This window comes from Corynebacterium sp. HMSC034A01 (assembly GCF_001838175.1).
Taxonomy (GTDB): Bacteria; Actinomycetota; Actinomycetes; order Mycobacteriales; family Mycobacteriaceae; genus Corynebacterium.
The window spans coordinates 73,479-131,020 of sequence record NZ_KV835919.1 but is presented as its reverse complement, the minus strand read 5'-3'; the positions used below and the strand labels follow the sequence as shown (position 1 = coordinate 131,020).

Sequence of the window (57,542 nt, the reverse complement as noted above, 5' to 3'; positions counted from 1 at the left end):
GGGGAGATCGCGCACTGCAACCTCGACGAGGTGCTCGAGGACCTTGACCCAGAGGTCAACGGGGAAATCGACATCGCCCTCGAACGCGCCGAAGAGGTGGAGGAGAACCGTCCCGCGCGCAAAACGGTTTCCGGCTATGGGCTGCCTATTGGACGCATGCTGCTGCGGGCGCTGATGGGCATCGTCCACATGGCGCGCACGACGCCACGAAACACGCTGACCACGCCGGGTGCGCACGTGAACATCCTGGCAACACCGGACGGGCGCGGGTATATCCCCAACAACGTGGGCGCGCCGTCGAAAGCCATCGCGAGCTTGCTCGCTAACGCGGACGTACGCCTCTCGACGGTCAACTCCGACGGCCTCATCATCAACACCGGACGCAAACAGCGCCTGGCCACGAACGGACAGGTCAACGCGCTGTTGGCAATGTGGGGCGGGCAGTGCGCGGCACCGGGGTGCACGCACACGCGCTTCATCGAGATCCACCACATCGAGGACTGGGCCACCGGGGGCCTGACCGACCTGGAGAACCTCCTACCGCTGTGCTCCGCCTGCCACTCCCTGGTTACGGAGGGGTATCTGCAGACGTTGAAGGAGCATTCAGACATCCACTTCGTCTACCGCGACGGGACCCGTTTCGTGTCCACGAATTACTCCCTGCCGCAGCGCAACGACATCATGCGGACCATGGAGGAGTGCAACTGGTCCTTCAACGACCAGTGAGACTTAGAAGAACTGCTCAACGGCCGGCACACCCGGGACACCCGGGATCTTGCCCGCTGCGGCTGCGGCGGCGCCAACGAGTGCCAAGACGCCTGCGGCGATGCCGGTGCCAACGAGGATGTCGTAGGTGGTGCCGAGCTTGTAGCCGCGTGCAACGTCGTTCTTCAGGGAGGACTTTGCGCTCTTCGGCACCAGGTTCTTCTCAGACGAGCTCTTGTACGGGCCCGAGTAGCCGGAACCTTCGTTGCGGAGCTCACGGGCCTCGGCCTGCACCTTGGCGGCAGCGAGGTGGGCATCGGTGACGTCGGAGGCGCGATCCGGGCTCACGATGTCGGAAAGGTCCTTCTGGTTGCCCTCCTCAGCCTGTGCCGGGACGGCCGCCAAGGACAGGGCGGTGGTTGCGGCCAGGGCAGCTGCGGTAATGCGCTTCATTGGAAACTCCTTCGTGCGAATCTGACGTTAAACAACCCGGAATCGGGTAGGCGCCAGTAAAACACATGTTTCCGCAGGTATTCAAACGTTTTGAAAAGTGTAACGCTGGGAAGGTCGGTGACGATATACACCTCTTCGGAAACGCGGAAACTCCCCTCCCGAGCAGGGGGAGAGGAGTTCGGATTCTGGATCTAAGCGCTGAAGCTTAGAACGGGAGCTGCACACCCGGGATCACGCCTGCGTATGCAGCGCCGCCCAGAGCAGCAAGGAGGACAGCAGCAATACCCGTGCCGAGAAGAATCTCGAAGGTGGTACCGAGCTTGTAGCCATTGTTCGCGTCGTTCTTCAGGGAGCTGTTCAGCACGCCCTTAGAAGCGTCATTGAACTTGTTGGTGTTGTTCTTCTCGTCGCGCTCCACCATGTCACGCACGGAGGAAGTGAGGCCCTGGTTGTTCGTCAGATCCGCCTTGTTGAGACCCTCGACGAGGCCAGCAGCGACAGCGTAGCCAGCAAGCTCAGTATCGGTCACAGCAGAGGACCCACCCGGCTTGTTCAGCCCTCGCAGGTAGGCGACGTCATCGGCTGCCTGTGCCGGAGCGACAGCGAGGGACATTGCGGTGGCTGCGGCCAGGGCAGCTGCGGTAAAGCGCTTCATGGGGATCTCCTAGGTAGAAGCTTACAGAATGGTGCCAGTTACCTGACTACCGTCATTGAAGCACATCTTTCGCAGGGACCCGGATTTCTATTCACCTGTAGCTAAACCCGAAACACACAAGTTAAAAAACCACGTTCACCAGCAACATGTAGAGCGCGGTGCCGGCGAAAATCGACACGTCGGCGCGACGCTTCCACCAGTGCAGCAGCAGGGTGGCCACCAGGGCGGTGAGCGCGGATGCGAGGTGGGCGGGGGAGCCGGCGTGGCCGACGAGGGTGTAGGCGACCAGCACTGTCATCACGCCGACGGGCATGAGCACGGCGAGGAACTCGATGAACGGGCTGCCCTTGAGCACGCGCAGCATGGAGAAAGGGAGTGCGCGCAGCAGCACGGTGACGATGCCGACGGGGATGAGCACCGCGGCCACCATGGGCAGCGAGACGCCGTCGGGAAGGCCGTAGTTGGCCATGGTCGACACGGTCATGGCAGCCGCCAGGTCAGCTTGTCGTCGATACGCGGCGCCCAGAAGCGTAGCAGGAGGACGAGGAAGTAGGACACGAGCGCCACGATGATCACTTGACCCGGCAGCACCACGGCGGCAGCCAGAGCGAGGCCGCCAGCGATCAGGGGCGCGGAGAGGTCGCGGCTGGCCTGGAACGCCTCGAACGCCAGCACGGCGAACAGTGCGGTCAGCGCGAAGTCGAAGCCCTCCACGCCCTCGGGGATGACGGCACCCGCCAGGGCACCGACGATGCCGGAGGCGATCCATGCGATCTGGCAGACCACGGAGATCGTCAGCAGGCGCGCGTCTGAGGGGCGGCCGCGAAGGGTGGAGGTGATGGCGTAGACCTCGTCGGTGAGCGCGTAGGTGGCGTAGGCGGACGGCGCTCCCCGGCGGATCTCGGAGCGCGGGTACGTCAGCCCGTAAAACAGGTGGCGGAAGTTCACCATGAAACCGGTGATCGCGCTGGTCACGGGGCCGACGCCGGTGATCACCATGTCGATGGCCAGAAACTCCATGGATCCGGCGTAGATCACCGTGGAGAAAATTGGGGTCCACCACCAGGCGAAACCGGATTGGGTCATCAGTAAGCCGAACGCCAGGCCGAGAGGGATCAGGCCGAGCGCGACGAGCCACATGTCGCGAAGCCCCAGCCGAATTTCGGCGGATGTTTCACGTGAAACAGCCACTAGTTGTCCTCGAGGTTCGCAGGGAAAGTGGCGAAGAGCGGCAAAGGCATTGCTTGTCGACGCATCACGTCACCCCACAGATCCGCACCCGCGGGAGCGACGACGTCGCTGGGCAGGGCGGGGGTGACAAACCAGTCGCCGCGCAGGATCTCGTCGTCAAGTTGGCCCGGCGCCCACTCGGCGTAGCCGGCAAAGATGCGGACGCCGTCGAGCTCAGAGGCGAGCTCGACGGGGGAGGCGTTCAGGTCCACTAGCACGAGGCGGTTTGCCAGACGGTTGAGGTAGGGGTTCTCGGGCGCGCCGGCCGCAGTCACGCCCAAACCCACCGCAGACTGGGGGCTGACAGGCCCGCCGATGTGCACGGCCTGCGGCTTGGCGGCCAATTCGGCCCAGCCCGCGTCCATCACGTTGGCGACCGCGACCTCGCTGCGGCGGTTCAGCACCACGCCGAGGGTGTGGTCCGCGTCGTGCTCCAGCACCAGCACCACGGTGCGGGCGAACTCGAGGGAGAACATGCCGGGCGCGGAGACGAGCAGCATGCCCGGCTCTGGTTCAACCCGCTCCAGTGCGTTGAACAGGCGGTCTGCGTAGAAATACTCAGGCATTTTCCCTCTCCCACCAGGCTTTCAGCTCTGCGACGGCTTCGTCGTGGTCCAGTTCGCCACGCTCGAGGCGCAGCTCCTTGAGATACTTCCAAGCCTTGCCCACCTCCGGGCCGGGTTCAAGCCCCAGGATCTGCATGATCTCGTTGCCGTCCAGGTCCGGGCGCACGCGCGCGAGGTCCTCCTTCGCGGCGATATCGGCGATGCGCTCCTCCAGGTGGTCGTAGGTGCGCTGCAGGCGCGCGGCCTTCTTGGCGTTGCGGGTGGTGGAGTCGGCGCGCACGAGTTTGTGCAGCTTGGGCAGTAGTTCGCCGGCGTCGGTGACGTAGCGGCGCACGGCGGAGTCGGTCCACTGGCCCTCGCCGAAGCCGTGGAAGCGCATGTGCAAGAACACGAGCTGGCCCACATCCGAGATGACGTGCTTCGGGTACTTCAGGGCCTTTAGGCGCTTGCGGGTCATCTTCGCGCCGACCACCTCGTGGTGGTGGAAAGTCACGCCGCCGCCTTCCTTGGGCGCGCGGGTGGCGGGTTTGCCGATGTCGTGCATCAGCGCCGCCCAACGCAGCTTCAGGTCCGGGCCCTCGTCCTCCAGTTCGGTGGCCTGGCGCAGCACGGTCAGCGAGTGGCGGTAGACGTCCTTGTGCTGCATGTGCTCGTCGGTCTCCAGCTGCAGCGCGGGGATCTCGGGCAAAATATACCCAGCCAGACCGGTGGACACGAGCAGGTCGATGCCCTCCCAGGGACGCGCGCCGAGCATGAGTTTGTCCAGCTCAGCCTGCACGCGCTCGGCGGTGATGCGCTCGATCTCGCCGGCCATGTCGCACATCGCGTCGAACACCCGGTCTGCCACGGTGAAGCCCAGCTGGGAGACGAACCGGGCGGCGCGCAGCATGCGCAGGGGATCGTCGCGGAACGACACCTCGGGCTCCTGCGGCGTGTCCAGCACCTGCTGCACCAGGTCGCCTAACCCGTCGACGGGGTCGTGGAAGGTGGGGGAGAGGCGGAGCTCGTCGTCAAGCGAAAGCTCAATGGCCATGGCGTTGCACGCGAAGTCGCGTCGGATGAGGTCACCCTCGAGCGTGTCGCCGAAGGTGACCTCGGGGTTGCGCGTCACGCCGTCGTAGAGGTCGGAGCGGAAGGTGGTGATCTCCACGGTTTCGCCGTGGCGGATGGCGGAGACGGTGCCGAACTCGATGCCGGTGTCCCACACTTTCTCGCCCCATTCGTCCAGGATCTCCTGGATCACCTCGGGGCGCGCGGAGGTGGTGAAGTCGAGGTCGTGCACCCCGCGGCCGAGCATCGCGTCGCGCACCGAGCCGCCAACCATATATAAGGTCTCGCCGCGGCCCGCGAACAGTTGCGCGAGGGGCTCAAGCAGAGCAGCATGCTTGACGACGACATCCTGCGCCCTCGCCATCAGCGCAGGGGCGGCAAGCGGGTCGGTCGGGTCTGGCATATCGAAGAGCTTCTGCGTCACCCGGGACACGATACCCGCCACCCCCGCGCGGGAAGTACCACAACCGGCCGAAAGACCGATAGCATGACACGAATGAGTGACAACCAGCGCCCGGTTCCGGGGCCCTCCAACGGCAAGGGGGGCTCCGGCGGCGGTAAGCGCCGGCCGCGGCGCCGGCGCGGGGGCAAACCCGCCGAGCAGCAACAGCAGCAGGGAGACAAGCCGAAGCGGAAGCGGAACAACCGCCGCGGGAAGAACTCCCGCGGCGGGCGCAAGCAGCACAATCGTCGCAGGTCGCAGTACCAGAACAGGCATGATTCGTCCATAGAGACGCGCGACGAGACCTCGGCTGGCGGCCTGGTGGTCTCCGGCATGGCTGAGGCCGTGGGCAAGGACGGCAAGGTGGACATGAGCCGCATCTACGTCGCGCTCATCGGGCGCCTGGACCGCCGCGGGCGGCTGTTGTGGTCCATGCCGAAGGGACACGTGGAAAACGGCGAGCACCAGTGGGTCACCGCGCAGCGCGAGGTGTGGGAGGAAACCGGGATCACCGGCGAGGCCTTCGACACCTTGGGCACGATCGACTACTGGTTCGTCTCCGACGGCGTGCGCATCCACAAGACGGTGCACCACAACCTGCTGCGGTACGTCGACGGCGTGTTCAACGACGAAGACCCGGAGGTCACCGAGGTGGCGTGGGTACCCATGAGCGACCTGATGGAGCACCTCGCCTACGCCGATGAGCGCAAGCTCGCCCGCATCGCGTACGACCGGATGCCGGATCTGGCCAGGAAGGAAAAGAAGGCCGGAAGGGCAACTCCGCGATGAACCGGTACGCCGCGCTGGCTGCCGTCGTGCTCGCCGCCCCCGCCGTGCCCCTGGCGCCGGATAACCCGGAGGTGACGGAGCAGTGGGCGAACCTGACCGTGCGCCCGTTCGAGGGCGAGCAGGCGAGCGTGGAGGTCCTCGAGGCACCGCACGCCATCTCCGCGCACGATCCGTTTCACGTGAAACTTCGCGTGACCAACCACTCCGACGACACGCTCGAGGGTTTGAGCGTGGTCCCGCGCCGCGCCTCGGCGGTGGCCTCGGTGATGGAGCAGCGCTACGCCACCATCGCTGGCCCGCAGGAGTATGGGGTGGTGGGGGACGCGCGTGACGTCGATAGGCAATTGGCCCCCGGCGACTCGCTGGAGCTCGAGATGGACTTGGGCCTCGACCTGCCGGATGTGGGCACGTACCCAATCATGCTGCAGCTTCTCGACGCCTCCGGTGCCCCCCTCGACACCGACCGCTTCCATATGGGTGTCAGAGGCGTGCGCGACAACATCCGTGCCGCAGAGCTGACCGCGCTGTACCCGGTGACCGCGCCCGTGGACATCCTGCCCGGCGAGACCGGCGAGGCGCCCGAAACGCAGCCGCTGGTGCTGGCGAACGACTCGCTGGCCGGGCAACTCGCGCCCGAAGGTCGGCTGAGCCAGCTGGTGGACCAGTACATCGACGCGGCGCAAACGCCGGAAGTTGGCTACGCCACCTGCGTGGCGCTGGACCCGGCGCTGGTGGACACCGTGGAACGCATGCAACACGGCTACACCGTCGACGACGAACGCCCCGCCGTGGTGGAGGAACCGAAGCGTCTGCGCGACTCCTGGGGAGGGGAGGCCGCCCCCGACGGCGAGCCCGGCACTGGCGCGGAGGACGCGAAGGTGTGGCTGGACAAGGTACGCCACATCGCCGCCACCGGCTGCGTGGTCTCGCTGCCGTGGGCGAACGCGGACTTGAACGCCGTGGCGCGCACCGGCGACAAGTGGCTCATGCGCGAGGCCGTGGAACGCGGGCCGTTCGTGCTGCAGCGCGTACTGGGCACCGCCGGCACGCTCAACACCGTGGTCACGGGCACTGGATACGTCGAGGACGGCACCGCGCCGGCGCTGGGCTGGGCGGACCACTCACGCTCCACCGTCATGGACGAAGGCATGCAGGCCGCGTGGGAGCGCGCGGAGGCGGCCGGCGTGCAGGAAGAGCACGACGGGGCTGAAAGCGCCCTGGAGCGCGCAGACATGGCGGACCTTTCCGGTGCAGCCGCACCCGCGCCGCAGCAGCCCGTGCGCGTGCTGGCCGCCGCGCCAGGCAGGAACTACGGCTGGATCGCGCCCGGTGTGATGACGGTGGGCTACCAGTCCTCCCTGGCCACCGTGCTAGCCGCCACCGGCGTAGACCCAGAGACCACCGGCTTCTCCGAGGAAAACCTGCGCTACAACTACGCCGTGGACTCCAAGGCCGCGCGCGACACCAACGCCGCCGCCGCGGTGCGCCTGGCCACCCAGTCAGCCTGGGTGACGGAAGAGTCCGAGGAGCAGCCGGAGCCGATCCTGGTCGCCCCGCCCACGAACTGGGACGCGGACACCGCCGCCGCAGTGCTGGGCACCGTGGCGGAGCTGGTCACCGGAGCCGCGGCGCACCCCATGGCGTTTGGCACCTACCTGGAAGCGCCGGCCGATGTCGCGCCGGCGAGTGAGCCGGGGGAGCACACGGACCCCACCGCGTTCACCGATGCGGAGGTGCTGCAGGTGACCCAGCAGGCCGGGTTCATCAACGACCTGACCGGGCTGATGGTGCCGGACCCCGGCATCGCGCTGACGCGCTACGGGTTCACCCTGCCGCTGCGCCGGGACCTGCTGCAGGCGCTGTCCATCGGCGAGCGGCGCGCCAAATCGCGCTACAGCGACGCGGTGGAGGCCACCAGCGAGCGCCTCGGCGCCTCCCGCGCCGCGCTGGGGAACCTGCGCTCCGCGGTGGACCTGATCCCGCCGGGCAACGTCTACACCCGCACCTCCAACTCCAGCCCACTCTTGATCGTGGCCCGCAACGGGCTGCCGCTGCCGGTGGAGACTTCCATCAACTTCTCCGGGCCGGCGGACGCCCGCCTGCACGTGCCCGGGGTGCTGCGCATCCCGGCCCGCGGTTCGGTCACGGTGCAGATGACCGCGGACCTGCCGGAAACGTCCCGCAGCACAGACCTGAACCTGTACCTGGCCAGCTCGAACGGGCAGCCGATCTCGCAGCCGGTGGACATCGCCGTGCGCACCACGCGGTTCACGGTGGGGCGCTGGTTGGCCGTCGCAGCGCTGGTGCTGGCTGGGCTGCTGGTGGTGATCGCGCTGCGCGGCGCGCGGGGCAGCCCGCCGAAAGACAGCGACCCAGAACCAGAAGCCAGCAGACGTAAGAATCGGAGAACCAAGTGACGGAACAGGGACTGCGTCGGCGCATTGTCACGCCAGCGCCGCCAGCGCCGGTGCCGGCGCCGCGCGAAACCAAACCGGCGCGCGAGGAGCTCGAGGACGGCGCGCCGGATAAGTCGCTGCTGACCACCAGCCCCAAGGGCGAGACCATCGCCCCGCCGCAGACCGCCGACACGGTAGCGGCAGGCACAGCGGCGGTCGCTGTCGCCGAGCCGCAGGCAGCCGAGGAGGAGCCCGCCGAGGGAGGGGAGAAGGTCGTGCGCGCCACCGGCTCCATGGCCGTGGCAACCCTGATCTCACGCATCACCGGTTTCATCCGCACCGTACTCATTGGCGCGGCGCTCGGCGAGGTCGTGGCGGCGTCCTTCAACACCGCCAACACGCTTCCCAACCTGATCACGGAGATCGTGCTCGGCTCCGTGCTCACCGCCCTGGTGGTGCCGGTCTTGGTGCGCGCGGAGAAGGAGGACGCGGACCACGGCGCGGCGTTCATCCGCCGCCTGTTCACGCTGACCCTGACGCTGATGACGGTGGTCACCGTCGTCGCCGTGGCGGCAGCGCCGCTGTTGACCAGGATGATGATGGACGAGGACTCCCAAGGCAACCTCGTCCAAACCACCTCGTTCGCGTTCTTGGTGCTGCCGCAGATCTTCTTCTACGGCATGTTCTCCCTGTTCATGGCCATCCTGAACACGAAGGAGCACTTCCGGCCCGGCGCCTGGGCTCCGGTGGCCAACAACGTCGTCTCCATCGCCGTGCTCGTGGCGTACATGGCGCTGCCGGGGCAGCTGAACCCGGCCGCACCGACGTCGATAAGCAATCCGCACGTGCTCCTGCTGGGCCTTGGCACCACGGCGGGTGTGGTGGTGCAGTGCCTGATCATGCTGCCCGCGCTGCGCAAGCTCGGCATCGACCTGCGGCCGCTGTGGGGCATCGACGAGCGCCTCAAGCAGTTCGGCGGCATGGCGCTGGCGATCATCACCTACGTGGCGATCAGCCAGTTCGGCTACGTCATCACCAGCCGCATCGCGTTCGACGCGGACGCGGCGGCGCAGTTTATCTACCAGCAGCACTGGATGCTGCTGCAGATGCCGTACGGCATCATCGGCGTCACACTGCTCACCGCGATCATGCCGCGCATGTCCCGCAACGCCGCCGACGGCGACGACGCTGCCGTGGTGGCGGACCTGACCATGGGCACGAAGCTGACGTTCATCGCGCTGATCCCCATCATCATCTTCATGACGGCGCTGGGCCCCGACATCGCCCACGCCCTGTTCGCCTACGGCTCGTTCAGCCCCCAGGCCGCGCACCTGCTGGGCCTGACCATCTCCGCGTCCTCGTTCACCCTGATCCCGTACGCGCTGGTGATGCTGCACCTGCGCGTGTTCTACGCCCGCGAGGAAGCGTGGACGCCCACGTTCATCATCGCCGGCATCACCGGCACGAAGATCCTGCTGTCCGCGCTCGCGCCGTACATCGCGCAGGACCCCAGCCACGTGGTGGTGCTGCTCGGCGCCGCCAACGGCTTCGGCTTCGTCGCCGGCGCGCTCATCGGCGCGCTGCTTCTGCGCCGCAAGCTGGGCACCCTGCGCTCCAGCGACGTGCTGCGCACCTCCATCTGGGCAGTGGCTGCGGCACTTGTAGGTGTTGCGGTGATCTTCGGTGTGCGCTGGCTGCTTCGCGACGTCGCCGGCCTGCACCTGCCAGAAGCCATCGGACGCCTCATCGGTGCCCCCAGCCTGGGCAACCTGATCGAGGTGGCCATGCTCGGCGTGCTGTTTTTGGTGGTCACCGGCCTGGTGCTGTCCCGCTCCAAGCTGCCCGAGGTGCAGAACCTGGGCCGCGCCCTGCAACGCATCCCGGGCTTAAGCCGCTTCATCCGCCCGGACGAGGACCGTGCGCTCGAGGTGGGCGAGGTGGACCCCCGGGACGTGTCCAACCAGTTCCTCGCCGCCGACACCTTCAACGCCTCCCCGGTGCCGCCACCGATGTCTGCCGGTGTGGTCCGCGGGCCGCGCCTGGTGCCGGGCGCGGGCGTGTCCGACGGTCGCTTCCGCCTGATCCGCGACCACGGCGCCAGCACCGGCGCACGCTTCTGGCAGGCGCGTGAGGTGGCCACCGGCCGCAACGTGGCGCTGACGTTCGTGGACACCACGGGCTCCGCGCCGATGGCCCCGGCCACCCCGCGCGAGGCGGCGCTGAAGGCCGCCGGCGTGGCGCGGCGCACCCGCCAGCTGGCCAAGCTGGAGCTGCCGGCAGTGGCGGAAAACATTGAGATCCTGTCCTACCGCTCCGGCGCCCTGGTGGTGGCGGACTGGGTCGAGGGCTCTTCGGTCAAGGCCGTCGCGGAGTCCGGTCAGACGTTGCACACCGAGGCCGTGGCCAACGCGCTGGCACCCCTGGCCGGCGCGATGGCGGCGGCGCACGAGGCGGAGGTCCCGCTGGGGCTGGACAACCGCCAGCAACTGCGCATCGACCACGAGGGGCACGTCCGTCTGGCGTTCCCGGTGGTGCTCCCGGACGCCACCCCGGCCACGGACGCGGAGTCCTTCGCCTCCGCGCTGACGCTTTTGACCAGCAACGTCAGCTCCGACGACCTGGACGACGTCACCGCCCGCACCCGCGCGCTCGTGGACGCGGACGCGGTGGACCAGGCCGCCTTCCGCGACATCGAGCGCGCCCTGTTTGAGGCGGCGAACCTGCCGGTGCCCAACGAGGACGCGCCGACGGACGAGATCCCGGTGGTGGAGATCTACGAGCCGGTCGAGCCGGTTGTCGAGCACGTGGAGGACCCCGACGAGCTGCGCGGCGGCTTCGGCGGACGCACCATGGGCCCGGTGACCATCGGCCTGCTCACCTTCGCCGCCGTGATCGCGGCGGCGCTGGTGGGCGTGCTCACCACCTACCTGGTGGACTTCGTCTCCGGTGAGAACGTGGTGGACCGCCCGTCGGCCGCGCCCACGACCACCACTCGCGACGCGGACATGCCGGTGGTGATCGGCCCGCTGACCATGGAGGTCCTGGACGACAGCTCCGTGCAGTTCACCCCCGAGGACGGCTCGGCGTTCACGCTTGAGCAAGTGCTTATCGACGCCGCCGGTTCCGCCAACTACACCCTCTACGGCGTGCCAGCAGAGCAGGAGACCGCGCACCCGCCCGTCATCGCAGAGGGCAAGCTGCGGGGCGGCCAGATCAGCGCCGACGTGGAGACCAACGAACCGCTGTTGCGTGTGGTGCTGAAGGTCGACGGTGAGACGGATGTGAAGAACGTCTCGCTGGTGGGCCACGTGGTTGTCCACTGAAATGCGCACCCGGCCCTGGGCAGGGCCCCTGGGCCGGGGCATAGTGGGGACAACCGAATTTTTGGGGGGACAATGGACTACATCAACGACAGGCAGCTGGTGGCGAACTACCTGGGAGGGGACCGGCAGGCCTTCACACTCATTGTGCGGCGCCACCGCAAGCGCATGTACTTCGCGGCCCGCAACTTCGCGCGCAACGAGCAAGACGCCCAGGACATCGTCCAAGACGCCCTGTTCAAAGCGGCGCGCAGCATGCACACCTACCGCGGGGAAGCGAAGCTGTCCACGTGGCTGCACCGCATGACCATCAACGCGGCGATAGACCACCAGCGCAAGGACGGCCGCGCCGGCGCGCAGTACAGCTTGGACGACAACGACACCGTGGACATCGACGCGAACAAGTACCTCGCCTACAACCCGATGGAGAACATGGAGCGCACCATGGCCATGCGCCAGGCACTGGCGGTGCTGCCGCAGGCGCAGCGCAAAGCCCTCTGGCTCATCGACGTCGCGGGCATGAGCGTCGGCGACGCCGCGGCCGAACTCGGGGTGCAACCGGGCACCGTGAAGTCGCGCCGCTACCGGGCGCGCGAGGCCGTCGCCGCGGCGATAGGGGAGGCGGCGCCGGCGCGCTAAGATCTGCAACCATGACTTCCCCCGGCTTCAACTTTGTCACCCCGCAAACTGATGCGGCACCCGCGGCCGCAGCCGCCACCACCAGCACCGACGAGGTGCACGACCTGATCATCGTCGGCTCCGGGCCCTCCGGCTACACCGCCGCCCTCTACGCCGCCCGCGCCGAGCTGAAACCGCTCGTGTTCGAGGGCTACGAGTACGGCGGCGAGCTGATGAACACCACCGAGGTGGAAAACTTCCCCGGCTTCGAAGACGGCATCATGGGCCCGGACCTCATGGCGAACATGCGCGCCCAGGCCGAGAAGTTCGGCGCGGACCTACGCCAGGAGCTGGTGGATTCCGTGGACTTTTCCGGCGACATCAAGAAGGTCGTCGTGGACGACGAGGTCTTCCAGGCCCGCGCCGTCATCCTCGCCACCGGCGCCGCACCGCGCCACCTGGGCATCCCGGGCGAGGCGGAGCTGACCGGCCGCGGGGTGTCCACCTGCGCGACCTGCGATGGCTTCTTCTTCAAGGACCAGCACATCGCCGTCGTCGGCGGCGGCGACTCCGCCATGGAGGAGGCCACCTTCCTGACTAAGTTCGGCTCCAAGGTCACCCTCATCCACCGCTCGGAGAACTTCCGCGCCTCCAAGATCATGCTCGAGCGCGCCCGGGAGAACGAGAAGATCGAGTTCCTCACCGACACCGTCGTGGACTCCGTGGTGGAGGCAGACGGCAAGGTCGGCGGGCTGAACATCCGCAACGTCGTCACCGGCGAGGAGAGCGTGCTGGACGCCACCGCGCTGTTCGTCGCCATCGGCCACGACCCGCGCTCCGGCTTCCTGGAGGGCCAGGTGGCCGTGGACGAGGGGGGTTACGTTGAGGTGGCGGAGCCGTCGACAAGCACGAGCGTTGAAGGCGTGTTCGCGTGCGGCGACCTGGTGGACAAAACCTACCGCCAAGCCATCACCGCCGCGGGCGCCGGCTGCCGCGCCGCGCTGGACGCACAGCACTACCTGGCGGCGCTGTAGACTGTCGGCATGAACGCACCAGTTGATGTGACCCAAGCAACCTTTAAAAACGAGGTCATCGAGTCGGACACCCCGGTGCTCGTGGACTTCTGGGCGGAGTGGTGCGGCCCCTGCCGCAAGCTCTCCCCGCTGCTCGACGAGATCGCCGACGAGATGGACGGCCAAGTCAAGGTAGCCAAGGTCAACGTGGACAACGAGCGCGCGCTCGGCGCCATGTTCCAGGTCATGTCCATCCCCACCGTCCTGCTGTTCAAGGGCGGCAAGAAGGTCGACGAGTTCGTCGGCCTGCGCCCGAAGTCCGAGATCGTCTCCAAGATTCAGGCGCAGCTCTAGCGGCGCGTAGACTGAACTCCCTGTCCATCCGAATAGAAAGGCCCGCATGCAAGACATTTTGCGCGTTGGCGACTCCAGCACACGGGTCGCCGAGGTCCGGATGTCCTTAGCCCGCCTGGGCCTGATAGACGGCTACGAGGGCGAGATCGACTCCACCCGCCGATTCACCGAGGGCGAGATGCTTTACGACGACATCCTGTGCGAAGCCGTCAAAGCCTTCCAACAATCCCGCGGCATCGTGCCCACCGGGACCATCGATTCGGCGACGCTGCGTGAACTGCGCGAGGCGTCCTACACCCTCGGCGCACGCGTGCTGAGCTACCAGCCCGGCCAAGAGATGGTCGGCGACGACGTCCGGCAGCTGCAGTCCCAGCTGCACGAGCTGGGGTTCTACCCGCACCGTGTGGACGGCCGGTTCGGGCCGCGCACCTACGAGTCGCTGATGAACTACCAGCTCAACTCCGGTCTGGAGGACGACGGCGTGTGCGGCCCCGACACGCTGCACGCCCTGTCGCTGCTAGGCCGGCGCATCACCGGCGGCTCCGCGCAGGCCATTCGCGAGCGCGAAACCGTGCGCCAGGCCGGCCCCAACCTGACTGGCAAGCGCGTGGTCATCGACCCGGACTTGGGTGGCACCGACCGCGGCCTGGTCGTGGACGGCCCGTATGGCCCCATCACCGAGGAAGAGATCCTGTGGGATTTGGCCCAGCGTATTGAGGGCCGCATGGTCGCCGCCGGCATGGAAACCATCCTGTCTCGCCCGCGCGGCGACAACCCCTCCAACCAGCAGCGCGCCGACCTGGCCAACGGGTTCAAGGCGGACCTGCTCATCTCCCTGCGCCTGGATTCCTACCCGAACGAGAAGGCCAACGGCGTGGCCACCTTCTACTTCGGCTCTGAGAAGGGCAGCTCGTCGCTGACCGGGGAGACGCTGTCCGGCTACATCCAGCGAGAGGTCGCCGCCCGCACCCAGCTGCAGAACTGCCGCAACCACGCCCGCACCTGGGAGATGCTGCGCATGACCCGGATGCCGTCGGTGGAGCTGGTGGCCGGCTACCTGACCAACCCGGGCGACCTGGCCGTCCTCACCGACCCCAACGAGCGCGACGCCATCGCCGAAGCCGTCGTGGTGGCGGTGAAGCGCCTCTATCTACTCGACCACGACAACCGGCCCACCGGCACCTACTCCTTCAAAGAGCTGCTGCGGGAGGAAAAGCACGCCTAGTCGGTGCCCTGGATGAGCCCCATGATGCGCTCAAAGTCGTCCTTGTCGCCGAACTCGACCACGATCTTGCCCTTGCGCTTGCCCATGGTCACCGACACCTTGGTGTCCCAAATATCGGCGAGCGAATCAGCGGCGCGGGTGAGGTACTCCGGCTGCGGAGCGGGCTGGCGCTTCGGCTTGTCCGGCACCTTGCCGTTTGAATTGATCAAGGACACGGCCTCTTCCGTCGCGCGGACGGAAAGGCCCTCGGCGATGATGCGGTCGGCGAGTTTGGCTTGGGCGTCGGCGGTGTCGTTGCCCAGCTTGACGCCCAACAGCGCACGGGCGTGACCTGCGGAAAGCACGCCGGCGGCGACGCGCCGCTGCACGCCCACGGGCAGGTTGAGCAGGCGGATCGCGTTGGTGATCACGGGACGCGAACGGCCCAGGCGGTCGGCGAGCTGCTCCTGGGTCACGCCGAACTCGTCGAGGAGCTGCTGGTAGGCGGCCGCCTCTTCGAGCGGGTTGAGCTGGACGCGGTGGATGTTCTCCAACAGCGCGTCGCGCAGCATGTCCTCGTCGGAGGTTTCGCGCACGATCGCCGGGATCTGCTTCAGGCCGGCCTTGGAGGAGGCACGCCAGCGGCGCTCGCCCATGATCAGCTCGAAGCCCTCAGGCGTGTCGCGCACGACGATGGGCTGGAGCAGGCCGAACTCGCGGATGGAGTGGACCAGCTCGGCCAGCTCGTCCTCGTCGAAGACCTGGCGCGGCTGCTTCGGGTTGGGGATGATCTGGCCGACCGGGATCTCCTGGTAGCGCGCGCCCACCGGCACGGGCTGGATCACCTTGTCGCGCTTGGCGGACACTGTCGGGGCACCCTGGACTTTTTTGGGGGCACCCTTTGGTGCGTCGTCAGGCTTGGGTGCTTGCTTCCCGAAAATCACGTCCGAGGCGCTGCCGCCGATGCCCGGGGTTTTGCCGTTTTTGTCGATGTCCGACGGCGCCGACGGGATGAGCGCCGCCAGTCCGCGGCCGAGGCCGCCCTTGCGTTCTGCCATTGATTACTCCTCCTCGAGCTGGTTGTAGACCTCGGGGCTCACGCCGATCGGGCCGGTGGTGGGGTGCGGCTGGTAGTCGCCGCGGGTGGCCAGCTCCTTCGCCGCGTCGAAGTAGGCCAGCGCGCCGCGGGATCCGGGGTCGTAGTCGATGACGGTTTGGCCGTAGCCGGGTGCCTCGGAGACCTTCACGGAGCGGGGGATGACGTTGTTCAGCACCACTTGGCCGAACTGGCCGCGCACCTCGTCAGCCACGTCGGCGGCGAGGCGGGTGCGGGCGTCGTACATGGTCAGCACGATCGCGGAGATGTGCAGGTTGTTGTTCAGGTGCTCACGGATCATACCGATGTTGCCCAACAGCTGGCCCACGCCCTCGAGCGCGTAATACTCGCACTGGATGGGGATGAGCACCTCGTCCACCGCGGTCATCGCGTTGATGGTGAGTAGGCCGAGCGACGGCGGGCAGTCGATGAACACGTAGTCGAAGCCGTGCTCGTCCAAGAATCCGCGGCGGATCTGGTCGTGCAGGCGGTACTCGCGCCGCACCATTGACACCAGCTCGATCTCCGCGCCGGCCAGGTCGATGGTGGCGGGGATGCAGAACAGGTTCGGATTCTCCGGGTGAGGCTGCACGGCGTCGGAGGCCTCGGCCTCGCCGATGAGCAGCTCGTAGCTCGACGTGGTGCCGGAGGTGTGCTCCGCACCGAGCGCGGTCGAGGCGTTGCCCTGCGGATCCAGGTCAATCACCAGCACCTTCAGGCCCTGCTTGCTCAGGCCGGCCGCCAGGTTCACGCTGGTGGTGGTCTTGCCCACGCCGCCCTTCTGGTTGGCCACGGTGATCACGCGCGGCTGGTCCGGCTTCGGCAGCGCTTCGCTTCTCGACGTCACCCGCGCCGCGCGCATCGCCGCCTCCATCACAGGAGTCTCGTCGTAGTCTTCCATCTACGCCCCCTTCTTTCTGCGCTGGATACGGATCAACGTGGTGGGCTGGTCCAGCACGGATTCGCCCACGGTGAAGATCTCCGCCTCGCCGCCGCCGGCCTTCGTAATGGCCTTGGCGTCGCGCTCGAGTTCCTCAGCCACGGATTCGCCCTTCATCGCAATCATGTGCCCGCCGCCCTGCAGCAGCGGAATGGACCACCCGGCGAGCTTACCCAGCGGGGCGACGGCGCGGGAGGTGACGGCGTCGAACTCCGCCTTGGGCTGCTCCTCGGCACGGCCGCGCACCACGGTGACGTTGTCCAGGCCCAGCTCGGAAACAACCTCGCCCAGGTAGGTGGAGCGCTTCAGCAGCGGCTCAATCAGCGTGATGGACAGGTCCGGCCGCGCGATCGCCAGCGGGATACCGGGAAGGCCCGCACCGGAACCGATGTCCGCGACCTTCAGCCCGGGCTCGAACGCCTCCGCGATCACGGCGCAGTTGAGGATGTGGCGCTCCCACAGGCGGTCCACCTCTTTGGGCCCGATGAAGCCGCGCTCGGCGGCCGTGGTGGCCAGCGAGCGGTGGTAGGCCTCTGCCAATCCGAGGCGTTCTCCAAAAACTTGGGCTGCGGCTGCAGGGGAGGTATCCGACATGCACAACACTGTAGTCGGCCCGCCGACATGAAAAAGTCCCGGCCGAAAACGGGCCGGGACATGCGTCGATAAGCGACTGCTACTTACCTTGCTTCCGCTGCTTCTTGGTGCGGCGGTCCTTGGTGCGCGCGCCCGGGGCGGGGGCGGTGGTGCGCTTGAGCTCCACCTTGCGCGCCTCCTCGGCGGCCTCTTCTTTGTCCATCTTGTTGTTCAGCCACATGGTCTGGAAGAACGTCCACAGGTTGTTTGTGAGCATGTAGAACAGCAGGCCGATGTGCCAGATCACGCCGGTGGCAAGAATCATGACGGGGAAGAACCACATCATCATCTTGTTCATCAGACCCATTTGGTTCTGCATCATCTCGGCCATCTCGCCCTGCGGCTTCGGGCCCTTGCCGGCGGCCTTGCGGGCCTCTTGGCGCTTGACCATGATGCGGGCGTTGAGGTGGGTAAACGCCGCACACAGCACAACCAGCGGCAGGCACACGGCGATGATCTGCGCGCGGGTCAGGTCCACGTTGCCGAACGCGGCGAAGGCCTCCTGCGGCATGGACATGTACGCGGACAGCGGCACGCCGAAGAAGTCTGCGTCCAGGAAGGACTGCACGTCTTCCGCCGGGAAGGCGTAATTCGCGGTGGAGCGGTTCTCCTCCACGGACATGCCCAGCTCACTGGTGCGGTTGAAGGAGCGCAGCACGTGCAGCAGGCCGATGAAGATGGGCAGCTGCACGATCGGCACGATGCAGGACGACAGCGGGTTGGTGCCGTTTTCGCGGTAGAGCTTCTGCGTCTCTTCGGCGATCTTCTGCTGGTCGCCCTTGTACTTCTCGCGGATTTCCTGCATCCGCGGCTGCATCTCCTGCATCTTGCGCATGGAGCGCATCTGGTTGACCATCGGCTTCAGCAGCAGCAGGCGCACCGTGCAGGTGAGCAAAACGATGGCCAGAATCCAGGAGATGCCCGAATCCTTGGGGATGACAAAGCCGAGAACCTCGTGCCAGAACCTCAGCACCCAGGAAATCGGCCAATAGATGAAATTCAGCACGTTTCGGTGTTACTCCTCACTCATTTCAATGCTGCCCGGCACTGGGTCGTAGCCGCCGGGGTGCCAGGGCCCGCATTTGCACAGCCTGGCCGCGGCCATTGCGCCGCCGCGCACCGCTCCGTGGCGTGACACGGCTTCGAGCGCATACGCACTGCATACTGGCATAAAACGGCACGTCCCGCCCATCTTAAGGGGTGAGATGTACTTTTGGTAACCGCGAATCAGCGCCACCAGCGCTTTCGCGGCCGGCCCCTTCGCGGCGGGGATTTCACCGCCGGCGAAGTTGAAGTAAGCCATTATCGCTTCTTTTGCGCTTTGTGCAGCGCTTTTTCCAGGGCCTTTTCTAGATCGCGCGCGAGCTCGTCGCTCGTTGCAGCGGCGGCGGGCGGCAGGGCGCGGATCACAACATCGAAGGAGCGCCCAAGCTTATCGACGAGCTCCCGCTGCACCACACTCCGCAACTTCCGCGACACGGCATGGCGCGTCACGGCGTTGCCCACCTGCTTGGACACCACCAGCCCGAAGCGGGGCCCACCCTGGATGACTAAGTCTTTTCGCTGGTGCACATGCACCATTAACGTGCGAGACCCCGCGCGCACACCCTTCCTCATCGCAGCTTTGAAGTCTGCGGAGGAAGAAAGTTTGTGCGGGCGGGGTAACACGCGCGGGTTTTAAGCTATGCCGTCAGCTTTGCGCGGCCCTTCTTGCGGCGCGCGGAAACGATGGCGCGGCCGGCGCGGGTCTGCATACGGGCACGGAAGCCGTGCTTGCGTGCGCGACGACGGTTGTTCGGCTGGAAAGTCCGCTTAGACACGGTGGACTCCTTGTGCGGTCATGAACAGCCGACGGCTCGTCTAAGCCTCCCGGGGAAGTGGCCGTTCCAAATGTGAAACGTTGCGTTGAGATTGCGGTTCGGCTCCGGATGTGGAGCGCAGTTCGCGTGCAGCGCCTTCGCCAGCTCGCCTTGATCAAGCGGCCCGGTGCCCGGCGGGGGCGGTGCTCTCAGATGTACGCCGGTGCAACCGACGTAAAGACGGGCTTAAGACTACGCGAATTTGTGCGCCCCGGCCAAATCAACACGCGGCAATTTCTCCAGGGGCAATCGGGTACCCCCGTAATTACAACGGTGTGTTTTTTCGCAGGTGGGGCGGGAAATCCTCCCCGCACCCTGCGAGGGCGCTGACAGGATGTGGACAGCTGTTCGACGCGTCAAGTTATCCACAAAAACCGGCCCGGGCGAAGTTTCGACAGCCCAAGGTCGGAGCGGGTAACAATGAAGCAATCACCACAATCGCACAGCCTGAGGATGCACAGGCCTGTGGATAACTGTGAAGTACCGGTTGAGACTTTCACCCAAAACGCCTTGTTTAGGCAGGTCACAGACCTGCACAACTTCACACTAAGTTATCCACAGGGCGTGCAAGCCTTGTGGACAACCGCCACTGCTAGAGTATCCACACCTGTGGATAACTCTGTGGAACAGCAGGTGGCAGCGCGCCGAGCGGGCGAGCGAAGTTGTGAATTGCACGTGTAGACAGGAACAGACTGGAGACGACGTTGGCGGACCAACACCTCGAGGACCTGTGGCGCGGCGTCGTCGACGAGCTGCTGCGCCTCTCGGAGCAGGCCACCTCGTCCGTACCCACGCTTACCCCCCAGCAGCGCGCCTACCTGCGGCTGATGAAGCCGGTCGTGCTTGTCGACGGCTACGCCCTACTCTCCGCACCCCACCAAGCCGCCAAAAATGTCATTGAGGAGTCCCTGGCTCCCCACATCACGGCACTGCTGTCCTCCCACACCGGCCAGCCCTACGCCCTGGCCGTGTCCGTGGCCGCACCCGAGCCGGAACCTGCGCCCGAGCCCGAACCTCAGCCCCAGCCTGTTCAGCCTGTTCAGCCGCCGGCACCGTCGCCGGAGCCGAGCTGGCAGCCCACCCAATCCCACGCCGAAGCGCCGGCGCCGGGGGAGCAGATCCCCATGGGACTGGACGAATTGGCGCAGATGCATGCTGCACAGGTGGCGGGGCGGCGTCGAGAAGCAAATGCGCACCCCACCGTGGACCGCCGCATCCCCCGCGAGAAACCCGCGCACGACCCGGACCGCGAAGCCAGCCTGAACCCGAAGTACACCTTCGAAAACTTCGTCATCGGCTCGTCCAACCGCTTCGCCAACGGCGCCGCCGTCGCCGTCGCCGAAAATCCCGCCAAGGCCTACAACCCCCTGTTCATCTGGGGCGGATCCGGCCTGGGCAAAACCCACCTCCTGCACGCCGCCGGCAACTACGCGCGCGTGCTTCAGCCAGGCCTGCGCATCAAATACGTCTCCTCCGAAGAATTCACCAACGACTACATCAACTCCGTGCGCGACGACCGCCAAGAATCCTTCAAGCGGCGCTACCGCAACCTGGACATCCTGATGGTCGACGACATCCAGTTCCTCGAAGGCAAAGAAGGAACCCAGGAAGAGTTCTTCCACACCTTCAACGCGCTGCACCAGGCAAACAAGCAGATCATCCTGTCCTCCGACCGGCCGCCGAAGGAGCTGACCACACTCGAGGACCGGCTGAGGACACGCTTCATCAGCGGCCTGATCACCGACGTGCAGCCGCCAGACCTGGAAACCCGCATCGCCATCCTGATGAAGAAGGCGGCGGCCGACGGCACCCAAGTCGACCACGCCGTGCTCGAGCTCATTGCCTCCCAATTCGAGTCCTCCATCCGCGAACTCGAAGGCGCGCTGATCCGTGTCTCGGCGTACTCGTCGCTGATCAACGAACCGATCACCATGGAAGTCGCCCAGGTCGCACTGCGCGACATCCTGCCCGACGAAGGCGACGTCAACATCACCGCCGACGGCATCAAGGACGCCGCCGCCGAGTACTTCCAGGTCTCCCAGGAACAGCTCACCGGCGCCGGAAAGACCAGGCAGGTCGCCCACGCGCGCCAGATCGCGATGTACCTGTGCCGCGAGCTGACCGAGCTGTCCCTGCCCAAGATCGGCGACGAGTTCGGCGGCAAGGACCACACCACCGTCATGTACGCGGACCGCAAGATCCGCAAGGAAATGACGGAAAACCGCGGCACCTACGACGAGATCCAGGAACTCACGCAGGTGATCAAGAACCGCGCCCGCACCCGCTCGCGGTAGGCGGGCCGGGGGTTCGGGGGTTCTCGGGCTGTTTTGGCGGTTTCGCCCACCCCCGCGCGAGTTTCCAGCTACAAGGACCCAGCTATTCGGCTCCTGGGGGCGAAAATCGAGGTGCTACTAGCTGGATCCGTGGATTGGGGGCGCTAGGGGAGGGGAACACGGTCCCGGGACCCACATTTCGGCAAACCCTGGGAATGCTCAAACATCGCGCGATCCCAGGGTTTGTGGTTTTGGCGCGTGGTCAGGAAACAACAATCACTTCCGTACCACTCTCCACAGTCCTATCCACACCTGTGTAATTACACCAATGTTGTTTGGCCAAGTAGATCACAATGTAACCGCCATCACAAAAGCTGAGCCTGGGGACAGGGTGTGCATAACCGGTGGAAGAACGCGGTTCCGTTTGTGTAATTTCAACCACCCCGAAAAACTATCCACAGAGGCCCCGACTTATCCACAAGTTATCCACAGCCCAAATCACACACCCGACACGCCGTGCGACCGGCGCAGAACCGGCCCAATCCACAGATTCCCCAACACCTACTGTTGTTCCCCTCTTTACTTCTTGTAATTCAATCTGGAGAAAGAGAGGGTGTGCAATCTCGCCGCGGTCCGAAATGACGTCTGCGATCCGGGAGGTGGACGTCGATAGGCAGAGTGCGCGCAGGCGAATCACAAATGTAGAGTGGTGTCCGATCTGGCTCTGCCCGAAATGCCAAAAATGCCAAAGGAGACTGCGCAGTCATGGACAACAATGTGTCGTTTCGCGTCCATAAGGATGAGCTCGCGGACGCCGCGGCGTGGGTCGCGCGCAGCCTGCCCACCAAGTCGACGCAGCCAGTGCTGCGCGCGGTTGTGATTACGGCCGACGACAACGGCTTGGAGTTCGCGGGCTTCGACTACGAGGTCTCCACCCGTGTGCGCATCGGCGCCGAGGTGAACGAGCCTGGCCGAGTCGCGGTTGCCGGCAAGCTGCTCGCGGACATCGTGGGCACCATGCCGAACGACGCCATCGAGGTCTCCACCGACACCAAGGTGATGACGCTGAAGGCGCGTTCCTCCCGCTTCGAGCTCCCGCTCATTGCGTTGGACGATTACCCGCAGCTGCCGCACCTGCCCGAGGTCACCGGCCGCATCTCCCCGGCGGCGCTCACGGGCGCGGTGACCCAGGTGGCCTCCGCCGCCGGCCGCGACGACACGCTGCCGATGCTCACCGGCATCCACGTGGAGATCGACGGCGAAAATGTCACCCTCACCGCCACGGACCGTTTCCGCCTGGCCCAGCGCCACCTGACCTGGGAGCCGACCAGCCCGGACGTGAAGGCCGACCTGCTCGTCCCGGCGAAGACGCTGCTGGACAACGCGCGCACGCTGGACACCTCCATCGACGACCCGGTGGAGCTCGCCGCGGGTGCCGCCGACAACATCGGCGGCGACGGCCTGTTTGGCCTGCACACCGGCAACCGCGAAACCACCACCCGCATGCTCGATGCGGATTTCCCCAACGTTGCGCCGCTGCTGCCGAAGACGCACACGGCCATCGCATCGGTGGAGGTCGCGCCGCTGCTCGAGTCCATCCGCCGCGTGAGCCTGGTCGCGGACCGCAACGCGCAACTGCGCATGCACTTCAAGGAAGGCGAGCTGACGCTGTTCTCCTCCGGCGCGGATTCGGGCGCCGCCCAGGAGACGCTCCAGGCTGCGTTTACCGGCGTGGATGAGCTGCTCATCGCGTTCAACGCGGGCTATCTTCGCGACGGCCTTTCGGTCATCGGCACCGACCGCGTCGTGTTCGGGTTCACTGAGGCGTCCCGCCCGGCGATTATGATTCCGCAGCCGGATCAGCTGCCGGAGCGCGGCGAGGACGGCACGTTCCCGACCCCGGACACGCACTTCACTTACCTGCTCATGCCGGTTCGCCTTCCGGGCTAGCCTATGCACGTCCGCGAGCTTGATCTGCGTGATTTCCGCTCGTGGCCCGAGCTGAATCTCAAGCTTGAGCCGGGCGTGACCGTTTTCGCGGGCCGCAACGGCCACGGCAAGACCAATATCGTCGAGGCGGTCCATTATTCGTCGAAGCTGTCGAGCCACCGCGTATCGACGGATGCTCCGCTCATCCACGCCGGCGCCGAGAATGCCCGCGTGTCCGCAACCACGGTCAATGACGGCCGCGCGCTGACCACGCACCTGCTGATCAAGGCGCACGGCGCGAACCAGGCCCAGATCAACCGCACCCGGCTGAAATCCGCCCGCGAGCTGTTGGGCGTGCTGCGGGTGGTGATGTTCTCCCCGGAGGATCTGCGCCTGATCACGGGCGAGCCGGCGGAGCGCCGCAAGTTCCTGGACGACCTCGCCGCCTTAAGAGCACCCCGCCTCGGCGGCGCCCGCGCGGACTACGACAAGGTGCTGCGGCAGCGAAACGCCCTGCTGAAAAGCTCGAACATGGCGCTGCGCCGCGGCTACCAGGACGAAGACGGCGCCAGCGCGCTGAGCACGCTGGACGTGTGGGACGGCCAGCTCGCCGCGCTCGGCGCGCAGGTGGTGGCGGGAAGGCTCAGCCTCGTCGACGACCTCGCCGACCGGATCACCGAGGCCTACCAGTCCGTCGCCCCGGAGTCGCGCCCCGCGTCGGTGGCGTACAGCTCCACGCTTGACCGGGCGGTCACCGAGCTCAACGGCGGGCCGGCAAGAGACCCGGCGGTGTTCGAGGCCGCGATGCTCGCCGAGCTGGGACGTCGCCGCAAAGACGAGATCGACCGCGGCGCCACCCTGGTCGGCCCTCACCGCGACGACCTCGCGCTCATGCTCGGCGACCAACCCGCGAAGGGCTACGCCTCCCACGGCGAAACCTGGTCCTACGCGCTGGCGCTTCACTTGGCGGAATACCAGCTTTTAGCCAGCGAGGGCACCGACCCGGTGCTGATCCTCGACGACGTCTTTGCCGAGCTCGACGCTAAGCGCCGCGAGCGCCTCGTTCACGTCGCCGCCGACGCGGAGCAGGTCTTGGTCACCGCGGCGGTGGGCGACGACCTGCCCGGCAACCTCGACGACGCCGTCGCCGCACGCTTCGCTGTGACCATGCAGGACGGGGTGAGCGCCATTGAGCGATCTGATTAAGCGCAGCTTCGACACCGTCCGCGCCACCGCGCGCAAGCGCGGCGGCCGCCTGCCGGACCTGTCCCGCCAGGGCACCGGCACCGTCCCCAGGCGCAACAGGCCATCGCTTCACGACGGACCAAAGGCCAGCATCACGGTGCCAGGGCTGGAGACTGGTCCGGGTGTGCCGGAGGAACGTCGCAAAGCAAATGTGCGGGGAATCCCCACCGGCCTGGACGGGCGCGCATTGCCGCGCAGCTACAAAATCTCCTCCTTTTCCAACCTGCTGGGCACCGAAATCCGCAAACGCGACTGGACCGAGAAGATGGCACACGGCTGGGTCATGGGGAACTGGACCGAGCTGGTGGGCGAGAAGATCGGCCAGCACACGCACGTGGAGATGATCAAGGGCGGCGAAGTGCACGTCAGCTGCGATTCCACCGCCTGGGCCACGCAAATGAAGTACATGCAGCGCGAAGTGCTCGCGGCCATCGCGGCCAAGGTTGGGCCGGACGTGGTGACCAAGCTGCACGTCTACGGGCCGAAAACGAAGAGTTGGCGGTACGGGCCCCTGCACGTGAAGGGCCGCGGGCCCCGCGACACGTACGGGTAGGGGTGGGCGAAAAACGCGCGTGAAACGCCCTCTCGCGCGTTGGACACCTCCCCGTTATGGCCCCCTCACCGTGTAATATGGGACGGGTTCAACGGGCCTGAATTACACATTCGGCCCACTTACACGCATGGAGGAGCTTCCCGAAAGTGGCAGAGCAGCAACCCCATTACGACGCGTCATCGATCACCATCCTCGAGGGCCTCGAGGCGGTGCGCAAGCGCCCGGGCATGTACATCGGTTCCACCGGTGTGCGCGGCCTGCACCACCTGGTGTGGGAGGTCGTGGACAACTCGGTCGATGAGGCGATGGCGGGCTACGCCGACCGCGTCGACGTCACCCTGCTTGAAGACGGCGGCGTCGAGGTCGTGGACAACGGCCGCGGCATCCCGGTGGAGATGCACCCGTCCGGCGCCCCGACGGTGCAGGTGGTCATGACACAGCTGCACGCCGGCGGCAAGTTCGACTCGGAGTCCTACGCGGTCTCCGGCGGCCTGCACGGTGTGGGCATTTCCGTGGTCAACGCGCTGTCCACCCGCGTTGAGGCGGACATCAAGCGCGACGGCAAGCACTGGTACCAGCGCTTCAACATGGCCGTGCCGGACGAGCTGGAGGAGGGCGGCAACGCCCGCGGCACCGGCACCACCATCCGGTTCTGGCCGGACGCGGAGATCTTCGAGACCGTCGATTTCAACTACGACACCATCTCGCGCCGCCTGCAGGAGATGGCCTTCCTGAACAAGGGCCTGACCATCACGCTGACGGACCAGCGCGTCACCGACGAGGAGCTTGAGCTCGAGGCCATCGCCGAGGAGGGCGACACTGCGGCGGCTATCGACGGCGACTCGTTCGACGACACCACCGAGACCGTCGACGCCACCGAGGTGGACCAGGACGGCGACGGCGACACGGTTGAGGCGGGCGACGAGGTCGCGCCGGACGTGAAGAAGAAGCGCGAGAAGAAGGTCACCTTCTACTACCCGGACGGCCTGGTCGACTACGTCAAGCACCTGAACAAGTCCAAGACGGCCATCCACCCGACCATCATCGGCTTCGACCAGAAGGGCGACGGCCTGGAGGCCGAGGTGGCGATGCAGTGGAACGGCTCCTTCAAGGAGTCCGTCCACACCTTCGCCAACACGATTAACACCCACGAGGGCGGCACCCACGAGGAGGGCTTCCGCGCCGCGCTGACCAGCTTGATGAACCGCTACGCGCGCGACCACAAGCTGCTCAAGGACAAGGAGCCAAATCTTACTGGCGACGACTGCCGCGAGGGCCTCGCCGCCGTGGTCTCCGTGCGCGTGGCTGACCCGCAGTTCGAGGGCCAGACCAAGACCAAGCTGGGCAACACCGAGGTCAAGGGCTTTGTCCAGCGCGCGGTGAACGAGAACATCTCCGACTGGTTCGACGCCAACCCGGCGGAGGCCAAGGCCATCGTGAACAAGGCCGTGGCGTCCTCGCAGGCGCGCCAGGCGGCCCGCAAGGCCCGCGACCTGGTGCGCCGCAAGTCCGCCACCGACCTGGGCGGCCTGCCCGGCAAGCTCGCGGACTGCCGCTCCAAGGACCCGTCCAAGTCCGAACTGTTCATCGTGGAGGGCGACTCTGCAGGTGGCTCCGCCAAGGGCGGCCGCGACTCCATGTACCAGGCCATCCTGCCGCTGCGCGGCAAGATTCTGAACGTGGAGAAGGCCCGCATGGACCGCGTGCTCAAGAACGCCGAGGTCCAGGCCATCATCACCGCACTGGGCACGGGCATCAACGACGAGTTCGACATCGCCAAGCTGCGCTACCACAAGATCGTGCTCATGGCCGACGCCGACGTGGACGGCCAGCACATCGCCACCCTGCTTTTGACCCTGCTGTTCCGCTTCATGCCGGAACTGGTGGAAAACGGCCACGTCTTCCTGGCCAACCCGCCGCTGTACAAGCTGAAGTGGGGCAAGGGCGAGCCGGGCTACGCGTTTTCCGACCGCGAGCGCGATGAGCTGCTGGCGGAGGGCCTGGAGGCCGGCCGCAAGATCAACACCGACGACGGCATCCAGCGCTACAAGGGCCTGGGCGAGATGAACGCCAAGGAGCTGTGGGAGACCACCCTGGACCCGGAGACCCGCATCCTGCGCCGAGTGGAGCTCGAGGACGCACAGCGCGCCGACGAGCTGTTCTCCATCCTCATGGGCGACGACGTCGCGGCACGCCGCAGCTTCATCACCCGCAAGGCGAAGGACGTGCGCTTCCTGGACGTGTAAGCGCCAAACACAACAACGCCCCGGCGAATGGTTTCGCTGGGGCGTTGGTGGCTTTAGACGTCGTTAGGCAAAACGCTCCACGATCTCGCCGAGCTGCGGCAACGACGGGCCCACGATCTTCGCGGCCTTGCCGCGCAGGGTGGAGTACACCTTCTTGATGGCGCCGGGCATGGAATCCGCCTGCTTGTCGCCAGCATCGAGCATTGCCTTGACGACGTCATCCTCACGGCCCGCCAAGAACCGGCCGAAGTCCTGCTCGCCGCTGTTCTTGTAATCGGACCAGTGCGGGTTCAGCTCGTCCACGATCTGCGGCAGGAACTTGTTCACGCCCTTGGAAATAGCGTCCGCGTCGGCCTTCTTACCTGCCGCGACGGCAGATTTCAGGGCCATGCCGGTGAGGCCAGACTGGCGGGCGATGGTGTCGTCCACCAGGGAGGTGATCTCCTGGACGACCTGGGGGCGCTTGGCTGCGTCAAGCAGCTGGGAAAGATCAGTCATGCAGGCCAGTTTAACGGGAAAAACGGCCGGTGCAGGACCGGCCGTTTTCGGTTGCAGCTCTTCCACCGCAGCACCTCTTTTGCCACGTCAGTCACATGGCTCTCGTGGGTTCACTGCAACCACAACGGGCACAACCGTAACACAGGCCGTGTGGCGGAGCTAACGCTGGGGCAGCTGCGGCAGGTACTGGTCCGCGTAGGACTGCACGAACGCCGTGATCTCCTTCGCCGGAATCAGGCGGTTGCCTTCCGACGAGCCCGGCACGTGCGTCAGATTAAACTGCTCCGCCAGGTTGTCCACCGCCTCGCGCGCCTGCGGCACGAAATCCACGATGAGCTGCACCGTCACAGCCGTCGCGGCAAACGCGATAGCCAGGGAGATTGGCGCCGAGCCGGTGTAGGATCCCTCCAGCGCGCGCTTTTCGGGCGGGTTCACGTCCTTGTCGTAGTCCGGGCGGTAATTCGGCTTGGAGGATCCCTTCGAGCTCGTCGAGGACAGCTGCGAAATGGCCGTGTCCTGCGCAAAGGCGGGGGAGGGGGCGGCGAGCAGGGCGGCGGCCGCCAGCGCCGCAACGGTTTTCTTCATGGGGAACATGTTAGGCGGTGGGGGATTCTGCGGGCCTTGTACTGGACGGATTTTGTAAAACTCGTCCGTCCGCCGGGTGTTCAGGTAGATAATCCCAGGTCGGGGGAAGGGCTTTCGCCGACTTTTGCAAAGCTCCCGAAATTTTTGCCCGTCCAGGGATCCAAACCACCATTTTCACCGTCCAAAAGGTATGGGCCTTTACAACGGTATGAACATCACTGTTGGGCACGCGATCATGCGGGATCCCCTGCCCGGATTGCCGGTGCACCCGGTTAACCAGTACTTTTCCGTGCCCACAGACATGCTCATCCCGGGCCCCATTGCTACGGCGGCGGCAACCTCTCATCCCAGGCGCGTGGTCTACCGCGTCCCCGCGAGTTGCCGCGCCGCCGCACACGCGCTCTCTCACCCGGGGACAACCCTGTCCGGTTTCGGGGCGCTGGCGTTGTTCGGCCTTCCCGCGCTGGTAGACATGTGCGACACCGTCCTCATCAACCCCAAAATCGGCCGGAAAGTCCTGGCCACCAGCACAAGGCCGGGGATGGTTCGCGGCAGCCCCAAACCCCAGGACGTCTGGCGCGTGTTTTTCAACGGCGAGGTTGTGCAGCTGGCGACACCCCCGCTGGCGACGATCCAGGCGTTGAAGGCGCTCCGCCGCGGAGAGGCGGGGTGGGAGGTTGAGACGGTCGAGGACGATCCTGTCTTCGTCAGGGCCGTGCAGCTCGTGGACGCCGTCCGTCGGTTTCTTGGCGTCACCCCAGAGTCTCTGGTTCTTGCAGGGCACAAGCTTATCGACGACCGATGGTTAGCCTCCGTCATCAGCTCCTCAAGCGCCTTGGCGGACTCGCCAAAAGAAACCGAAATGCGGCTGATTCTGGCAAGATTCGCCGGCAAACACGGCTTCACCTACCGGGAGCAGTTGCCAGTGCGGAAACGAAACAGGCTGGTCACCACCCTGGATGCTGCGCTGGTGGAGCCCCGGTACGGCTTCATGTACGACGGCATCCACCACTGGACAAAGCAGCAGCGGGTCAAGGACGCCGAGATCAACATCGAACTCCAGTTGTTGCAGATCCGCCCGTTGCGATTCGCCACCGGCACGCTGCGTTCAATCCCCGCGGTGACAGAAGCGCTCCTCCGGAAAGATGGCTTCATCTGAATTTGCAAAACTCGGCGAGGCGCCTGGGCGCGACCTGCAGGTATCGACATCGGCGCACCCCGATCGGCCGACTTTTGCAAAACCTCACTCGACCCAGCGCCGGTACACCTCGGCAGCGACGTCTGCGAACCCAGCGTTGAACCCAGCGTTGAACCCAGACAGGGGTTGCAGCGCCCGGATGGTCTCGGCCAGCGCCGCGGCGGCCGCCTCCACGGTGTCGAACACGGGCACGCCGTGGAGCCGGGCGCTGGGTACGGCGGCGCTGGCCGCCAGGGCGGCAAACGAGCGGACCTGGCAGCCGTGAAAGGCGCAGTACTCGTCGGCGACGGCCAGGAGCTGCTCGGCGGAAAAACCCCTCATGAACGGGCCTGACGGATCCGCGATTCCATCCCGGCGTAGGTGGGGATGAGGGTGCGGGCGAGGTCGGTGACGTGGGCGTCGTCAAGCAATCGCGATGCTGCGGTGACCACCGCACGGCGGGCGGCCTCCTGCTTCGAGCACCCCCATGCGGACGCCAAGAGAACCAGCGCCTTGTCCTCGTCTGCGGTCAATCGGAGCGTCATAGCCATACCACTTTGATACCACGTCGCTGCTCCGTCGCGGCGTGAGAAGCCCGCTAGACTCAAACACATGGCTGATGACACCACTGGCGGCTTGGACCGCATTCAACCAATCGACATCAACGAGGAGATGCAGACCAGCTACATCGATTACGCCATGAGCGTGATCGTGGGCCGCGCGCTCCCCGAGGTGCGCGACGGCATGAAGCCCGTGCACCGCCGCGTGATCTACGCGATGTACGACGCCGGCTTCCGCCCGGAACGCTCCTACGTCAAGAGCGTGAAGGCCGTCGGCGAGACCATGAGTAACTACCACCCGCACGGCGACAGCGCCATCTACGACACCCTGGTGCGCATGGCGCAGCCGTGGGCGATGCGCTACCCGCTTGTGGACGGACAAGGCAACTTCGGCTCGCCGGGCAACGACGGCCCGGCCGCCATGCGTTACACGGAGTGCAAGCTCACCCCGATCGCCATGGAGATGGTCCGCGACATCCGCGAAAACTCCGTGGACTTCGCGCCGAACTTCGACTCCAAGACCCAGGAACCGACCGTCCTGCCGTCGCGCGTGCCGAACCTGTTGATGAACGGCTCCAACGGCATCGCCGTCGGCATGGCCACCAACATCCCGCCGCACAACCTCAACGAGCTGGCGGAGGCGATCTACTGGATCCTGGACAACCACGACGCCGAGGAGAAGGACACCCTCGACGCCGTGATGGAGCGCGTGAAGGGCCCGGACTTCCCCACGGCAGGCCTGATCGTGGGCGACCAGGGCATCAAGGACGCCTACACCACCGGCCGCGGCTCCATCCGCATGCGCGGCGTCACCGAGATCGAGGAGATTGGCAACCGCCAGGTCATCACGATCACCGAGCTGCCGTACCAGGTCAACCCGGACAACTTCATCCACAACATCGCCGAGCAGGTCACCGCCGGCAAGATGGTGGGCATCTCCAAGATTGAGGACGAGTCCTCCGACCGCGTGGGCATGCGCATCGTGGTCACGCTCAAGCGCGACGCGGTGCCGCGCGTGGTGCTGAACAACCTGTACAAGCACTCGGCGCTGGAGACGAACTTCTCCGCCAACATGCTCAGCATTGTCGACGGCGTCCCGCGCACCCTGCGCCTGGACCAGATGCTGCGCTTCTACGTCAAGCACCAGATCGAAGTCATCGTCCGCCGCACCCAGTACCGCCTGGACGAGGCCGAAAAGCGCGCCCACATCCTCCGCGGCCTGGTTAAGGCGCTGGACATGCTGGACGAGGTCATCGCCCTGATCCGCCGCTCGCCGACCGTGGACGACGCCCGCCAGGGCCTGATCAACCTGCTCGACGTCGACGAGATCCAGGCCAACGAGATCCTGGCCATGCAGCTGCGCCGCCTGGCGGCCCTGGAGCGCCAGAAGATCATCGACGACCTGGCCGCTATCGAGAAGCAGATCGCGGACTACAAGGACATCCTGGCCAAGCCGGAGCGTCAGCGCGAGATTGTCGGCGACGAGCTCAAGGAGATCGTCGATAAGTATGGCGACGAGCGCCGCACCCAAATCGTCGCCGCAACCGGCGACGTCACCGAAGAAGACCTCATCGCCCGCGAAAACGTGGTGGTCACCATCACCTCCACCGGCTACGCCAAGCGCACCAAGGTGGACGCCTACAAGAGCCAGAAGCGCGGCGGCAAGGGCGTGCGCGGCGCCGAGCTGAAGCAGGACGACGTGGTGAAGAACTTCTTCATCTGCTCCACCCACGACTGGATCCTGTTCTTCACCAACTTCGGCCGCGTCTACCGGCTGAAGGCCTACGAGCTGCCTGAGGCGGGCCGCACCGCCCGCGGCCAGCACGTGGCCAACCTGCTGGAGTTCCAGCCGGAGGAGAAGATCGCCCAGATCATCCAGATCCAGACCTACGAGGACGCCCCGTACCTGGTCCTGGCCACCCGCGACGGCCGCGTGAAGAAGTCCCGCCTGACCGATTACGAGTCCGCCCGTTCCGCCGGCCTGATCGCCATCAACCTCAACGAGGGCGACGCGCTCATCGGCGCCTCCCTGGTCGGCGAGGACGACGACCTGCTGCTGGTGTCCGAGCAGGGCCAGTCCATCCGCTTCTCCGCCGACGACGAGCAGCTGCGCCCGATGGGCCGCGCCACCGCCGGTGTGAAGGGCATGCGCTTCAAGGGCGACGACCAGCTTCTGGCCATGACTGTGGCCAAGGACGGCGAGTACCTGCTGGTGGCCACCTCCGGCGGCTACGGCAAGCGCACTGCCATCGAGGAGTACAACGCGCAGGGCCGCGGCGGCATGGGTGTGATGACCTTCAAGTACAGCCCGAAGCGCGGCAAGCTCATCGGCGCACTTTCGGTCGCCGAGGACGACCAGATCTTCGCCATCACCTCCGCCGGCGGCGTGATCCGCACCGAGGTCGACCAGATCCGCCCGTCGTCCCGCGCGACTATGGGCGTGCGGCTGGTGGACCTCGCCGACGGCGTCGAGCTGCTCGCCATCGACCGCAACGTCGAGGACGAAGGCGAGGAGGAAGCCACCGCAGTCGCCACCGGCCAGAAGACCATTGAGCAAGCGCTTAGCGACGACAGCTCCGCCGACGCAGGCGAGGACAAGGAGTAGCCCGTGGCCGTCCGCAAAGTGACCGTGCGCAACATCGGCGCCGGCTCCACCTTCAAAGTGGCAACGCTGTTGGCCTTTCTGGGCTTCATCGCTTGGATGGCGGCCTGCCTGCTGGTCTATTTCGGGCTGGAGCGCGCCGGGGTCATCGAGTCCATCAACTCGCTGATCGGCGGCGTCGGCGGCGACCAGGTGGTGGACATGAAACTGGCCATGTCCGCAGCGGGCCTGTTCGGCCTGGCGGGCTTTTTGTTCCAGGTGATCATGGCCCCGCTGACGGTGGTCATGTACAACGCCATCGCGGACCTGGTTGGCGGCGTCAGCTTCACCATGTCCAACCGGGCCAAGTAGGGGTCTCCCAGGCCGCGGGACTCCGCATTGCGGACAATCCCGGTGACCCCAACTATTGGTCCGCGCCCAGCTTTTGCAAAAGTCGGCGTGTCGGCGCGTTCGAGGCCGCAAAATCCCAGGTCACATTCCCCCGCCGCCGACTTTTGCAAAACGCCGGTTGGGTTCGCCTGCCTGCGCGTGAAACGTCGATAAGCAATTGCCCATTTATGTGCCTTACGCTGGCGATTTGGAGCTGTTGTGGGTGCTCTGTAATATTCCTATTCGTTCCCAGGGCCTATAGCTCAGTCGGTTAGAGCGCATCGCTGATAACGATGAGGTCGCAAGTTCGATTCTTGCTAGGCCCACGGTACCCTTGGGTACGCGGGGCATTAGCTCAGTTGGTAGAGCACCTGCTTTGCAAGCAGGATGTCAGGAGTTCGATTCTCCTATGCTCCACAGATTGCTCCCTCCGGTTGCGGAGGGAGCTTTTTGCTTTGCGACGGTTGCTCTGTGGTAGAACTTTCACACTTTCAACTCTCACACTGCGAATCAAACTACGAATCCGCAGGTAGCCAAAGTGTGAAAGTGAGAATCCCGGCGGGGAAGCAGCCCCTTAAGTACTATCGCGGGCAAAACCACCATGGGAGGCCCGCCGTGAAGCGAAAGATTCTCTCCGCCGTTGCCGCCGCAACGCTGTCGTTGGGTGCGGCGGCGTGTGGGGCAGGGGAAACGCAAGAAGCGCAAGACCCCGGCGTGCTGGAGGTCAGCTCCGGCCCGCTGACGGTTCGGGTGCCGGAGGGCTGGTCGGAGTTTGATAGCTCCAGCGACCCGGATTCCATCAAGGACCCGTGGGTGGTGGGCGCGCGCGACAGCGAGGACGCGATGACGGTGCAGATCCGCCTGTCCAAGGACACGGGTGTGGCGCCGGAGGCGGACGCGACCAATTCGATTGCGCTGTACGGCAACATTTTTGCGGGTGACACTCAGATCGAACCGAGGGGCACGGACGACGCCGAGGTGGACGGCGCGGATAAGGCGATCGTGAGCTACTTCGAGGCCGTGGACGACGACGGCGACTACTGGGACGGGCTGTTCCTCTCCGCGGAGAATTCGGAGACCGGCAACGTCTCCACCATGGAGATGGTCAGCCTGCGCGGGGAGGGGTTGTCGCAGGATGAGGCAGAGGGGATCATCGCCAACGCCTCGTACGACAAGTCCAAGGAGTAGTGCAGTTCCCGCACGGTAAGCTGCCAAGGCGTGAACACCTACCTCTCCCGCTTCGACGCCATGGCGGACAAGGCGGCGGCGCAGGTGATTGCGCAGTATTCCACGAGTTTTTCCCTGGCCGTGCGCACGTTGCCGAGGCCGGAGCGCACGCACATCCGGAACTTGTACGCCATGGTGCGCATCGCGGACGAGATCGTGGACGGCACCACAACCCAGGCCAACGAGTGCCCGGAAACCGCCCTTGACCTATACGAGGAGCAGGTTCTGCACGCGCCGGCCCACCGTTTCCACACGGATCCGGTGCTGCACGCGTGGGCGCGCACGTTCCGTGAGTGCCGCCTCAACCCGGACCACGTGAAGGCCTTTTTCGCCTCCATGCGCGCGGACCTGACCCAGACCACATTCACGCAAAAAGAGCTGGATACCTATATATATGGCTCTGCTGAGGTGATCGGCCTGATGTGCCTGGACATTTTCATGCGCGGCCGCGATACCCCGTACCGCCGCGAGCTGGAGGAGGGCGCCCGCGCGCTCGGCAGCGCGTTTCAGAAGGTCAACTTCCTGCGCGACCTGGGCGAGGATAGCCGCGCACTCGGCCGGGCGTACTTCGACGCCCCGCTTGACGACGCTCTAAAGTCCACCCTCACCAGCCAAATCACCGACGAGCTGGACCGCGCCCACAAATCCATCCCGCTGCTGCCGCCCGCGGCGCGCGGGGGAGTGGCCGCCGCGGAGGCGCTGTTCCGGGAGCTCAACGCCCGCATCGCCGCCACCCCGGCGGCCGAGCTGCAAACCACCAGGGTCAGCGTGCCCAACCACATTAAGTTCGCGCTCACGGCAAAAGCGCTCGCAAACGCAAGGAAGCAATGAAACAGCAACCGAAGTCAGCCATCGTGATCGGCGCCGGCGTGGCAGGCATGGCCACCGCGGCGCTGTTGGCCCGCGAGGGCATCGACACCACCGTGGTGGAAAAGCTGCCCACCCACGGCGGGCGCGCCGGCAGCGAGACCATCGACGGTTTCCGTTTCGACACCGGCCCGAGCTGGTACCTCATGCCGGACGCGTTCGACCACTTCTTCGGCCTTTTCGGCACACGCACCGAGGAGCTCCTGGACCTGCAGCCCCTCGCCCCCGCCTACCGCCTCTTTCCGGAGAGCGGCGAGCCCATCGACGTCCACTCCGGCCGCGACAACGCCGCCAAGCTCTTCGAGCAGCTCGAACCGGGCGCGGGCGCGAAGCTCCTGGAGTACCTGGACAGCGCCGAGGAAACCTACGATCTGGCCATCGAAAACTTCCTCTACACCAACTTCCGCTCCCTTGAGCCTATGAAGCGCATCCGCGGCCAGTACGGGCGCCTGGCGCGCTACCTCGCCGAACCCCTGGACAGGTTTGTGGCCAAGCGCTTCACGGACACGCGCCTGCGCCAGATGCTCACGTACCCGTCGGTGTTCCTCTCCTCGCACCCGAGCCGCACGCCGAGCATGTATCACCTGCTCAGCCACACCGACCTGACCCAGGGTGTGCTGTACCCGCAGGGCGGTTTCGCCGCGGTTATGGACGCGCTGTTCAACCTCGCCGTCGACCAGGGCGCGCGGTTCCGCTTCAACAGCGAAGTGGTCGTTATCGAGGACAAGGGCGTTGTGCTTATCGACGGCCAAAGGCTCCCCGCCGACATCACCATCTCCGCCGCGGACCTCCACCACACCGAAACGCGCCTGCTACCGAAGAAGCAGCGCACCTACGACGAGTCCTGGTTCGCCCCGCGCGACCCCGGCCTGGGCACGGTGCTGGTCATGCTGGGCGTTGAAGGCGAGATCCCGGAGCTGGCCCACCACAACTTCCTGTTCAGCGACGACTGGTCCGACGACTTCGATGCTGTATTTAATGGGCCCGTTGCCAGCCGGCCGCTGGGGGCGTCGCAGTCCATCTACGTGTCCAAGCCGTCAGCGACGGATCCGTCTGTGGCGCCTGCCGGCCACGAGAACCTGTTCGTGCTGGTGCCGGTGCCCGCGGATCCCTCGGTGGGCCACGGCGACATGTACCGCGGCGAGGCCTCGGAGCAGGTGCAGCGGATCACCGACGCGGCGATCGAGCAGATTGCGTCAAGGTGTGGGGTTGCGGGGCTGGGCCGGAGGATCGTCGTCAAGCACACGCTCGGTCCCGCAGACTTCGCCGAGCGCTACAACGCCTGGTCCGGCGGGTCCATCGGGCCCGCGCACACGCTGCGGCAGTCCGCGTTCCTGCGCGGCACCAACACAAGCCGGAAGCTGGACTCGCTGATGTACGCTGGGGCGACCACGACGCCTGGGGTGGGCGTGCCCATGTGTTTGATATCTGCTGAGAATGTGCTCAAGCGGGTCCGCGGCGACAGATCTTCGGGTCCTTTGGACCACTGACCGTAGGTTTGTTGAACAATGGCTGGATTTGTGGTGAAGATCACTCGATTTATTTGTATTTAAAAGTTGGACAAAAGTCGAGGTCAGCGGGTTGAAGTTATGAGTTTTGTCTTAATATCTGGACTTTTATGGCTTTCAGGGGGGTTAAGGACTTCTATTCGTCGGTTCATTGCGATTGAATAGGGGTCTGTCAGTTTTGGGGTCCGTGTTCAGGATTTCTCCAGGCTGCTTCGAATATCTCCCTAGACGTTGAAGGACTATGACGTTGCATAACGCAAACCTGAAAAAGCGCATCATGACCGCAATGGTCACTGGTGTTATGGCTACGGGCGCGGTCGTATCCGCTCCGCTCGCAGAGGCTGCAAACGAGAACACTTCCAGCCAGCAGATCGTTGGCGCTTACGAGAAGCTCAGTGGCGCCGACTTGGCTCGCTACGACCAGATGCTGAAGCAGGCCCCGAAGGACGACCAGTCCATCGACCTGCTACCGTCCAGCGCCGGCCCGGGCTGGTGCATTGACTGGGGCCTGGGTAACCCGTGGGATTCCGGCAACTACGAGGTCCGCAAGCTCACCGGTGCCTCCGGTCGCGTCGGTAACGGCGACGCCATTAGCGAGGATGTCCGCATCGCGGCCATTAACGTGGTCAAGGAGCTGCAGAAGGACTACAAGGCTTACGCAGCTGGCGACCAGTCCAAGGCGAACGCCATTCTGACCAAGAACGGCATTCTGCGCGCTCTGCTGTCTAACCAGCTGGGCTACCTGAACCAGGCTCGTGAGGACGTTGTCAACGGCAAGGTCAGCCAGTCCGCATTCGAGAACCTCACCGGTTTCCGTATCGTCCACCACAAGGCACCGAAGGGTCAGCCGAGCTACTACCTGGCCAAGCTCGACCGCCACGACGAGATTGCGAAGACGATTAAGCCGGGCGAGTACGTCACCGTGCTGGTGCCGCTCGAGTACGACTTCAACATCGTGCCGCGCAAGTCCTTCCAGCGTCTGATCCCGGTCCCGCAGCCGGGTCTGGATCCGGAACCGGGCGAGGAAACCACCACGCCGAAGACCACCGACCCGATCGTCACCACGGTGACCTCCACGCTGCCGGGAGTGCCCACCACGATTGAGCGCGAGAAGGAGGTCACCACGACGCAGACCCTTCCGGGCACCACCTACGTCACCACTGTCACCGAGCCGGGCACCACCGTGACCGAGCCGGGCACCACCGTGACCGAACCGGGCACCACCGTGACCGAACCGGCTCCGACCGAACCGGGCAAGGTCGTCACCACCACCGTGACTCGTCCGGAGCAGGTCACCACGGTAACCTCCACCAATCCGGAAGTGACCGAGACCGTGACCACCACGGTGGCACCGGATCCGTCGACGACCGTCACGACGACCACGATCACCGACGTCGAGAAGTACTTCGTTGAGAAGTACTACGAGCGCGTGAAGGAAGTTTCGGAGTACTACTACTTCGCGGGCTTCACCTACGGCGAGAAGTCCAAGGTCATCGAGATGCCGGAGAAGATCGGCAACAAGTGGACCTTTGAGATCATCAAGGGCTCCGACATCGTCATCGTCGAGCGCTCCGAGGACGGCAAGCTCGTCATCACCCCGCGCGAGGACTTCAAGGGCGAGGGTGAGGTTGAGATCCTCATCACCGATGACAAGGGCAACCAGCACATCTACCGCATCAAGGTCACCGACACCGTTGCGGTGAAGGATTCCCTGAACGTCAAGGTGAACAACTACTTCTACACCTTGAACGCTGGTAGCGAGGACCGCATCACCACCATCCCGTGGAAGCCGGGCGAGGAGATCGACTGGGGTCTGGGCTACGACGAGAACGGCAAGCTCATCCAGCCGGAGCACGGCGAGGTTGAGATCCTCAAGGACGAGGAGAAGGGCACCCTCACCGTCAAGGCTGGCGAGAACTACACCGGCAACGTCATCGTCCGCATCACCGAGGACAGCGGCGAGGTTCGCGAGAACATCGTCACCGTGGAGAACAAGACTTCCAAGTTCGACGTGACCCGCGAGATCCTGAACACTTCTACCGCGAAGATCGAATACCGCGGCGGCGACTACAAGTTCCTCAAGGGCGGCGACAAGGTCACCATCGAGAAGGATGGCGACGTCTGGGTTGTCACCCCGAAGGACGGCGCTACTGGCAACGTCGAGATCGTCTTCACCGACGAGAACGGCTTCGAGTACAAGTACACCCTGAAGCTGATCGAGGATAAGAACGCCGGCCCGTCCGTCACCCACCGCGAGCTCGAGTACAAGTCCGAGACCCCGGACACCCTCGAGATCAGCTACATCGAGAACCACACCGCTGAGATCGTCGCCGGCGATGACGTCGCGAAGATTGAGAAGAAGGGCGACAAGTGGGTCGTCACCCCGACCAACCCGAATGGTGGTCAGGCGACCGTCCACATCAAGGACGAGAAGGGCCGTCTGGTCGCCGTCTGGATCGTGGACGTCGCACCGCAGCCGGAGGAGGACATTGAGAACCAGGAGGTCGAGCGCGATGTCTACGACCGCGCGACCGTTGAGATCTCCCGCGGCTCCATCGACTTCAACTGGCTCGAGGTTACCGAGGGTGCCGAGTACCTGACTGAGGGTGCTGACGGCTCCAAGCGCGGCGACAAGGACAACCTCAAGCTGGAGTTCAAGCCGGTTCCCGAGGGCGAGACCCGCACCGTCAAGGTCGTGGAGTACGTCCAGACCAAGGAGACCGAGGTCGACGAGAATGGCAACCCGGTGCAGGTTGAGGGCAAGAAGCCGATCAAGACCTACACCTACACGGTCAAGCCGTCCCCGGTCCGCGAGATGGAGTACACCATCACTGCGGATAACGAGCTGAAGCTCTACGGCACCAACTTCCGCATCGCCAAGGGCGGCGACCTGCTGGCTGAGCAGCCGGAGAAGGACGCTTCCGAGATCAAGGTGACCCCGAAGCGCGACGCCAAGGGCACCCTGGTCATCGAGAACGTCTCCGACGACGGCTATGTCTTCGAGCGCTACACCTTCGAGATCACCCCGGGCCGCAGCGCCAAGGTGACCCCGGAGAACACCACCATGGGCTGGAACCAGACTGCGACCATCGCGTCCGAGGACGGCGAAAAGGTCGAGGTCCTCGAGGGCGACGAGTTCGTCAACGTCGAGCGCGACGGCGACAAGCTCATCGTCACCGGCGAGGAGAAGGCCGGCAAGGCGCTGATCCAGGTCAGCGACAAGCGCGGCCCGTACGCGCAGTACGAGATCACCCTGGTCGAGCCGAAGCGCAACGGCATGTTCACCTACAAGATCTCCACCTCCACCGAGTTCCAGGCCACCCTGGTCAAGAAGGAGAACAGCTTCAAGGTGATCAAGGGCGCCGACGCGTTCCAGGATCCGGAGGAGAAGAACGGCCAGTGGATTCTGCGTCCGAAGGCTGACAAGGTCGGCGAGACCGGCATCGTCGCCGAGTACAACAAGGACGGCGAGGAGATCAACCGCTACAAGCTGGAGATCGTCGAGTCCAAGACCACCGGCGCACGTCAGCAGACCGACTTCCTCATCGAGGGCGAGGCCAAGGAGCTGAAGAAGCTGAACGAGGGCAACAAGGTTGTCGTTGTCAGCGGTGGCGACCTGGTCGACACCAAGGACAACGGCGGCTCCTTCGAGCTGACCGCGAAGAAGGGCTCCGCCAACAAGGTGGTCCGCGTCGAGGAGCGCAACTCCAACGGCGACCTGGTCCGCACCGTGGCTTACGGCATCTACCCGGAGGGCACCCGTACCTCCGAGGGCGCTGTGATCAGCGAGAACCACGATCTGCCGATCGTGATCGACACCAGCATCAAGAACGACTCCCCGGTCAACGTCACCTTCCCGGAGAATGTTGACAGGATTGTCTTCACCAAGGGCAAGGAGTACTTCGAGGAGGTCAAGAAGACCGACGAGGGTGTCACCCTGGTTCCGCGTAAGGACCTGAAGAACGGCACCTACGAGGCGTCCTACATCCTGGTCGGCCCGGACGGCCAGTCCTACGGCGAGCGCGAGATCGAGATCAACGTCAACGTTGAGAACAACACCCGCACCGAACAAAAGGGCTCCTCTGGCGAGCTCGACGGCAAGTGCATCGCCGGCATCGTGGGCCTGACCGCTCCGCTGCTGCTGGCTATCCCGCTGGGCATCCTGTCCCAGGTCCAGATCCCGGGCCTGGAGGGCGTCTCCGCGCAGATCAACGGCGCTATTCAGGATGCGAACAACCGTATCCAGCAGGGCCTGGGCATCTACAACGAGGATCGTGCGCAGCGCGCAGCTGGCGTCCAGGCGGCGTTCAACATCCAGAATCCGGAGCAGCTCGGCATGGCAGCTGGCGCCCTGGGCGCTATCTCCCTGGGTCTGCTGGCAGTCGACGGCGTCATGCGCGCCTGCGGTGCGGAGGAGTACACCTCCTCCTACATGATCGGCAAGGCCACCGGCAGCGAGACGCTGATGAACGGCTCCTCCGCCAAGTCGGACAACAAGTCCACCGACAAGGCTGAGGGCGAGGGCAAGGCTGAAGGCTCCTCCAACGAGGAGAAGTAAGTCCCCGAAGAGCTAGTGCCCACCAGGTCCACCCTGGTGGGCATTTCTCTTTCCTACTCCCCGGCAACTCCCTCGACGACCTAGCCCAACCAGTCCAGCGCGTAGTCGTAGCCGGTGCGTCCCTCCACCGCGTACCCGCCGGGGATTTCGGTGTAGCCCAGCTTGTAGTACGACTTGTGCCGCGGCACGAAGTCGCCCGCCAGCTTTGCGGAGGCCACCAGGTTGGCGTTTGCGGGGTGGTCGTAGGCGGCGCGCAAACCGGCGGCGTCGATAGCCTGAGCACTCAGCTTTGCGACGAGCTCCCGCACCACCACCTGCCTCCCCTCCGTGCCCGTGGTCGTGCGGGGAACCACGCCGAAGCGCTCCAAACCCTGCAGCATCCAGGTCCAGGTCACGCCCTCCTTCGCCAGCTCCGGCGTCGCGGCAGCCAGCGCGATGGCGGCATGTTGCTCCACAGGCGTGGGGCTCGCGGCATCCGCGTGGCGGCTGGCGGCGGAGAGGATCAGGTGGAGTTCGTAGAGGATTTGGGGGGCCACGGTGGCGTCGAGAAGCGAAAGCCCCGACTCCCTGACCGCCTCGCGCGGGGGCATGCCGCCGGCGCGCAGCTGCTGGAAGCGCGCGACGCGCATGCCGGTGAAGGCATTGAACGGGCCGACCAACACGTCGCGCCCGGCCACGTCCGCGACCGCGCGCAGCACGGAGTCCGGGTCCGTCGCGCACGCCATGTCGGCGCCGTTGCACAGGGAGAGCACCTTGCCCTCGAGCCCGTTGAAGCTGGCGCGGCGGGTGCCGGCCAGGCCGACGCGGGTGGGCTCAAAGGTGGTGCCGCCAGTCTGCACCGTCTCAAAGTTCGCGCCGCGCTCACCCTTCGGCGTCGCCGATCAGGTGCGCGCCCTGGGAGTAGCCGATGAGGATGAAGCGGGTGCCGGGGCAGTGCCGGGCCATAGTCTCCATCTCCAGGGTCGCCACGTCGCGGCCGTAGCGCACGGACTCGCCGTACGTGGCGGCCTCCGTGCCCTCCAGGCCGTTGCCGGCGCCCAGAGCGCTGAACCTGCCCAGCGAGGCCGGGTACTTCACGGTGTATGTGGAGACGGTGCGGGCGCCGAAGCGGCGTTGGAGGTCGTCGGCGGGGGAGGAGGCGTCGTCGAAAAGCGTCTCGCGTGCGGAAGGATCCCAAGAATGCGAAAACCCCGTGCCAGCCGCCTGAATGACGTGCACGGGGTGGCAGCGCAGCTTCACCGCCTCCGCCTTCGGCGCAATCACCGTCGCGGGTATCAGCGCGGCGGCGAGCGTGAGGGCGAGGGCGCGCTTCACTGCTACTTGCGCGGCAGGGCAGCCAGCGCCAGGCCGATGCCCACGAGCCAGGAGTCCTTCGCAATGGCAAGGCCTGCGCTGGACGGGCGGATGCCGTCGTCCTCGGTGTACTGGTCGCCGCCGAAGTACATGGTGAGCAGGCCAGCGCCGAACGCGGTCAGGCCCAGGCCGGCGAGGCGGTTCGGGATCAGCGGGCACAGCAGCGCGGCACCAAGGGCGGTCTCGGCGGAGGCAAGGCCGGTGGCGAACGTCTCCGCGTCGATCTGGCCGAGCTGCGGGATGCCGTCGGTAGCCATATCGCGCAGGCCTTCAGCACCCTCCTTGTCCACCTGGAACTTGCCCAGGCCGGAGTTCAGGATCAGGGCGCCGGTGGGGATGCGCAGCGCGGCGGACGGAAGACGCAGGTTGATCTTGTCCTTGTTGGACTTCTTCAGAAACATGGGCGGGGTCCTTCGATCTCTCGGGGGAAATTGTCTGCCTCGCCCATGGTAGGGGCTAAACGGTCAGCTCGGGGTGGAGATCCTTCATGTGCCAGATCCGGCGGGCGTACAGCGCGGCGCACGAGATGGCCACAGACAGCGCGCCGACGAACAGCAGCACCGTCACGGCGGTCCACATGCGCGGGTCGTACGACTGTGTGCCAAACAGTGCGTAGCGCACCAAATCCACCGAGTAGCGCATCGGGTCCCAGCTGTGCACCCATTGGACGAACTCGGGCTGCACCTCCGGCGGGTACAAGCCGTTCGACGCCACCAGTTGCAGCGACATCAGCGCCATGGTGGCCAGACGTCCGGGCGCGGGCCCAAGCGCGGTGTTCAGCGCCATGATCGCGGTCACGAACACCCAGGACACCAGCACCAGCACGCCGAGCAGTGACAGCGGGTGCAGCGGCTCGACGTCCAGGATGAACGTCTGCATCACCCACAGGGCGACGGACTGGAAGAAGCCGATGATGAACGACGGGATCATCGTGTACAGCAGCACGCGCAGCGGGTTGGTGCCCGAGTCGATAGCGCGGCGGCTGAACGGCGGCATGATCATGTACATAATCAGCACGCCGAACCACAGCGACAGCGACAGGAAGAACGGGCTGAGGCCCTTGCCGAAGAAGGCCAGGCCGTCGCCGGTGTTTTCGGTGTGCACTGGGTCCGAGGCGGCGTCAATGGCCTTGTTCAGGCGCTCGCCTTCCCAGCTCGGGGCCTTTTCGGCGCCGTCGGAAAGGCTCATGGAGAGCTCGCCGGTGCCGTCCGAAAGCTTGACCAAGCCGTCGTTGAGGTCGCCCAGGCCCACCACCAGCTGGTTCGAGCCGGCGGCCAGGCGCGAGGTGGCGTCCGTGGCGGTGTTCGCCGCCACGACCAGCTTGCCCGTGCCGTCCTTCAGCGTGGTCACGCCGGCGAGCAGGGTGCCGGAGCCTTCCTGCAGGCGCTTCAGGCCGTCCGCCAGCGTCTGTGCGCCCTCGACTGCGCTGTCCACGCCGCCGCGGTACTTCGCGCTCGGGTCCGACAGCTGGGTCGCCAGCTCGTGGGCGCCGGCCTGCAGCTGCATCAGCTGGCCCACCAGGTTGTTCTCGGTGACCGCCTGCAGCGGCCCGGCGTTGATCTGCAGCTGCACGCCGCGCGCCTGGTCCGCCAGTTCCTTGCTGCCCGGGATGGGGGAGCGGTCCAGGTCCGCGATCACGTTGTTCAGGTTCGCGTTGATGTCATCCAACGCGGCCTGCAGTTCGTTGATCTTGCCCGCGAAGCCTGCGATTTTGTCCACGCCGCCGGCGATCTGCGTGGCGCCGTCGCCAAGCTGCTGCGTACCGGCCTGCAGCTGAGTCAGGCCGTTGGAGAGCTGGTCGGCGCCGCCGGAAGCGGTGGTGATGCCGTCGTTGAGCTGGATTGCGCCGTCCTGCAGACGCGCGACACCGCCGTCGAGCTTGTTCACCGCGTCCGGCATCTGCTGCACCTTGTCGTTGAGCTGCTGGATGCCGTCGTTGAGCTGCGTGCCGCCCTCGTTGAGCTTCTCCGAGCCGTCGTGTGCTTTGGTCGCGCCCTCGTCCAACTGTTCGGCGCCGTCGGCGGCCTTATGCACGCCATCCGAGAGCGTGTTAATGCCCACAAACAGCTGCTCCACCACCTTGCTGCCCACGGAATTCGACACCGCGGAACCGATGGCCTCCGCGGCCTTCTCGCCCAGCATGGTGGGGATGAAGCCGTTGGTCTCGTTCAGCGTGATGTTGATCTTCGCTGAATGCGGGTCATCCTCCTTCACGCTGGTCACAGCCTCAGAGAAGTCGGTGGGGATCTCTAGGCCCAGGTAGTAGGTGCCGTCGGCGATGCCCTCTTGGGCCTCCTCGGCGCTGACCACCCGGAAATCCATGGGGCGCTGCTCCAGCAGCTCGTCCACGACCTGCTGGCCGTTGTCGCCCTCGTCCGAGTTCACCAACGCGACGGGCAGCTTGTACAGGTTGCCCAGCGGGTCCCAGTACGCCCAGGGGAACAGGCCGCCGAACAGTAGCGGCAGCAGACAGATCGCCGTGATGGCAAGCGGGGGAAGCTTGCCGTGGGCGAACTTCCGGAAGTCGGATCCAATGTGCAGGCCGCTCATAGCCCCTCCTCATTCACCGTGTTCACCATGACGGGCAGGTGTACCGCGACCCCGCGCAGATCATCCAGCAGCTTTCGGCGGATGTCCATCTTGCGCACCTGGTCCACGTCGTCCACGATCAGCATCTTCGCGTCCGGGCGCGAAATCAGCGCCAGCAGCACGCGCAGGCGGAACCGGTCCGTGGGACCGATGTCGCCGACCTTGGCCGTCATGTCGATGTCTCCCAGCTGCAGCGGCTCCAGCCACTTCTCCACGCTGTCGTGGGACTTGATCGCCTCGGCCTTGTGCGGCGTGATAGCGAAGAAGCTCTGCGACCACGCAATCTGTTCCCGCACCACGTCGCGGATGCGCACGAGGCGGTCCAGCTTGTCAATCTCGGTCACGCCCGCGAGCGCGACCTGCTTGAAGCGCTGGCGCGTCTTGGTCTCCTCACCGTCGAGGAGGATGGTGCCGGAGTGCGGGTTGTAGCGCCCTGCCAGCGCGAGGCTGAGCAGGGTCGAATGGGACTCTCGCCGCGTGTTCAACAGGGTCAACCCCCGGCCGATGTCGAAGTTTTCCGGGGTGTCGCCCTTGCGGAGCACGAGGTTGTGCGTGCTGAGTATGGGGGTCATGCGGTCCCTTAACCGTAGGGTGGACTATCACTTAGCTCGTGCTATGGTGCTCCCCAAAATAGTCACTGTCAAACCCAAAAAAGGGGGCTGGTCAATAATGCGCGCAGACGCCCGCGCGAAACGCGACCAGATAGTCACCGCCGCGCTGGCACAGATTGGTAACCGCCCGAACTCCGAGATCACCCTCGAAGGCATCGCGGCGGACGCCGGCGTGGGCATCGCCACCCTCTACCGTCACTTTCCCACCCGCGCCGCACTCTACGACGCCTGCGCGATCGTCTACCTCGAACGCATCGAAACACTCCTCGACGACGCCCTCGACGGCTTCGAGGACAACCCCGTCGAGCACTTCGAATCCTTCGTCTGGGCCCTCGTCGAATCGGGCGTGGGCATCCTCGCCGCCGCGCTGGCCGCCGACAGCTCCGACGGCGGGCTCGGCGCGCGGCGCGACGCCTTCATGAGCAAAGTGCAATTGCTTATCGACGCCGCCGCCCCCCACGGCATCATCGCCCCCGGCCAGTCACCCATGCAGCTGGCAACCGAGCTCGTTGTGGCGACGCGGCCGCTCGCCGCCCCGCTCGCCGACATCCTCCCGGACGTGCGCGACCGCCTGGTGCGCCACCTCATGGCTGGCTGGCGCACCACGGCGTAACTGGCGTTGGTTTAGTCCTCGCGCAGCTCGTGGCGGCCGCCGTCAACACCGCCGTCGATGTTGCCCTGCGCGCCCGCCGCGTCCTCAACGGAGTGCTGCGGGCTGGTGGCCTTGCGCTGGTTGTCCGCCAGGGTGTCCAGGGTGGTCAGGCCCTCGCCGCCGAGGTCCTCGGTGGAGTTGGTAGTCGCCGTTGCCTCCAGATCATCCTCCGTGCGAGTCGAGTACACGAGGGTGGAGGAGCCACGGTTGTCCGTCTCCGTGCGGGTCGGCGCCGGGCGGTAGGTCTTCGCTGGCTCGTTCTCGCCCGCGAGCTTGTCTTTGAGGAAGAACTCCCAGGCAGCCCACGCGCCGCCCGCGAGCGCCGCGGTGCCCAGCGTCGTGCCGATGACCTTGCCAACCCCGCCCTTCTTCTTTTTCTTCGCGTTCTTCTTTGCGCTCTTCGCGTGCTTCTCCAGGAACTCCTGGCGCTCCTTGCGGCTCGGCGCGGCAGCCTCGAACTGCTTGCGGCGGCGGTCCAGGCGGTCGTGCGCGTCGCGGGTGATCTCGCCGGCCTGCGCGCGGGCCGCGCCGTACAGTTCCTGCAGCTCGTCCATGTCGAACTTTTCGTGGATATCGTCCAGCTTGCCGTCCTTCAGGTTGTCAAGCAGGGACTGGTAGATGTCGCGCTCGCGCTTGTCGTTCTGGTCGCGCAGGTACTTCCACGCCTGGTTGACAAAAGCGGCGGCGAAGCCGATGTTCTTGAGGTTCACGGGTTGCTCCTTGCGTTGCGTTTGTAAGTTTCAGGTGGTTACGCGGCCCCAGGGTAGCGAAATCCGCGGTGCCAGCTCGGGGAGTTTGGTGGTGCGCCTCTCGCAGCCCGCCTCTCTGGCTAGATCCAGCGAATAGCACACCGTTTTTCGCCTCCAGGGGCCGGATAGCTGGGTCTTACTAGCTGGATCCGCGGAATCCGGGGGTCGGGGAGACGCGTGCCCCACCCACGCGTACCAAGCGTTACGCAAAAATGAACAGCTTGGTTCATTTTGAGCGATTAACATTCACGCTGAATAACCTCGTGCGCAGCAGAAACGCCGCCGAAAACCGGTAGCGCATTGTGGCCGCTACACGCCCCAAATAAGTTTCAAGGCACCGTTTAACCACGGTGCAACGAAACACATCAACCCAGCCGAGAAAGGTCCCGCCATGTTCGAAGCCTCTCCTTCGACCAGGCTCTCCGCCTCGGCACCGCTGGACCGCGAGGGCGCGCAGCTGATCCGCCGCCCCCGCCCGAAGCGCCAGCGCACCGCCTTGAGTTTTGAGATCATCCCGCCTCGCCCCACGGACGACGCGGGCAAGATCGACCAGCTCATCGCGGGCCTGGCGGAGTACAAGCCGGATTACGTCTCCGTGACCAGCTCGCGCCGCAGCGAGTGGCTGGAGGGCACCGCCGCCGTGATCTCCCGCATCGCGGAGACCACCGACCTGCGTCCCATCGCGCATCTCGCCTGCACTGCGGGCACGCGCGATGAGATGGCGGAGTGGGTGCGGGTGCTTATCGACGCCGGCGTCCGCGGGTTCCTCGCCCTGCGCGGGGACCTGCCGGAAACCGGCCTGCCGGCGGACCACCTCCAGTACGCCACGGATCTGCTCAACCTGATCCAGGACGTGCAGGAGGAAGAGGCGTTCCGCCTCGCCGCCGGCAAGCTCGCCCTTTCAGTGGCCTGCTACCCCAAGGGCCACGAGGAGTCGCGCAACCTCGACCACGACCTGGACGTGCTGCTGACAAAGCAGCGCCTGGGCGCGGATTTCGCCATCACCCAGCTGTTCTTCGAGGCCCAGGACTTCCTGGACTTCGTGGAGATTGCGCGGCTGGCGGGCGTGCGCATCCCGCTCATCCCCGGCATCATGCCCATGACCTCGCTGAAGAGGGTCCGCCGCATGGGGGAGTTGTCGGGACTGGAGGTGCCGGTGGGCGTCGAGAAGCAATTGCTCGAAGCAGACGACGAGTACGAGGCCGGCATGCAACTCACCGCCAACCTGGCGCGCGAGATTTTGGATGCCGGCGCGGGCGGGCTCCACGTGTACACGCACAACAACCTGGACGTCACGCGGGACTTTCTGGACCGCATCGGAATAGATAAAGGACAACAATGACCACCTTCCCCAAGGCCACCATCGAGGGCTACCCCCGCATCGGCGCGAACCGCGAGCTCAAGCGCGCGCTGGAAAGCTACTGGGCGGGCCGCATCGACGCTGAGACGTTCCGCTCCACCGCACGCGCCCTGCGCGTGAACAACTACAACCACCTGCGCGACCTCGGTCTGACCGAGGATTACGCCATCCCGGCGGACGTCGCGCTCTACGACCAGGTGCTCGACACCGCCCTGACCGTGGGCCTTGTGCCGGGCGGCGTTGACCTGGACGAGGAGTTCGCGCTCGCCCGCGGCAACGACACCCGCGTGCCGCTGGAGATGACCAAGTGGTTCGACACCAACTACCACTACCTCGTGCCGGAGATCGAAGCTGGTCAGGAGATCAAGGCGGTGCCGGAGCGCATCCTGCGCATCGTGGAGGAGGCCGCCGAGGCCGGCCACAAGGTCCGCCCGTTCCTGGTCGGCCCGGTCACGCTGATCGCGCTGTCCAAGCCGGCGGAGTGGTCGCTGCTGCCGTCGCTGGTTGAGGCGTACGCCGAGGTCTTCGCCGCGCTGAAGGACGCCGGCGTGGAGTGGGTCCAGATCGCCGAACCCGCCGTGGTGGCCGACCTGTCCACCCCGGACGCGGAGATTGCGCAGCACCTACGCGAGGCGTGGACCGCGCTGCTGGGCCGCGAGACCCGCCCGAACGTGTACCTGACCACCCCGTACGGCTCCGCCCGCGAGGCCCTGCCGGTCCTGGGCTCCCTCGGCGTGGAGGCGCTGCACGTGGACCTATCCCCGTGGACCCTCGAGGCCGACGCCGGCTACCCGGAGCGCGTGCGCGAGCAGATCCCGGCGGAGACCCACCTGGTCGCCGGACTCATCGACGGCCGCAACGTCTGGACCGCCAACCTGCGCGAGCGCACAGAGGTCCTTCAGTCTTTGGGCGAGCGCGAGGTGTCCGTGTCCACCTCCACCTCCCTGCAGCACGTGCCGCACACCCTGAAGGCCGAGCGCAACATCCCGGTCGAGGTCGCCCCGTGGCTGGCGTTCGCCGACGAGAAGCTCGCCGAGATCCAGGCGCTTGTCGCTGGTGAGGAGGGCGCCAAGGAGGCGTTCGCGCAGTCCGACCGTGCAGTGCGCACCCGCGCCGAGTCTGAGACCATCCACAACAAGGCCGTGGTGGACCGCGTGGCGGCCCTGCCGGAGGGTGCCGTCAAACGCGAGCCGGCGTTCGAGGAGCGCAACAAGGTCCAGCGCGAGGAGCTCGGCCTGCCCACCCTGCCGATCACCACGATCGGTTCCTTCCCGCAGACCACCGAGATCCGCAAGGCGCGCGCGGACCACCGCGAGGGCACCCTTACCGACGCCGAGTACACCGAAGCGCTGAAGGCCGAGATCAAGCAGGTCATCGAGCTGCAGGAGGAGATCGGCCTGGACGTCCTCGTCCACGGCGAGGCGGAGCGCAACGACATGGTGCAGTACTTCGCCGAGCTTCTCGACGGCTTCGTGGTCACCGAAAACGGCTGGGTCCAGTCCTACGGCTCCCGCTGCACCCGCCCGCCGATCGTGGTCGGCGACGTCTCCCGCCCGGAGGCCATGTCCGTGGAGTGGTCGGCCTACGCCCAGTCCCTGTCCGACAAGCCGGTCAAGGGCATGCTCACCGGCCCGGTGACCATCCTGGCCTGGTCGTTCAAGCGCGACGACGTGCCGCTTTCCGTCTCCGCGGACCAGATCGGCGTGGCGCTTGCCGACGAGGTCGCCGACCTGGAGAAGGCCGGCATCAAGGTCATCCAGATCGACGAGCCGGCCCTGCGCGAGCTGCTCCCGCTGCGCGAAGACGACCGCGCCGCCTACCTGGAGTGGGCCCAGCGCGCGTTCCGCCTGGTCTCGTTGGAGGCGCAGCCTGCAACGCAGATCCACACCCACCTGTGCTACTCCGAGTTCGGCCAGATCATCGACGCCGTCGCAGGCCTCGACGCCGACGTCACCTCCATCGAGGCGGCCCGTTCCAAGATGGAGCTGCTCGAGGACATCGACGAGACCTTCCACTCCGAAATCGGTCCCGGCGTGTGGGACATCCACTCCCCGCGAGTGCCCTCCACCGAGGAGATCGTCGGCCTGCTGCGCGCGGCACTGAACCACGTGCCCACCGAGCGCCTCTGGGTCAACCCGGACTGCGGCCTGAAGACCCGCGGGTACAAGGAGGTCGAGCCCTCCCTGCGCAACCTGGTCGCCGCGCGCGACGAGGTCGTCGAAGGGCTCTAGGTTCGGCTCTAGCGCGCCGGGCGGGGCGGAGCTGACGTCGCAAAGCAATCGCCCCGGCCCCCGCCCTGCTCGCCCCGCGAAAGTCGAGTACGGGAGGTCGAGTACGCCCTCTATTTGGGCCGGACTCGACCTCCGCCGCTCGACTTTTGGCGGGGCTCTTTCGTTTCCGCCGCAGACGCTGTAGCGTGAGCGAAACGGGGGGAAATATGAACAGGAGAAAGCTAGCACAGCTGCTGGTCAGACCGGGGGAGTCGGACCGTCAAACGTGCATCAAGTTATCCGCGAACAAATTCATCGCCCAGGCAGAATGGTCGCGGCTGAAACACCACGAGCGGGAGTTTCTCAGCAGCTATGCCGTCGGCGCCGCGAGCCGGAAAGCGGTGCTGGTGGGGCGCTCTGCCGCAGTTGTGCACGGCCTGTGGACGCTGCCCGCCCCAAACGCGCCCGTCTTGCTGGCCATCCCAGGACAAAAACCGCCCGCCAGGGCAAGCTGGCCGGAGGGGGTCGAGTACCGCAGCCTGCGCATCCCCGAAGAGGATGTGGTGGCCATCGAGTGCGCGACGCCTGGCGACGTCCTCCGGTTAACCAGCCCCGTCCGCACAGCCGTCGACGTCGCGCGCCTGCACGGGGTGAGGGCAGGAGTCGTCGCGATGGATTCCCTATTTGTGGGCAAGCCACCGCTGGAGCAGGAACGCATCCAGGCCGAACTCCATGCGACGATCAAGCGTCTGGCCGGCAAGAAGGGGATCGGGCGGGCACGGCAGGCGTTGCGCTGGTCGTCCACCAAGTCCGAATCGCCGTACGAGTCTCTCCTGCGCGTGATCCTGCGCGAGCGGAACATCATCGTCCGCGAGCAGATGTGGATTGGCCGTTACGTGCGCCCGGACCTGCTGTGGGGGCAGGTGGCGATCGAGATCGACGGGCTGGTCAAGACGGCGAAGAAAGACGAGGAATTGGCGAAGAAGGTGTCGCGGGACCAGCTCCTGCGTGAAAACTGGTTGCGGAAGCAGATCTACGAGGTCGCCCGCTTCGAGCCGTCGGAGATTCTCCGTGACGAGGAGGCCTGCGTCCGGGAGATCCTGGAGCTGAAGGCCCGCTCCGGTCTCCTCGGCGAGCCGAAAGTGCCGGCCACGGTGTTCAGACCGGTGCACGGGGAACACTGGCGGAGGTAGGGGCGCTATACGCCGCCGAAAGTCGAGCGGCGGAGGTCGAGTACGGCACCGAATCCGGGCGTACTCGACCTCCCGGACTCGACCTTTAGGACCATGAGCCCAACCCCACATCCCACGCACCGCACCCCGTGCGCCGGAACGCGCGTACCCTAGAGCGCATGACTCAGAAGACTCAGACCATGACTCTGCACACCAATCACGGCGACATTGTGATCGACCTGTTCGGCAACCACGCGCCGAAGACGGTTGAGACGATTACCGGCCTTGCGCAGGGCACCACCGATTACTCCGCCAAGAACGCCCAGGGCACCACCGAGGGCCCGTTCTACGACGGCGCGATTTTCCACCGCATCATCCCGGGTTTCATGATCCAGGGCGGCGACCCGACCGGCACCGGCACCGGCGGCCCGGGCTTCCAGTTCGCCGACGAGTTCCACCCGGAGCTGCAGTTCGACCGCCCGTACCTGCTGGCCATGGCTAACGCCGGCCCGGGCACGAACGGTTCCCAGTTCTTCATCACCGTCGACGCGACCCCGTGGCTGAACAACCGCCACACCATCTTCGGCGAGGTGACCGATGAGGCGTCGAAGAAGGTCGTCGACGAGATCGCGAACGTGCAGACTGGCCGCATGGACCGCCCGGTCGAGGACGTCGTGATCGAGTCCGTCGAGATCGCGTAAGCCCCCAAGCCAAAAGCGCCGCGCCCCCGCCACCGTGCGGGGGCTTTTTCGTACCCTGATTTCATGCCCACTCTCCGCCATCTGCCCCGCACCGCCCCCGCCACCACGGCGATTACGGTGATCTGCACGCTCGTCTTCCTCGCCGCCGCGCTCCAGGCCCGTTCGCTGACGGACGTGGTGTGGGATTCGCAGGTGGGCACCCACACGATCCTCTACGGCCCCGAGGTCTACGGCGCGGGCTACCTCCGCGCGCTCACCGCCGGCTTCATGCACTTGGACATCACGCACCTCTTCCTCAACATGTTCATGCTGGTCCTGGTGGGTGCGGAGGTGGAACGCTTCCTCGGCTCTGGCCCGTTTGTGGTGGCGTGGGTCGCGGGGGTCCTTTGGGCGTCGGCAAGTGTGCTCGCATTTAGCTTCACAGTGCCCACCGCCGGCGCTTCCGGCGCCCTCTACATGCTGATGGCGCTGTTGATCGCCATTGCTTTTCGACGTTCCACGGACCTGCGCGCGCCCCTCGCCCTGGTGGCGGTGAACGTGGCGTACACGCTGCTCAGCCCGGGTGTGTCACTGTGGGGCCACCTCGGCGGCCTGGCGGCGGGGGCGGTGATGGCGTGGCCGCTGACCTCGGACAACATGCGCACGCGCTGGATCACGGCGGGGGTCGCGGCCGTGGCGGCGTGTGTGGCGATCTGGGCGCTGACCATCCCGTCCACGATCCCGGTGTATTAGGGGCGTTCTGTCCTCTCTACGTGGCGCAGCCGTAGGCAGCGAAAGGGTTAGCCGTGAATGGTCAGCCCCCAGTGTTGGATGGCGCTACCGATTTCCATGGCGCCTAAACGAGTCTTATTAGTGTCAGAAACGTTGGAGGAGACACCGATGGCCCACACGCCGGAATTGTCAGCGGCGAAGACCGCGCCGCCTGAATCTCCACGGTCGTTGATATTGCGGAAGTAGAAGAGACCGTTGTTTCCGATTTCTTCAAACTGACCGCAGGAGTATCCGGTGGTGGCACCGAGCCGACAGATTGCCATACCGCGGGCCTGTGCTTCCTGCGGGGTGATCCAACCACGTAAAGGAAGATCAACCGGCAGGGTAGAGGAGTACTTAGCGTCTCCGGTGATCTCGATTAACCCGATATCGGCGCCGAAGATGCTCCCGTTCTCGTCCTGCTCCAAGTAGGACTCCACCATCTCTCCCACGAAGGCCCAGTTGCCACGTGAATCCTCCACGTAGAACTGGTCACCCCGATTGCCGCAATGTCCTGCGGTGATGATAAACAAACGCCCGTCTGCGGATGCGAGAAAACCGGTCGAACAAGTCATGCTCTGTGTTTCGTTAAAAATTCGGCCCCCCGGTACAACCCCGCCGGGCTGCTTTAGCCATTCCCAGTCGACGGAGTTGTGGTAGTACACGCCACGATTGTCGTCACGGCCACTCTGGCCTGAAGCGTCGTTTTTCGGGTCGATGACGTCGCGTCGGATCGGCGGTTCGACGCGCTGTCCGGAATAATTTGAGTGATTCTGGTAGTTCGACTCCGACCGGGAGTATGACCGCTGGGATGCCGTTGTAGTTTCCGGCGCAGGAGAGGAAATAGTTGGCTGTGAGCCAGGGCTATTGAGCATCTCAGCGATGTCAGCCACGGCCGCGTCCTGTTCGGCACGGTAGGCCTCCAAATCATCGTCGGAAGTACCCGAGCAGCCAGTAAGGAGAGCAGAGATCACGAGCATAGAGAACACTCTGAGGCGTGACTGGACTGGAGAAGTCAAAGCGGACTCACTTCGGGGTATAAAAATCGCGAACAGTTACAAACTTTAACAGCGGCTTCCTCGTGTCGAGTTTGTGCTAGTTGACGGAAAGTCGGCTAGGGCTCCTCTTTATTCACTCCCAAAGATTATGAGTTATCCACAGCGGTTGTCCACAGTGTGGATAACTACACGCGTGTAACTCCTCGAACGACACGTCGAACACCCAAAATGACACGCCGAAGGAACCTGGCATTTTCGAAAGAAAACCAGCACATTTCACTGCCCTGTGGAGTTGTGCACAGAGTTATCCACAGGTGTGGATAGTCGCGCTCCCTTGAAAATGCCTACTGTGGGAAGCACACCATCAACAGCGATCTAAGGAGTGAGCGATGGCGGATAAAAGCAAGGCAGAAGAGATCGTTTCCAGGGGCGAGCGCCCCGCGGGCGAGGGCCGCACCACCGAGCTGAGCGGCCAGCCGGTCGCTTCGGAGCACATTTCGGTCACTCAGGGGCGTCAAGGGGCGAATGTGCTTAACGACGTCCACATGATCGAAAAGCTCGCCCACTTCAACAGGGAAAACGTGCCAGAGCGCATCCCGCACGCGAAGGGTCACGGCGCCTTCGGCGAGCTGCACATCACCGAGGACGTGTCCAAGTACACGAAGGCGAAGCTGTTCCAGCCTGGCACCGTCACGCCGATGGCGGCGCGTTTTTCCACCGTCGCTGGCGAGGCCGGGTCGCCGGATACCTGGCGCGATGTGCATGGCTTCGCGCTGCGTTTTTACACGGAGGACGGCAACTACGACATCGTGGGCAACAACACCCCGACGTTCTTCTTGCGCGACGGCATGAAGTTCCCGGACTTCATCCACTCCCAGAAGCGCCAGCCTAACTCGGGCCTGCGCGACGACGAGATGCAGTGGGATTTCTGGACCCGCACGCCGGAGTCTGCGCACCAGGTGACCTACCTGATGGGCGACCGCGGCACCCCGAAGACGTCGCGCCACCAGGACGGTTTCGGTTCCCACACCTTCCAGTGGGTCAACGAGGAGGGCACGCCGGTGTGGGTGAAGTACCACTTCAAGACCCGCCAGGGCTGGGAGTGCTTCACCGACGAGGAGGCCACCGAGAAGGCGGGCACCGACCCGGATTTCCAGCGCGCGGACTTGTTCAACGCGATTGCGGACGGCGACTTCCCAGTCTGGGACGTCAAGGTGCAGATCATGCCGTTCGAGGAGGCGAAGGATTACCGCTTCAACCCGTTCGACCTGACCAAGACGTGGTCGCAGAAGGATTACCCGCTGATCCCGGTGGGTTACTTCGTGCTCAACCGCAACCCGAAGAACTACCACGCGCAGATTGAGCAGCTGGCGCTCGATCCGGCCAACTTGGTGCCGGGCGTGGGCCTGTCGCCGGACCGCATGCTGCAGGCCCGCGTGTTTGCCTACTCGGACCAGCAGCGCCACCGCATTGGCACGAACTACAAGGATCTGCCGGTCAACCGCCCGCTCAACGACGTGAACACCTACTCCGAGCGCGGCAACATGGCTTACTTCTTCAACGAGGAAGGCGAGCCGAACTACGTGCCCAACCGCACGGAGAAGGGCGCCGGCTACCTGGACAACAACGAGGATTCCTCCTCCAACTTCACCGACTACGGCCAGGCGGAGAACCTCTACGTCAACCCGGATCCGGAGGGCACTGATCTGGTGCGCGAGGCGTATGTCAAGCACGCCGAGGACGATGATTTCGGCCAGGCTGGCACGCTCTACCGCGACGTGTTCGACGACGCCGAGAAGGAGCGCTTCGTCCACAACATCACCAACAAGATGATGGCGATTAAGAACAAGGACGTCGAGGAGCGCGTCTACGAGTACTGGGGCAAGGTCGACGCCGACCTGGAGACCAAGGTGCGCGAGTCTTTCGCCAAGAAGCGCGCTGAGCAGGAGCAGTAACCTCGCTGCATGAGAAAAGCCCGTTGAGTCTGCAGCAGACTCAACGGGCTTTCGCGCTATTCAGCAGTGTTTTAGAACACGCCGCGGATCTTCTTGCCGAAGTCGGAGACGGTCACGTCGCGGGAGTCCACGTCCTGGTCGTTGTAGAAGGAGGTGTCCTCGGAGAGACGGCCGGTCTGGGTGACCTTCATGTAGTTGTACAGGCGGCCTTCCTTGGTCTTTCCGTCGCCGAAGGAGAAGGCGCCCAGCAGCATCTCGTCGCCTGCGAGGATCGGGTTGGACAGGGTGACCTCGAAGGTGCGGATGCCGCGGTCGAAGTCGTAGCCCAGGTCGCGGATGTGGGTGCCGTTGTACTGGGTGGTGGTGATCAGGCGGTCAACGCCCTCCGGGCCCGCCTCGGTGCCGACCTCGACGCGGAAGGTCAGGGCCGGGAATTCGCCCCAGTAGCGCTTCGCGCCGGTGTTCTTCACGCGCAGTGCGACGGAGCCAGCGGCGCCGGGCACCTTCCAGGAGGAGGTGGTGAAGTACGGCTGGAGGTCCAGGTCGCGCTGGGCATCTGCCTGCTTATCGACGACTTCGTTGACCTCGTCAGCAGCATTCTCCTCCACCTCGGTGATGACCTCGGCGCCTTCGTTCGCGATGTCGTTGTTGGTCACGTCGGTGGCTTCGTCGTTGTCGACCGTGGTGACGTCGTCAAGGTTTGCGCCCGTCTCGATCTTCTTGACGTCCTCGTTGTACGCCGGGTTCGGGTTCTCCACGGTGTCGGTGACCTGTGCGCCCTTGTTCGGTGCCCAGGAGCCGGCCGGGGTGGAGTAGTTCTTGACGCGGACCTCGTTCTTGACCGGCATGTTGGCGATCCACGCGGTCGGGGTTGCCCAGGTGCCGTTCGGGCGGCAGCGCTGCTGGGTGCCGGTCATGGTGA

General features: G+C 65.4%; 51 protein-coding genes, 2 tRNA genes and 1 pseudogene (1 of these 54 only partly in view). 29 read left to right on the top strand and 25 right to left on the bottom strand.

The genetic code is table 11. The annotated features are described in order from the left end of the window. Positions 1-726, top strand: partial view of an HNH endonuclease signature motif containing protein gene (locus HMPREF2791_RS00780; RefSeq protein WP_070843825.1) — the 3' portion only. The gene continues 537 nt to the left of window position 1, outside the view; 726 of the gene's 1,263 nt are visible here — the last part of the coding sequence; the start codon falls outside the window, past its left edge; its stop codon occupies positions 724-726. Between the two features lie 3 nt (positions 727-729). Here HMPREF2791_RS00780 and HMPREF2791_RS00775 read toward each other — a convergent pair whose 3' ends face one another. The 6 genes from HMPREF2791_RS00775 to HMPREF2791_RS00750 form a co-directional block, all read right to left on the bottom strand. After that, positions 730-1,158 (bottom strand): hypothetical protein, encoded by a 429-nt coding sequence (locus HMPREF2791_RS00775; RefSeq protein ID WP_070843824.1) that lies wholly within the window; start codon positions 1,156-1,158, stop codon positions 730-732. A gap of 205 nt (positions 1,159-1,363) precedes the next feature. After that, a complete protein-coding gene (locus HMPREF2791_RS00770) occupies positions 1,364-1,813 on the bottom strand; it encodes a hypothetical protein (RefSeq protein ID WP_070475422.1) in 450 nt (149 codons plus the stop codon). A 121-nt stretch (positions 1,814-1,934) separates the two neighbouring features. Further along, positions 1,935-2,297: a branched-chain amino acid transporter permease gene (locus HMPREF2791_RS00765; RefSeq protein ID WP_070475420.1), complete on the bottom strand. Its 363-nt coding sequence runs from the start codon at positions 2,295-2,297 to the stop codon at positions 1,935-1,937. Beyond that, positions 2,294-2,953, bottom strand: a complete 660-nt coding sequence (locus HMPREF2791_RS00760; protein WP_070843823.1) for an AzlC family ABC transporter permease — start codon at positions 2,951-2,953, stop codon at positions 2,294-2,296. Before HMPREF2791_RS00760 ends, HMPREF2791_RS00765 begins: the two co-directional genes overlap by 4 nt. Positions 2,954-3,003: 50 nt before the next feature. After that, positions 3,004-3,609 carry a YqgE/AlgH family protein gene (locus HMPREF2791_RS00755; protein WP_070475417.1) on the bottom strand — a complete coding sequence of 202 codons (606 nt, stop codon included), beginning with the start codon at positions 3,607-3,609 and terminating at the stop codon, positions 3,004-3,006. Continuing rightward, positions 3,602-5,023 carry a CCA tRNA nucleotidyltransferase gene (locus HMPREF2791_RS00750; RefSeq protein WP_371335876.1) on the bottom strand — a complete coding sequence of 474 codons (1,422 nt, stop codon included), beginning with the start codon at positions 5,021-5,023 and terminating at the stop codon, positions 3,602-3,604. The genes HMPREF2791_RS00755 and HMPREF2791_RS00750 overlap by 8 nt, the downstream gene beginning before the upstream one ends. A gap of 132 nt (positions 5,024-5,155) precedes the next feature. Here HMPREF2791_RS00750 and HMPREF2791_RS12225 point away from each other — a divergent pair, with 132 nt between their 5' ends. From HMPREF2791_RS12225 to HMPREF2791_RS00715, 7 genes are all read left to right on the top strand, one after another. Continuing rightward, on the top strand, positions 5,156-5,890 hold the full coding sequence (locus HMPREF2791_RS12225; RefSeq protein WP_070475415.1) for an NUDIX hydrolase: 735 nt from the start codon (positions 5,156-5,158) through the stop codon (positions 5,888-5,890). Then, entirely contained in the window at positions 5,887-8,307 is a 2,421-nt protein-coding gene (locus HMPREF2791_RS00740; RefSeq protein WP_070843822.1) for a DUF6049 family protein, read from the top strand. The genes HMPREF2791_RS12225 and HMPREF2791_RS00740 overlap by 4 nt, the downstream gene beginning before the upstream one ends. Beyond that, positions 8,304-11,609, top strand: coding sequence for a murein biosynthesis integral membrane protein MurJ (locus HMPREF2791_RS00735; protein WP_070843821.1), 3,306 nt, complete (start codon positions 8,304-8,306; stop codon positions 11,607-11,609). The genes HMPREF2791_RS00740 and HMPREF2791_RS00735 overlap by 4 nt, the downstream gene beginning before the upstream one ends. 72 nt (positions 11,610-11,681) lie before the next feature. Beyond that, positions 11,682-12,245: a sigma-70 family RNA polymerase sigma factor gene (locus tag HMPREF2791_RS00730; RefSeq protein ID WP_070843820.1), complete on the top strand. Its 564-nt coding sequence runs from the start codon at positions 11,682-11,684 to the stop codon at positions 12,243-12,245. A gap of 11 nt (positions 12,246-12,256) precedes the next feature. Next, positions 12,257-13,258: a thioredoxin-disulfide reductase gene (gene trxB / locus HMPREF2791_RS00725; protein WP_083327835.1), complete on the top strand. Its 1,002-nt coding sequence runs from the start codon at positions 12,257-12,259 to the stop codon at positions 13,256-13,258. A gap of 9 nt (positions 13,259-13,267) precedes the next feature. Continuing rightward, positions 13,268-13,591 carry a thioredoxin gene (trxA, locus tag HMPREF2791_RS00720; RefSeq protein ID WP_070475407.1) on the top strand — a complete coding sequence of 108 codons (324 nt, stop codon included), beginning with the start codon at positions 13,268-13,270 and terminating at the stop codon, positions 13,589-13,591. A 46-nt stretch (positions 13,592-13,637) separates the two neighbouring features. Continuing rightward, a complete protein-coding gene (locus tag HMPREF2791_RS00715; RefSeq protein WP_070843819.1) occupies positions 13,638-14,816 on the top strand; it encodes an N-acetylmuramoyl-L-alanine amidase in 1,179 nt (392 codons plus the stop codon). Here the strand turns inward: HMPREF2791_RS00715 and HMPREF2791_RS00710 are convergent. From HMPREF2791_RS00710 to rpmH, 7 genes are all read right to left on the bottom strand, one after another. Further along, positions 14,813-15,853, bottom strand: a complete 1,041-nt coding sequence (locus HMPREF2791_RS00710; protein ID WP_070475403.1) for a ParB/RepB/Spo0J family partition protein — start codon at positions 15,851-15,853, stop codon at positions 14,813-14,815. The two genes, HMPREF2791_RS00715 and HMPREF2791_RS00710, sit on opposite strands and share 4 nt — an antisense overlap. A gap of 3 nt (positions 15,854-15,856) precedes the next feature. Next, positions 15,857-16,792 (bottom strand): ParA family protein, encoded by a 936-nt coding sequence (locus tag HMPREF2791_RS00705; RefSeq protein ID WP_070475402.1) that lies wholly within the window; start codon positions 16,790-16,792, stop codon positions 15,857-15,859. Continuing rightward, positions 16,793-17,425, bottom strand: coding sequence for a 16S rRNA (guanine(527)-N(7))-methyltransferase RsmG (rsmG, locus tag HMPREF2791_RS00700; protein ID WP_070475400.1), 633 nt, complete (start codon positions 17,423-17,425; stop codon positions 16,793-16,795). 79 nt (positions 17,426-17,504) lie between these two features. After that, positions 17,505-18,470 carry a membrane protein insertase YidC gene (gene yidC / locus HMPREF2791_RS00695; protein ID WP_070475398.1) on the bottom strand — a complete coding sequence of 322 codons (966 nt, stop codon included), beginning with the start codon at positions 18,468-18,470 and terminating at the stop codon, positions 17,505-17,507. A gap of 9 nt (positions 18,471-18,479) precedes the next feature. Further along, a complete protein-coding gene (gene yidD, locus HMPREF2791_RS00690) occupies positions 18,480-18,767 on the bottom strand; it encodes a membrane protein insertion efficiency factor YidD (protein WP_083290295.1) in 288 nt (95 codons plus the stop codon). Next, entirely contained in the window at positions 18,767-19,132 is a 366-nt protein-coding gene (gene rnpA, locus HMPREF2791_RS00685) for a ribonuclease P protein component (protein ID WP_070843818.1), read from the bottom strand. Before rnpA ends, yidD begins: the two co-directional genes overlap by 1 nt. Positions 19,133-19,146: 14 nt before the next feature. Beyond that, positions 19,147-19,284 carry a 50S ribosomal protein L34 gene (rpmH, locus tag HMPREF2791_RS00680; RefSeq protein ID WP_034996682.1) on the bottom strand — a complete coding sequence of 46 codons (138 nt, stop codon included), beginning with the start codon at positions 19,282-19,284 and terminating at the stop codon, positions 19,147-19,149. A gap of 743 nt (positions 19,285-20,027) precedes the next feature. Between rpmH and dnaA the strand changes: the two genes are divergently transcribed. From dnaA to gyrB, 5 genes are all read left to right on the top strand, one after another. Next, positions 20,028-21,617 (top strand): chromosomal replication initiator protein DnaA, encoded by a 1,590-nt coding sequence (gene dnaA, locus HMPREF2791_RS00675; protein ID WP_070843817.1) that lies wholly within the window; start codon positions 20,028-20,030, stop codon positions 21,615-21,617. Between the two features lie 744 nt (positions 21,618-22,361). Then, positions 22,362-23,546, top strand: a complete 1,185-nt coding sequence (gene dnaN / locus HMPREF2791_RS00670; RefSeq protein ID WP_070843816.1) for a DNA polymerase III subunit beta — start codon at positions 22,362-22,364, stop codon at positions 23,544-23,546. Between the two features lie 3 nt (positions 23,547-23,549). Next, positions 23,550-24,731, top strand: a complete 1,182-nt coding sequence (gene recF / locus HMPREF2791_RS00665; protein WP_070843815.1) for a DNA replication/repair protein RecF — start codon at positions 23,550-23,552, stop codon at positions 24,729-24,731. After that, positions 24,715-25,323 (top strand): DciA family protein, encoded by a 609-nt coding sequence (locus HMPREF2791_RS00660; RefSeq protein WP_070475387.1) that lies wholly within the window; start codon positions 24,715-24,717, stop codon positions 25,321-25,323. The genes recF and HMPREF2791_RS00660 overlap by 17 nt, the downstream gene beginning before the upstream one ends. 146 nt (positions 25,324-25,469) lie before the next feature. Then, positions 25,470-27,569, top strand: a complete 2,100-nt coding sequence (gyrB, locus tag HMPREF2791_RS00655; protein ID WP_070843814.1) for a DNA topoisomerase (ATP-hydrolyzing) subunit B — start codon at positions 25,470-25,472, stop codon at positions 27,567-27,569. 63 nt (positions 27,570-27,632) lie between these two features. Here gyrB and HMPREF2791_RS00650 read toward each other — a convergent pair whose 3' ends face one another. Further along, positions 27,633-28,067, bottom strand: a complete 435-nt coding sequence (locus tag HMPREF2791_RS00650) for a DUF6918 family protein (RefSeq protein ID WP_070475384.1) — start codon at positions 28,065-28,067, stop codon at positions 27,633-27,635. 159 nt (positions 28,068-28,226) lie between these two features. After that, positions 28,227-28,652 carry a hypothetical protein gene (locus HMPREF2791_RS00645; protein ID WP_070843813.1) on the bottom strand — a complete coding sequence of 142 codons (426 nt, stop codon included), beginning with the start codon at positions 28,650-28,652 and terminating at the stop codon, positions 28,227-28,229. A gap of 208 nt (positions 28,653-28,860) precedes the next feature. Between HMPREF2791_RS00645 and HMPREF2791_RS00640 the strand changes: the two genes are divergently transcribed. Then, positions 28,861-29,811 (top strand): hypothetical protein, encoded by a 951-nt coding sequence (locus HMPREF2791_RS00640; protein WP_168168278.1) that lies wholly within the window; start codon positions 28,861-28,863, stop codon positions 29,809-29,811. An 84-nt stretch (positions 29,812-29,895) separates the two neighbouring features. Here HMPREF2791_RS00640 and HMPREF2791_RS00635 read toward each other — a convergent pair whose 3' ends face one another. Continuing rightward, positions 29,896-30,171 (bottom strand): TetR family transcriptional regulator, encoded by a 276-nt coding sequence (locus HMPREF2791_RS00635; protein WP_070843811.1) that lies wholly within the window; start codon positions 30,169-30,171, stop codon positions 29,896-29,898. After that, positions 30,168-30,380: a CopG family transcriptional regulator gene (locus HMPREF2791_RS00630; RefSeq protein WP_070475375.1), complete on the bottom strand. Its 213-nt coding sequence runs from the start codon at positions 30,378-30,380 to the stop codon at positions 30,168-30,170. Before HMPREF2791_RS00630 ends, HMPREF2791_RS00635 begins: the two co-directional genes overlap by 4 nt. Positions 30,381-30,441: 61 nt before the next feature. Between HMPREF2791_RS00630 and gyrA the strand changes: the two genes are divergently transcribed. From gyrA to HMPREF2791_RS00590, 8 genes are all read left to right on the top strand, one after another. Then, positions 30,442-32,994 (top strand): DNA gyrase subunit A, encoded by a 2,553-nt coding sequence (gene gyrA / locus HMPREF2791_RS00625; protein WP_070843810.1) that lies wholly within the window; start codon positions 30,442-30,444, stop codon positions 32,992-32,994. 3 nt (positions 32,995-32,997) lie between these two features. Then, positions 32,998-33,342: a DUF3566 domain-containing protein gene (locus tag HMPREF2791_RS00620; RefSeq protein ID WP_070843809.1), complete on the top strand. Its 345-nt coding sequence runs from the start codon at positions 32,998-33,000 to the stop codon at positions 33,340-33,342. Between the two features lie 270 nt (positions 33,343-33,612). After that, a tRNA-Ile gene (locus HMPREF2791_RS00615) sits at positions 33,613-33,686 on the top strand. A gap of 18 nt (positions 33,687-33,704) precedes the next feature. Next, positions 33,705-33,777 (top strand) — tRNA-Ala (locus HMPREF2791_RS00610). Between the two features lie 198 nt (positions 33,778-33,975). After that, complete coding sequence (locus tag HMPREF2791_RS00605) at positions 33,976-34,548, top strand: hypothetical protein (protein WP_141741397.1); 573 nt, start codon at positions 33,976-33,978, stop codon at positions 34,546-34,548. Positions 34,549-34,608: 60 nt separating this feature from the next. Further along, the gene (locus tag HMPREF2791_RS00600; protein ID WP_070475490.1) at positions 34,609-35,418 is read left to right on the top strand and encodes a phytoene/squalene synthase family protein; all 810 of its coding nucleotides are present in this window, start codon (positions 34,609-34,611) and stop codon (positions 35,416-35,418) included. Continuing rightward, on the top strand, positions 35,415-36,944 hold the full coding sequence (crtI, locus tag HMPREF2791_RS00595) for a phytoene desaturase family protein (RefSeq protein ID WP_070475366.1): 1,530 nt from the start codon (positions 35,415-35,417) through the stop codon (positions 36,942-36,944). Before HMPREF2791_RS00600 ends, crtI begins: the two co-directional genes overlap by 4 nt. 265 nt (positions 36,945-37,209) lie before the next feature. Further along, positions 37,210-41,520 carry a hypothetical protein gene (locus HMPREF2791_RS00590; protein WP_168168277.1) on the top strand — a complete coding sequence of 1,437 codons (4,311 nt, stop codon included), beginning with the start codon at positions 37,210-37,212 and terminating at the stop codon, positions 41,518-41,520. An 80-nt stretch (positions 41,521-41,600) separates the two neighbouring features. On the opposite strand, the gene HMPREF2791_RS00585 is transcribed toward HMPREF2791_RS00590, so the two are convergent. The 5 genes from HMPREF2791_RS00585 to HMPREF2791_RS00565 are packed head-to-tail and all read right to left on the bottom strand — an operon-like array spanning position 41,601 to position 46,034. Next, complete coding sequence (locus HMPREF2791_RS00585; protein ID WP_070843807.1) at positions 41,601-42,359, bottom strand: hypothetical protein; 759 nt, start codon at positions 42,357-42,359, stop codon at positions 41,601-41,603. Between the two features lie 22 nt (positions 42,360-42,381). Further along, positions 42,382-42,834: a cutinase family protein gene (locus HMPREF2791_RS00580; RefSeq protein WP_070843806.1), complete on the bottom strand. Its 453-nt coding sequence runs from the start codon at positions 42,832-42,834 to the stop codon at positions 42,382-42,384. 2 nt (positions 42,835-42,836) lie between these two features. Continuing rightward, positions 42,837-43,274 (bottom strand): hypothetical protein, encoded by a 438-nt coding sequence (locus HMPREF2791_RS00575; RefSeq protein WP_070475505.1) that lies wholly within the window; start codon positions 43,272-43,274, stop codon positions 42,837-42,839. A 55-nt stretch (positions 43,275-43,329) separates the two neighbouring features. Then, on the bottom strand, positions 43,330-45,423 hold the full coding sequence (locus HMPREF2791_RS00570) for a YhgE/Pip domain-containing protein (protein WP_070843805.1): 2,094 nt from the start codon (positions 45,421-45,423) through the stop codon (positions 43,330-43,332). Next, complete coding sequence (locus HMPREF2791_RS00565; RefSeq protein ID WP_070843804.1) at positions 45,420-46,034, bottom strand: ATP-binding cassette domain-containing protein; 615 nt, start codon at positions 46,032-46,034, stop codon at positions 45,420-45,422. The genes HMPREF2791_RS00570 and HMPREF2791_RS00565 overlap by 4 nt, the downstream gene beginning before the upstream one ends. A 97-nt stretch (positions 46,035-46,131) precedes the next feature. Between HMPREF2791_RS00565 and HMPREF2791_RS00560 the strand changes: the two genes are divergently transcribed. Further along, on the top strand, positions 46,132-46,686 hold the full coding sequence (locus HMPREF2791_RS00560) for a TetR/AcrR family transcriptional regulator (RefSeq protein ID WP_070843803.1): 555 nt from the start codon (positions 46,132-46,134) through the stop codon (positions 46,684-46,686). Between the two features lie 11 nt (positions 46,687-46,697). Here the strand turns inward: HMPREF2791_RS00560 and HMPREF2791_RS00555 are convergent, their stop codons facing one another. Continuing rightward, a complete protein-coding gene (locus HMPREF2791_RS00555; RefSeq protein WP_070843802.1) occupies positions 46,698-47,435 on the bottom strand; it encodes a hypothetical protein in 738 nt (245 codons plus the stop codon). Between the two features lie 430 nt (positions 47,436-47,865). Between HMPREF2791_RS00555 and HMPREF2791_RS00550 the strand changes: the two genes are divergently transcribed. From HMPREF2791_RS00550 to HMPREF2791_RS00530, 5 genes are all read left to right on the top strand, one after another. Next, positions 47,866-48,816, top strand: coding sequence for a methylenetetrahydrofolate reductase (locus HMPREF2791_RS00550; RefSeq protein ID WP_070843801.1), 951 nt, complete (start codon positions 47,866-47,868; stop codon positions 48,814-48,816). Continuing rightward, complete coding sequence (gene metE, locus HMPREF2791_RS00545; RefSeq protein WP_070843800.1) at positions 48,813-51,065, top strand: 5-methyltetrahydropteroyltriglutamate--homocysteine S-methyltransferase; 2,253 nt, start codon at positions 48,813-48,815, stop codon at positions 51,063-51,065. Before HMPREF2791_RS00550 ends, metE begins: the two co-directional genes overlap by 4 nt. 206 nt (positions 51,066-51,271) lie before the next feature. Continuing rightward, complete coding sequence (locus HMPREF2791_RS00540; RefSeq protein WP_070475518.1) at positions 51,272-52,237, top strand: DUF559 domain-containing protein; 966 nt, start codon at positions 51,272-51,274, stop codon at positions 52,235-52,237. Between the two features lie 158 nt (positions 52,238-52,395). Further along, a complete protein-coding gene (locus HMPREF2791_RS00535; protein WP_070475521.1) occupies positions 52,396-52,917 on the top strand; it encodes a peptidylprolyl isomerase in 522 nt (173 codons plus the stop codon). 63 nt (positions 52,918-52,980) lie between these two features. Continuing rightward, complete coding sequence (locus tag HMPREF2791_RS00530; protein ID WP_070843799.1) at positions 52,981-53,649, top strand: rhomboid family intramembrane serine protease; 669 nt, start codon at positions 52,981-52,983, stop codon at positions 53,647-53,649. A 47-nt stretch (positions 53,650-53,696) separates the two neighbouring features. Here the strand turns inward: HMPREF2791_RS00530 and HMPREF2791_RS11720 are convergent, their stop codons facing one another. Next, positions 53,697-54,647 (bottom strand): S1 family peptidase, encoded by a 951-nt coding sequence (locus HMPREF2791_RS11720; RefSeq protein WP_141764875.1) that lies wholly within the window; start codon positions 54,645-54,647, stop codon positions 53,697-53,699. A 407-nt stretch (positions 54,648-55,054) separates the two neighbouring features. Between HMPREF2791_RS11720 and HMPREF2791_RS00520 the strand changes: the two genes are divergently transcribed. Further along, positions 55,055-56,620 (top strand): catalase, encoded by a 1,566-nt coding sequence (locus tag HMPREF2791_RS00520; RefSeq protein WP_070843797.1) that lies wholly within the window; start codon positions 55,055-55,057, stop codon positions 56,618-56,620. 71 nt (positions 56,621-56,691) lie between these two features. Here the strand turns inward: HMPREF2791_RS00520 and HMPREF2791_RS00515 are convergent. Beyond that, positions 56,692-57,542: pseudogene (locus tag HMPREF2791_RS00515) on the bottom strand (hypothetical protein); the annotation flags it as partial.

Coding starts and splice junctions, on each gene's coding strand:
- HMPREF2791_RS00775 (WP_070843824.1), bottom strand. CDS start 1,158: ATGAAGCGCATTACCGCAGCTGCCCTGGCCGCAACCACCGCCCTGTCC.
- HMPREF2791_RS00770 (WP_070475422.1), bottom strand. CDS start 1,813: ATGAAGCGCTTTACCGCAGCTGCCCTGGCCGCAGCCACCGCAATGTCC.
- HMPREF2791_RS00765 (WP_070475420.1), bottom strand. CDS start 2,297: ATGACCGTGTCGACCATGGCCAACTACGGCCTTCCCGACGGCGTCTCG.
- HMPREF2791_RS00760 (WP_070843823.1), bottom strand. CDS start 2,953: ATGTGGCTCGTCGCGCTCGGCCTGATCCCTCTCGGCCTGGCGTTCGGC.
- HMPREF2791_RS00755 (WP_070475417.1), bottom strand. CDS start 3,609: ATGCCTGAGTATTTCTACGCAGACCGCCTGTTCAACGCACTGGAGCGG.
- HMPREF2791_RS00750 (WP_371335876.1), bottom strand. CDS start 5,023: ATGGCGAGGGCGCAGGATGTCGTCGTCAAGCATGCTGCTCTGCTTGAG.
- HMPREF2791_RS12225 (WP_070475415.1), top strand. CDS start 5,156: ATGAGTGACAACCAGCGCCCGGTTCCGGGGCCCTCCAACGGCAAGGGG.
- HMPREF2791_RS00740 (WP_070843822.1), top strand. CDS start 5,887: ATGAACCGGTACGCCGCGCTGGCTGCCGTCGTGCTCGCCGCCCCCGCC.
- HMPREF2791_RS00730 (WP_070843820.1), top strand. CDS start 11,682: ATGGACTACATCAACGACAGGCAGCTGGTGGCGAACTACCTGGGAGGG.
- trxB (WP_083327835.1), top strand. CDS start 12,257: ATGACTTCCCCCGGCTTCAACTTTGTCACCCCGCAAACTGATGCGGCA.
- trxA (WP_070475407.1), top strand. CDS start 13,268: ATGAACGCACCAGTTGATGTGACCCAAGCAACCTTTAAAAACGAGGTC.
- HMPREF2791_RS00715 (WP_070843819.1), top strand. CDS start 13,638: ATGCAAGACATTTTGCGCGTTGGCGACTCCAGCACACGGGTCGCCGAG.
- HMPREF2791_RS00710 (WP_070475403.1), bottom strand. CDS start 15,853: ATGGCAGAACGCAAGGGCGGCCTCGGCCGCGGACTGGCGGCGCTCATC.
- HMPREF2791_RS00705 (WP_070475402.1), bottom strand. CDS start 16,792: ATGGAAGACTACGACGAGACTCCTGTGATGGAGGCGGCGATGCGCGCG.
- rsmG (WP_070475400.1), bottom strand. CDS start 17,425: ATGTCGGATACCTCCCCTGCAGCCGCAGCCCAAGTTTTTGGAGAACGC.
- yidD (WP_083290295.1), bottom strand. CDS start 18,767: ATGGCTTACTTCAACTTCGCCGGCGGTGAAATCCCCGCCGCGAAGGGG.
- dnaN (WP_070843816.1), top strand. CDS start 22,362: ATGGACAACAATGTGTCGTTTCGCGTCCATAAGGATGAGCTCGCGGAC.
- recF (WP_070843815.1), top strand. CDS start 23,550: ATGCACGTCCGCGAGCTTGATCTGCGTGATTTCCGCTCGTGGCCCGAG.
- HMPREF2791_RS00650 (WP_070475384.1), bottom strand. CDS start 28,067: ATGACTGATCTTTCCCAGCTGCTTGACGCAGCCAAGCGCCCCCAGGTC.
- HMPREF2791_RS00645 (WP_070843813.1), bottom strand. CDS start 28,652: ATGAAGAAAACCGTTGCGGCGCTGGCGGCCGCCGCCCTGCTCGCCGCC.
- HMPREF2791_RS00640 (WP_168168278.1), top strand. CDS start 28,861: ATGAACATCACTGTTGGGCACGCGATCATGCGGGATCCCCTGCCCGGA.
- HMPREF2791_RS00635 (WP_070843811.1), bottom strand. CDS start 30,171: ATGAGGGGTTTTTCCGCCGAGCAGCTCCTGGCCGTCGCCGACGAGTAC.
- HMPREF2791_RS00630 (WP_070475375.1), bottom strand. CDS start 30,380: ATGGCTATGACGCTCCGATTGACCGCAGACGAGGACAAGGCGCTGGTT.
- gyrA (WP_070843810.1), top strand. CDS start 30,442: ATGGCTGATGACACCACTGGCGGCTTGGACCGCATTCAACCAATCGAC.
- HMPREF2791_RS00600 (WP_070475490.1), top strand. CDS start 34,609: ATGGCGGACAAGGCGGCGGCGCAGGTGATTGCGCAGTATTCCACGAGT.
- crtI (WP_070475366.1), top strand. CDS start 35,415: ATGAAACAGCAACCGAAGTCAGCCATCGTGATCGGCGCCGGCGTGGCA.
- HMPREF2791_RS00575 (WP_070475505.1), bottom strand. CDS start 43,274: ATGTTTCTGAAGAAGTCCAACAAGGACAAGATCAACCTGCGTCTTCCG.
- HMPREF2791_RS00570 (WP_070843805.1), bottom strand. CDS start 45,423: ATGAGCGGCCTGCACATTGGATCCGACTTCCGGAAGTTCGCCCACGGC.
- HMPREF2791_RS00565 (WP_070843804.1), bottom strand. CDS start 46,034: ATGACCCCCATACTCAGCACGCACAACCTCGTGCTCCGCAAGGGCGAC.
- HMPREF2791_RS00560 (WP_070843803.1), top strand. CDS start 46,132: ATGCGCGCAGACGCCCGCGCGAAACGCGACCAGATAGTCACCGCCGCG.
- HMPREF2791_RS00550 (WP_070843801.1), top strand. CDS start 47,866: ATGTTCGAAGCCTCTCCTTCGACCAGGCTCTCCGCCTCGGCACCGCTG.
- metE (WP_070843800.1), top strand. CDS start 48,813: ATGACCACCTTCCCCAAGGCCACCATCGAGGGCTACCCCCGCATCGGC.
- HMPREF2791_RS00540 (WP_070475518.1), top strand. CDS start 51,272: ATGAACAGGAGAAAGCTAGCACAGCTGCTGGTCAGACCGGGGGAGTCG.
- HMPREF2791_RS00535 (WP_070475521.1), top strand. CDS start 52,396: ATGACTCAGAAGACTCAGACCATGACTCTGCACACCAATCACGGCGAC.
- HMPREF2791_RS00530 (WP_070843799.1), top strand. CDS start 52,981: ATGCCCACTCTCCGCCATCTGCCCCGCACCGCCCCCGCCACCACGGCG.
- HMPREF2791_RS11720 (WP_141764875.1), bottom strand. CDS start 54,647: ATGCTCGTGATCTCTGCTCTCCTTACTGGCTGCTCGGGTACTTCCGAC.
- HMPREF2791_RS00520 (WP_070843797.1), top strand. CDS start 55,055: ATGGCGGATAAAAGCAAGGCAGAAGAGATCGTTTCCAGGGGCGAGCGC.